Origin of the sequence: Sphaerisporangium rufum (assembly GCF_016863395.1) — a bacterium.
GTDB lineage: Bacteria > Actinomycetota > Actinomycetes > Streptosporangiales > Streptosporangiaceae > Sphaerisporangium > Sphaerisporangium rufum.
On record NZ_BOOU01000065.1, the window covers coordinates 1 to 57,671 of the forward strand.

Sequence of the window (57,671 nt, forward strand, 5' to 3'; positions counted from 1 at the left end):
CGGTGCGGGAGGCCGATCAGCGCTCGGCGAGCTCGTCGAGCTCGTTGACGGCGGCGCGGACGTCCGCGCTGGTGATGGTGGTGAGCTCCTCGGCGCTCGCGCCGCCGCCGCGCCCGGCGAGGCGCACATCGCGCCCGAGCGCCGCCCGCTCGAACAGCGACCGGGCGAACCGGCCGTTGCCCAGCCCGTCGATCAGGCCCTCGGCGCAGACCCAGGAGAACACCTCCGCCAGGTCGCGCCGCGCCGCGTCGTCGAAGCGGTCGCCGGCGCCGCGGGCCTGCAACTCGGCGATCTCGGTCAGCTCGGCCGGGGTGTAGGACGGGAAGGCGACGCGCTGGTTGAACCGGCTGGCCAGGCCGGGGTTGGTGGCCAGCAGCCGCTCCATCTCGGCGGCGTATCCGGCCAGGATGACGACCAGCCGGTCGCGGTCGTCCTCGGCGCGCTTGAGCAGGGTCTGCACCGCCTCGGCGCCGAAGGCGTCCCCGCCCTGGTATCCGCTGTTCACCAGGCTGTAGGCCTCGTCGATGAACAGCACGCCGCCGATCGCGCGGTCGACCAGCTCGTTGGTCTTGATCGCGGTGGCGCCCAGGTGCTGGCCGACCAGGTCGCCGCGGGAGGCCTCCACGACGTCCGGGCGGGACAGCAGCCCGAGGGCGGCGAACACCCGGCCGAGCACCCGGGCCACCGTGGTCTTCCCGGTGCCGGGCGGGCCGACGAACACGAAATGCCGCATCTGCGGCGGGGCGGGCAGGCCCTGCTCCTGCCGCATCCGGGCCACCCGCAGCTGGGCGGCGATGGCGTGCACCTGGCGCTTGACCGGCTCCAGGCCGGCCATCCGGTCCAGGTCGGCCAGCGCCTCCTCCAAGGTCGGCGTGGCCTGGTAGCCGCGGAAGCGGGCGGTGATGTCGTTGAAGGCCTTGACCAGGTCGGCGGTGGTGGTGGTGACCAGGTCCTCCCGGCTCGGCGCGCCGCCGCCGCCCACCACGCGCACGTCGCGGGCCTGGGCGGCGGCCTCCACCAGGCTGCGGGCGAACCGGGCGTTGCCCAGCTCGTCGACCAGGCCGCGGCGGCGGACGTCCTCGAACAGGCCGAGCAGCACCGGCGGCGCGTCCGCCGCCAGCCGCTCGCCGCGCCGCGAGCTCAGCAGCTCGGTGATGCGCAGCAGCTCGGCCGGCGAGTAGGAGGGGAACCGCACCCGGGTGGCGAACCGGGAGGACAGCCCGGGGTTGGACGAAAGGAAGGCGCCCATCTCCTTCTCGTAGCCGGCCAGGATGACCACCAGCCGGTCCCGGTCGTCCTCGGCCCGCTTGAGCAGGGTCTGCACCGCCTCGGCGCCGAACCGGTCGCCCTGGCCGTCCCCGGAGTTGATGAGGCCGTAGGCCTCGTCGACGAACAGCACGCCGCCGAGGGCCCGGTCGACCAGCTCGTTGGTCTTGATCGCGGTGGCGCCCAGGTACTCGCCGACCAGGTCGGCCCGCTGCGCCTCCACCACGTACGGGGTCTCCAGCAGGCCGAACGCGTAGAAGATCTTGGCGACGGTGCGGGCCACCGAGGTCTTGCCGGTGCCGGGCGGCCCCACGAAGACGAAGTGGCGCATCGGCTGCTCGGTCGCGTACCCGGCCTCGGCGCGCAGCCGGGAGGCCTCGATGGACGCGGCGATCGAGCGCACCTGCTCCTTGACCGGCTCCAGCCCGATCATGCTCTCCAGCTCGTCCAGCGCCTCGTCCACCGAGATGGGCGGCGGCACGGCCCGCTCGGGCGGGCCGCCCCGCTCGGCGGCGCCGTCGCGCACCCGCCGGCGGGCCTGCGCGGGCGGGCGGGCGGGGGCGGCGGCGAGCCCGCGGCGGACCTGGCCGGCCTGCACCAGGCGGTACAGCAGCACGGCGGCCGCCACGCCGTAGGCGGCCCACAGGGCGATGGCCGGGGAGAACGTCGCCACGGCGAAGGCGACCATGCCCGCCGGGGCGAGCGCGGCCAGCGTGGTGACCCAGGGCGTCACCCACCTGATCAGGTGGGCGGCGACGCCGGCGATCAGGCCGAGCAGCAGGAACAGCGTCGGCAGCGCGGAGTGGGGCTGCAGGTAGGACCCCATGACCACCATCACGCACGACCACGCCGCGACCACCACCACGGTCGCCGCCGCCCGCGGGAAGCGCAGCGTCAGCTCGGCGAAGCCGAGCAGCACCAGCGTGGTGAGGAAGGTGGCGAAGGGGGACCAGCCGAGGAACACCGCCAGGACCAGCGCACCGGCCAGGACGCCGCCGAAGATCACCCGCCTGGTGGTCCGGGAGAGCCGGAAATAGCCCAGCCGGACGCGCTCGAACGCGTCGCGGGCCGCGGCGCGCCCCGCCGGCCGGGCCTTGTCGGAGTACCGCATTTTGCCTCCCCGGTCGCCTCCCGGTTATACCGCACCGCAAGCGCACGCGCGCGTCCCGGCGCCTGCCCGGCACGGCGCGCCGCGAACCCGTCCGGGCAGGGGTGGGGAGAGATCAGCGGCCGGCGGCGGGCCGGGCCTCGTGGCGGCCGGGGTACTCGCCGACGAACACGTGCTTGGGCGTCACGCGCAGCACACTTTCGGCCGGGTCGGGGACGGCGATGCCCCGCACCACCGCCCAGAAGCGGCGCTCGGCGGGGTCGGCGGCGAAGACCGCCACCCTGGGGTCGCGCTCGGCCGCCGCCCAGGCGTCCTCGGCGACGATCAGCCGCAGCTCGCCCGGGGCGCCGGCCGACAGGACGGCACCGACCGGCAGCGACCGGGGCCCGTCGGCGCCGTTGTAGGACAGCACGACGCCGCGCGAGCGGGTGAACGCCCGCCGCACCTCGGCGGACAGCCCGACCGGCGGGCTCACCTCGCCGGGCAGCCGGGGCCCGCAGCCCTCGCACATGACCAGCGAGCCCCGCCACGGCCCGGCCGAACCGTGCCACCAGGCGAGCGCGCCGCGGGCCGCGAACGCCGCCACCACCGCGGCGAGCGCCGCCGCCACCGTCCACCAGGCCGCCGCCGCCACGGCGGGCGGCGCACCGGCGACGGCCGCGGCACCGGCCGCGACCAGCGCGGCCGCGCAGCCGGCGAGCGCGGCCAGCGCCGCCGCCAGCACCCGGTCGGCACGCAGCGCGCCGGCCGGCCCGCCGGGCAGGCCGGCCCGGGCACGGACGTAGAGCATGGCGGCCGGCAGCGCGACACCGGCGAGCGCGGCGCGCCGCTCGCCGGCGACCAGTGGCAGCAGGGCGAGCGCGGCGGCCAGGAACCACAGCCGGGCGGTGACGATCCACAGCGTGACGCCGGTGTCGCGCCGCCCGACCGGCTCGGGCGGCGCCGCGGCGAACTGGGCCAGGGCCCGCAGCGGCCGGCCCTGCCACGCCTCGGTGACCACCCGCAGCGCCGGTACGGCGACCGGGTTGAACAGCACCAGGCCGAACAGCCCGGCCCATGATCCGCCGATCAGGTCGTCGAGCCGCGACAGCGCGGCCGGGGCCGCCGGGACGGCGAGGGGTACGGCGCCGTCGATGACCGAGGTGAGGGCGCCGCCGAAGGACCGGTCCGGCAGGGTGGCGAGCGCCGCGGCGTAGGCCGCCGTCGCGAGCAGCGCCACCGACACCGCGACGCACAGCCACAGGTCGCGGGCGAGCATGCCCGGGACGTACCGCCACACGGTGACGGCGCGGGCGTGCCAGGCGGCCAGCAGCGGTACGGCCAGCAGGACCGCGGCGCCACCCGCCCGCGCCGGCCCGTGCATCCCGTACCGGAAGGCGAGGACGGCGACCGCGGCCAGCGCGGCGGCCAGCAGCAGGCGCACCTGCCAGGCCCAGCCGGCCAGGGCGCGGCGGGCGCGGGCGGTGTCCCTGGGATCGACCGGCCAGGCCGGGTCGTGGTGGTCGCGGGGCCGTTCCCAGCGCAGCAACGCCAGTCCGAGGTTGACGCGCGCCCCCGGATGCCGCTCCTCCCGGCGGATCGCGGCCCGGTAGGCGGTGGCCGCCTGCGCGTGGTCGCCGCGCAGCAGCGCCAGGTCGCCGGCCAGGACGTGCGGGTCGGGTTGCTCGGCGGCGAACCGGACGGCCCGCTCGGCCTGCGCCCACGCCTCGCGCCACCGGCCGGGGACGCGGCGCAGCGCGGCGCCCAGCCGTAGCCGCGCGGCCCAGGAGCCGGGTGCGAGCCGGACGGCCTCCCGGGCCGCGACGACCGCCTCGGAGTCGCGGCCGAGGCGTTCCAGGGCGAGACTCGTCAGCCGATGTCCCCATTCGCCGTCCGGGTCGCGGAGCACCGCCTCGCCGGCGGCCTCCAGCGCGCCCTCCGGCTGGTCGCGGGACAGCCGGGCGACGGCGGTCACGCACCACGCGCGGGGATCGGCACGGTCTCGCGGGGATGGCACCGGAGAGGGATCGGACTCGCTGGTGTTCCCCACGCCGTCATGGTGCGTTGCGGATCAACGATTGCCTAGGTATCGGACATATACCTATGGCTCTCTAGAGAGGTGGCGGGCCGCCCCGGCAGCCCCGCCGGCCCCACCCGTCCCGCGGGACCACCGGGGCGACCGGTCCGTTAGGCATTGCGGCAACTTGCTGAACTACCCACGGAGATGGCCTAAGCTGCCACGCATGTCGGCAGGCGAAGGACATTTGAGTAGCCAATGACCGTTTTGAGCGCCCGGCCGCAGGTCCCTCCCGGCCGCGTCCCCGCGGGCCACCAGGCTAACCGCTGGTCGGTGCTCGCGCTGCTGTGTTTCAGCCTGCTGCTGATCGCCGTCGACGCCACGGTGCTGCACATCGCGGTGCCCGCGCTGACCGCGGCGCTGGAGCCGTCCGCGGTGCAGCTGCTGTGGATCATCGACATCTACTCGCTGGTCGTCGCCCCGCTGCTCGTCACCTTCGGCACGCTCGGCGACCGCTACGGCAAGCGGCGCTTCGTGCTGGCCGGGTACGTGGTGTTCGGGGTGGCGTCGCTGGCCGCGGCGTTCGCCGGCGGCCCGCTGATGCTCATCGCGGCCCGGGCACTGCTCGGCGTCGGCGGTGCCATGATCATGCCGGCCACTCTGTCGATCATCCGGCAGGTGTTCACCGACCGCCGCGAGCGCGCGGTGGCCCTCGGCGTGTGGAGCGCGGTGGCCGCCGGCGGGGCGGCGGTCGGGCCGCTGGTCGGCGGGGTGCTGGTCGAGCACTTCTGGTGGGGCGCGGTCTTCCTCATCAACGTGCCGCTGCTGGTCGTGGCGCTGCCGCTCGCCATGCGGCTGCTGCCCGGCTCCCGCGGCGACCGGCGGCACCGCTGGGACGCGCCGAGCGCGGCGCTGTCGGTGCTCGGCATCCTGTTCGTCGCCTTCGGGCTCAAGGAGGCGGGGCACGGCAGCCTGATGGGCACGCGGCCGGCCCTGGCGATCCTGGTCGCCGGGGTCGCGCTGCTGGTGTGGTTCACCGCCCGCCAGCGCCGGCTCGCCCACCCGCTGCTCGACATCGGCCTGTTCGCGCAGCGCGGGTTCGCCCTCGGCGTGGTGTGCGTGCTGCTCGCGGTGTTCGCGCTGGTCGGCCTGCAGCTCATGCTCGCCCAGTACCTCCAGCTGGTGCTGGGCGACAGCCCGCTGCGCGCCGGGGTGCGCATGCTGCCATTGATGATCGCGGCGATCGCCGGCGGCCTGTGCGCGGCGCGCCTGCTGCAGCGCTTCGGGCTGCGCGCGACCATGTCCGGCGGCCTCGCCCTGTCCGGGCTGTCGCTGGCCCCCACCGTCACCTGGGGCGCCGAGCAGCACCCGCTGCTGCTGTGCCTGTGCTTCGCCGGCATCGGGTTCGGGGTGGAGGTGGCGCTGCTGGCCGCCTCCGACACGATCATGGCCTCCGCCCCGGAGGCGCGGGCCGGGGGCGCGGCGGCCATCGAGGAGACGGCCTACGAGCTCGGCGCCGGCCTCGGCGTCGCCGTGCTCGGCACCATCACCACCGTCGTCTACGCGCCGGCCGTGGCCACCGTCCCCGGGGTCGGCCCGCACGCGATGGGCCAGGCACGGGAGTCGCTCGCCTCGGCGGCCCACGTGGCCCGGGAGATCGGCGGCGGCACCGGTGCCACGCTGATGGACACCGCCCGCGCCGCCTTCGTCACCGCCCTGCACTCGACGGTGGTCGTCAGCGTCGTGCTGCTCGCCGCGACCGCGCTGGCCGCCGCCGTCCTGGTCCCCCGGCGCCGCGCCGCCCCCCGGTCCGCCCCGCGCTGACCCTGGCGGAGCCGGTGTAAGACCCGTCCCGGCTGGGCAGTCGGCGGTACGGCGGGCACCCCGGAGACGGGAGCGCCGGCCGTAAGGCCACGACCGCCCGACCTGTACTCATATCCGGTCACATTTCAGGTGACGGCAATCGTCTGTGCAACGACCCCACCCCCCGGGAGAATAAGAGCCGTGAGACAGAGCTTGCGGGATCTCGCGTCGCTGGCGGCCCGGCTGGGCGTCGGCGGCATCTTCTTCGCCAACGGCTGGCACAAGCTTGAGTACGGCCTGACGGCCACCGGTGACCAGTTCGCCAGGATGGACGCGCCGGCGCCCGCCGTGTGGGCCGCGGCCACCATGCTCATCGAGCTGATCGGCGGCGCGCTGCTGGTCGCCGGGCTGGCGGTCCCGGCCTGCGGGCTGGTGCTGTTCGCCGAGGCGCTCGCGGTGTTCGCCCTGGTCAGCGGGGACACCGGGCTTCCGCTCACCGGCGGCGACATCAACCTCATCGTGGCGCTCGGTGCCGCCTCGGTGCTGCTGGCGGTGGTGGGGGCCGGCCGGCTGTCGGTCGACCACCTGGTGGTGATCCGCCGGCGCGAGGCGGAGGCCGAGGACGAGATGGCCGCCGACAAGGAGGCCGACGACGTGATCTCCTCCTGGCGGGAGGCCTCGCGACCGGCGCCGGCCGACGCCGTGGCGGACGCCGACGGGCCGGCCACCAACCCCATCCCGCGCACCGGCACCGGCAAGACCTCGCGCGCCGGCGCCGCCGGGGCGCCGAGCACCGCAGGCGAGCCGGCCGGCGCCGGGGAGCCGGCGGCGGCGACCGGGCCGCGCAAGGCCCGCCCCCGCCGCCCGGCCAGGACCGCCGAGCCGGCCGGCACCACCTCGCCGGCCGGCGCCGCGCCCGCCGACGCCAGGCCCGACGCCAAGCCCGCCGACGCCGCGCCCGGCCAGGACCGCCTGGTGGCCGGCCGCCGCACCACCCCCGCCCCGGACGCTGACTGACTCCCGCCGGCTCCGACCGGTTCCGACCGGCTCCGACCGGACGGCTCCGACCGGGTCGGACCGGCTCCGGCCGGCGGCGGCTCCGGCCCGCCGGGCGGGCCCGCCGTCCTCCGCTAGGCGCCGTACTCCCGGGCCGCCGGGGCGGGCCGAACCGACCCGTGCCGCCTGCCCGATGTCGTACACCCGATCGAGGTGGACCGCCCAGCGGAAAAGGCGTTCGTAGTCGGCGAAACCCCGCCATTTCCCCCCGGTCAGGCGGCAAGATGACCTCGTGCGTCTTCCCGGCTGGTTCGCCGAGCGCGTCGAGCCCACCCCCGCCCACGAGGAACTGCGCGTCTCCACCCTGGAGCTGTTCTTCGACCTGGTCTTCGTCTTCACCATCACCCAGCTGACCACCCTGCTGGTGGACGGCCTGGCCGACGGCGGCCACCCGCTGCCCGCCGCGCTGCGCGTGCTGCTGGTGTTCGGCGTGATGTGGTGGATGTACGCCGGGTACGCCTGGCTGACCAACACGATCCCGCCGGTGCGGCCGGCCCGCCGGGTGCTGGTCCTGCTCGGCATGGTCGGCTTCCTGATCATGGCGCTGGCGATCCCGACCGCGTTCGACGGCGGCGGATGGGCGTTCGCACTGGGCTATCTGATCATCGTGCTGGTGCACGCCGGCCTGTACCTCCAGGCCACCGCGTCGATCGTCCGGGTCGTCCCGTTCAACCTGGCCGCCACCGGCCTGCTGTTCGCCGCCGGGTTCACCGACGGCCCGCTGGTGCTCGTGCTGTGGGCGGCGGCCATGGTGCTGCTGTGGGCCAGCCCGTACTTCATCGGCCAGAAGGGCTTCCCGCTGCACCCGGCGCACATCGTCGAGCGGCACGGCCTGCTGGTGATCGTGGCGCTCGGCGAGTCGGTGGTGGCGATCGGCATCGGCGCGCACGGCCACATCGATCCCGGGCTGGCGGTCGCCGCGGCGCTCGGGCTGGCCCTGGCCGCCTGCCTGTGGTGGGTGTACTTCGGGGGCGACGACGAAGGACCGGCCGAGCGGGCCCTGGCCGGCGCCGAACCGGTCCGCCGCACCCGGCTCATCCTGGGCGCCTTCTTCTACGCCCACATCCCGCTGCTGCTCGGCATCGTCGGCGTGGCGGCCGGCGTGAAGAAGGCGCTCGGCCACCCCTTGGAGGCCTTGCACGCCGGCCCGGCGGTCGCGCTGGCCGCCGGCGTGACGCTCTACCTGGCCGGGGACGTGCTGTACCGGAAGGTGCTCGGCCTGCCCGGCCACCGGACGCGCCCGGTGGCCGCGGCGCTGGCGCCGGTCACCATCGTGGCCGGGCTGTGGTCGGCCCTCGCCCAGCTCGCCGCGCTCACCGCGCTGCTGGTGGCCGTGCTCGCGGCCGAGCACCGGCGGCGTCCCGGCCGGGCGCCGAACCCGCCCGGGACGCCGCAGCCGCCCGCCGATCCGGCGGGCGGCGCGCCGGCCTGACCGGTCCTGGCACCGCCCGCGCGACGGCTCAGATCACCAGGCGGGCCACCACTCAGCCCGCGGCGCAGGCGCCGCCGTTGAGGGTGAACGCCGACGGCCTGGAGGTGTTCCCGGTGTGGCCGGCCTGGAAGCCGAAAGAGGCCGAGCCGCCCGGCGCGATGGTGCCGTTGTAGGAGACGTTCCGGGCGGTCACCTGGCCGGCGGCCGGAGAGATCGTGGCGTTCCAGGCGGAGGTCACCGTCTGGCCGGCCGGCAGCGCGAAGGCCAACGACCAGCCGTTGACCGCCGTGGGGCCGGTGTTGGTGATCTTCACCTCGGCGGTGAAGCCGGTGTTCCAGGAGTTCATCGTGTAGGTGACCTGGCAGGGACCGGTGCCGGGCGTGGGGGTCGGGGTCACGGTCGGCGTCGGGGTCGGGGTCACGGTGGGGGTCGGCGTGGGGGTCGGGCTGGGGCCGGGGTCGCCGGACGTGAGGCCGAAGAACTCGATCACCCGCTGCGCCATCCCGCCCTGCGGCAGGCTGTGCCCGACACCCTGGACGCTGATCGCCTCCACCGGCGCCATCGTCCCGGTCCCGCCGTAGCGGGTTCGCGTCCAGTTCGAGGCCGGCGCGTCGGTGAACGACGGCGTCTGGCTCAGGCCGTGGACGTCGGTCCACTGCTTGATCTGCTCCTGGAAGTTCGGATACCGCAGCGTGGCGTCCTCGGTGCCGTGCCAGGTCTGCATCCGCGGCCGGGCCCCGGTGTACCCGGGGTAGGCGGCGCGCACCAGATCGCCCCATTGCTGCGGGGTCTTACTGATCTGGCCGTTGGCGCAGGCGCTGTTCCAGCTCGACCCGTCGGTGGTGGCGAAGCAGCCGAACGGCACGCCCATGAAGGCGGCGCCCGCCTTGAACACGTCCGGGTAGGCGCCGAGCAGCACGTTGGTCATCATGCCGCCCGAGGAGGCGCCGGTGACGAACACCCGGGAGGCGTCGCCGCCCCGGTTCTGCGCCACCCAGCGCACCATCGACACGATGCCCACCGGGTCGCTGCCGCCGTTGTGCGACAGCGCCTGCGGCGAGGAGACGTCGAAGCAGGAGCCGCTGCGCGTCGCCGACGGGTACACGACGATGAACCCGTACCGGTCGGCCAGCGAGGCGAACTCGGTCCCGGAGTAGAACGCCGGTCCCGAGCCGGTGCAGTAGTGCACGGCCACCAGAATGGCCGGCCGGGCCGCCACCCGGTCCGGGACGTACAGGTGCATGCGCAGGTTCGTGGGGTTGGTGCCGAACCCGGTCACCTCGACCAGCGACGCCGACGTCGCCGGGCCTGCCACCGCCACGCCGGTGACCAGCATCGCCGCGGCCGCCACCGCGCCGAGCAACATGGATCTCAGTTTCATGGGCCGTCCGTCCTTCTCGACCGGTGCCAAGGTCAGTCGGGAGTATCGATCCCGGTCCGGGAGGCGGCAAGGCGCGGCGGGACCGGCGGTCCCCGGCCGGGCCCTGACCTGGACCATGCCGTCCCGCCGGATCAGCCGTTTTTGAAAGTTTCTCCACTTCACCGGTACTTTCGACGCCGTCCGGCGAGGTCGTGGAGGGCGATGGCGGCGGCCAGGCAGGCGACCGGTACGGCGGGCAGCATGTAGCGGTGGTCGAAGTCCAGCGCGGCGACCGGTGCGACGAGCAGGAAGGCGGCCGTCATCCACGGCAGGGCCGCGGCGCGGCGCCGGCCGGCCGCACCGATCCCGCCGATCAGCAGCAGCACGCCGAACAGCGGCCCGTGCAGCACCTCCGGATAGGTGTACGCGCCGAGCGCGCGGGCGTACGGCTGCACCGAGGACATCCCGCGGATCGTGCCGTCGTACTCCTGCCGCACCTTGCCGATCAGCGCGTGGCCGGGCAGCGGCCAGGACCCCACCGGGAAGGTGAGCGTCGGCACCACCCGCAGCGGGTGGCGCACCGGAGTCCAGGCGAACGCCAGCGAGGTGTCGCGGGCGACGTCGGCCAGATAGTCCAGCGGCTGGGCGGCGATGGCCCGCAGCGCGAACGACCGGGCCAGGTCGTTGTGCGAGAACCGGTCCCCCGGCAACCGGTTCAGCGCGGCGCCCGGCGCCCACACGTACTCCGACGCCGCGTCGACGACCGTGCCGTTGGGGCACAGCGCGGCCTCGGCGGCCGGCGGCCTGATCACCGAGCAGTCGGCGAACGTCATGGTCCGCGCCCATAGCGCCACGCCGTCGGAGCCGCTCAGCGCGAACCGGCCGTGGTGGGCCTGGTACCAGGCCGCGTACCCGGCGAGCGGCAGCACGCCGGCGACGGCGAGCGCGGCCACCCGCCGCGCCCCGGCCCGCCGCACCAGCAGATACAGGGCGAACAGCCCGACCAGCGGCACCGCGACCGTACGGCTGAGCCCGGCCAGTGCCACCAGCAGGCCGGCCGCGGCGGCGGCCGGCACCGTCGGCACCGGCCGCCAGAGCAGGACCACCAGCGCCGCGACGACCAGGAACATGGTCTGGGTGTCGGCGAGCACGGCGTGCTCCAGCCGGACGAACGCCGGGTCGAACAGCACCGGCAGCGGGGCCAGGGCCGCCGCCCAGCCGGGCAGCCCGCGCCGGCGCAGCAGCGCGTAGATCAGCACGCCCATGCCGAGCCCCATCAGGTGCTGGACGGCGGCCACCAGGCGCACGCTGTGGAAGGGCAGCAACATCCGCAGGAAGAAGGGGTAGCCGGCCGGGTGCAGCGCACCGGACGGCTGCAGGTGGACGGCGGTGTCCAGGTAGGTGAAGGAGTCGTACCAATACAGCTGCGCGGTGTCGTAGCCCAGCATGACCAGGGCGCGCACCCCGGCGGCGAGGGTGATCACGACCAGGAAGGTCAGGTGGCCGCCGTCGCGGACCCGGCGCGCGGGACCGATGATCAGGTGGGCGGCCCGCCGGATCGGACCGCCCGCCCGGCCTGGTGCGGCCGGGGCGGCGGCCGGACCGGCCGGGCCGGTGGCGTCGCGTACGGGCATCGTCGGACTCCCTTCGGGTGCCCGGGCCGATCCCGGGCACGACGGGGCAGTCCAGCGAATGATCGATAACCTTGAGGTGACCTGATCGCGTTATGTCCGCGTTATGCCGGATTCGTCATGCTGGCCCGGCCTGGAGCGAAGGAGGCGCGGATGCGGGTGCTGATCGCCGAGGACGAGCGGATGCTCGCCGACTCGATCGCCGAGGGGCTGCGGGCCGAGGCGCTGGCCGTCGACATCGCCTACGACGGCGAGGCGGCGCTGGAGCGGCTCGGCGTGCACGACTACGACGTGCTCGTGCTGGACCGCGACCTGCCGGGGCGGCACGGGGACGACGTGTGCCGGACCCTGGTGGCCGGCGGCGCGCTGGTCCGGATCATCATGCTGACCGCGGCCGCCGACGTCGGCTCGCGGGTGGACGGCCTGTCCCTCGGCGCCGACGACTACCTGCCCAAGCCGTTCGCCTTCGAGGAGCTGCTCGCCCGGGTGCACGCGCTCGGCCGGCGGACGCGGCCCGCCGACCCGCCGATGCTGGAACGCGCCGGCATCCGGCTGGACTGGGCCCACCGGCAGGTCTTCCGGGACGGACGCTACCTGCCGCTGGCCCGCAAGGAGTTCGGCGTGCTGGCGGAGCTGCTGCGGGCGCGCGGCGCGGTCGTCTCGGCGGAGACCCTGCTGGAGAAGGTGTGGGACGAGCACATCGACCCGTTCACCAACACCGTGCGGACAACCATGACCAAGCTGCGCCGCAAGATCGGTCAGCCGCCGGTCATCGAGACCGTCACCGGCGCGGGATACCGGATCCCATGAGCGAGCGGGTGCGGGCGAGCGTGCGCCTGCGGTTCGCCGTCGCCTGCGGCGTCGTCTTCGTGCTGGCCGGAGCGGTCCTGGTGGCCGGGCTGGCCCTGCTGGTCCGGCACAACCTGCAGCCGAGGGACGGGCTGCGCCATCCCCAGTACATCAGCGCGGGCGGGGCCTGGTACTCGCAGTGGGAGCGGGAGTACCGGATCGCCGAGCTGCGCGTCGCGCAGGTCCGGCGGGTCTACCAGGCGGACACCGTCCGCAACGTCGTGGTGGTCGGCGGGCTGGCGCTGCTCCCGGCCGGCGTGCTGGCCGGGCTGCTCGGCTGGCGGGCCGGTGGCTGGGCCGTGCGCCCGGTCCGGTCGGTGACCGCCAGCGCGCGGCGGGTGGCGCAGAGCCACGACCTGTCCGAGCGCATCGCCTACGACGGCCCGCCCGACGAGGTAGGCGAGCTGGCCGGCATCGTCGACGGGATCATCGGCCGGCTCGGCCGCGCCTACGACGGCCAGCGGCGGTTCATCGCCAACGCGTCCCACGAGCTGCGCACGCCGCTCACCATCAACCGGACGCTGGTCGACGTGGCGGTCCGCCGGCCGGAGGCCAGCGAGGACGTCCGGCGGCTCGGCGAGTCGCTGCTCACGGTGAACACCCGGCACGAACGGCTGATCGACGCGCTGCTGGCCCTGGCCGAAGGCGAGCGCCGGATGCTGGACCGCCGCCCGTTCGACCTGGCCGACGTGGTCGAGCACGTGCTCGACCTGGCCGTCGCCGAGACCGCCGAGCGGAAGGTGACCGTGCACCGGCTGCTGGACCCGGCGCCGACGTCGGGCGAGGCGGTGCTGGTGGAGCGGCTCGCGCAGAACCTGGTGGAGAACGCCGTCCGCCACAACCACGCCGGCGGGCAGGTGTGGGTGTCCACCCGGCGGCGGGCCGACCGGGTGGAGCTGGTGGTGGCGAACACCGGGCTGCCGGTGCCGGCCTACGAGATCGAGACCATCTTCGAGCCGTTCCGCCGGCTGCATGGCGACCGGCTGGAGTCCGAGCGGGGCAGCGGGCTCGGACTGTCGATCGTCAAGGTGGTGACGGAGGCGCACGGCGGCGTGGTCACCGCGGCCCCCCGCGAGGAGGGCGGCCTGACGGTCGCCGTGGAGCTGCCCTACCACCAGCCATGATGCGGCACCGACGCGGCACCGATGCGGCACTGACGCCGGGCACGGGCCACCCCGCGGCGCCCGGCGGGTTCAGCGGGCGGCGGTGCTGCGGCGGACGGTCAGCCGGGGGTTGAGCAGGGTGGCCTCGGGCACCGACTCGCCCTCCAGCTTGGCCATCAGCAGGTTCACCGCCTGGGCGCCGACGTCCTCGGCCGGGATGAGCACCGAGGTGAGCGCCGGGCTGGCCCGTTCGGCGACGTCGTCGGGGCAGATGGCCACCACCGAGACGTCCTGCGGCACCCGGCGGCCGAGGACGCGCAGCGCGCCGAGCACGTGACCGACCGCGGCCTCGTTGTGCACCACCAGGCCGGAGGTGCCGGGATGCCGCTCCAGCAGCGCCGACACCGTCGCGCACACCTCGTCGAAGGTCTCCTCGCACGGCCAGGCGACCGTGCCGGCCGCGTGCCGGTGGCCGGCCGCGACGAAGCCCTCCATCACCCGCTCGGCGAAGGCGGTGCCCCGCTTGTAGACGACGTTCGGCGCGCCGAGCAGCGCGATCTCCCGGTGCCCGAGCCCGGCCAGATGCTCGGCGCAGATCGCCCCGGCCTGCGCGAAGTTCAGGTCGACGCAGGTCAGCCCGGAGGCGTCCGCCGGGAAACCGATGAGCACGCTCGGCTCGCCGAGGTCGCGCAGCAACGGCACCCGGGGATCGTGGATCTCCACGTCCATCAGCACCAGCCCGTCCACCATGGCGCTGGCGGCCACCCGGCGCAGCCCGTCGGGGCCCTCGTCGGCGGTCATCAGCAGCACGTCGTGGTCGAAGCGCCGCGCCGTGGTGACCACCGAGGTGGCGAACTGCATCAGCACCGGCAGGTGCATCCCGGCCCGCAGCGGCAGCACCAGGGCGATCACGTTGGACCGCTTGCTGGCCAGCGCCCGCGCGCCCGCGTTGGGGTGGTAGCCGAGGGCCCGCACGCTGCGCATCACGCGCTCGCTGGTGCTCTCGGAGATGGCGCGCTTGCCGCTGAGCACGTAGGAGACGGTGCTGACCGCGACACCCGCGTGCCTGGCGACGTCGGCGATGGTGACCGTTCTCACCGGCCGCCTCCGATGGTGCCCGGCGCGAAGGTGAGCGTGCCCAGCGTGATCCCCTCGTTCTCGAAGACGACGTAGAGGTCGCGGACCCCGGCCACCCCGGCCAGCGGGCAGCCGACCTCGACCAGCTCGTGGCGGTCCCGGACCGGCGCGATCGAGACCGCCCCGGCCACCGGCCCGGTGAGCGGGTCGTCCAGCCGCAGGCTCAGCACCCCGCCCTCGGTGCTGCCCGCGGTGAAGGCGCACCGCGCAGCGCCGGCCGCGAAGTCCACGCCGTGGAAGGCGATCCACGAGCCGGGATCGGTACCGCGGACCGCGTCGCCGTCGACCCGGCCGGCGTCGCACAGCACGATGCCGTCGTACTCGTCGTTGCCGATCGCCTCCAGCGGCCGCCGGTAGGGGTCGCGCGGCGCGAGGCGCTCGCCGTCGACGGTGAACCGCCCCGACAGCCGGATGTCGCGGGCCGACCGGCCGACCTGCACGGTGTGCGCGGCGTCCTCGACCACGAACCGGTCCTTGGTGACGTCCCAGAAGGCCAGGTCGGCGGCGGCCACCGTCAGGGTGACCGTGCCGCTCTCCCCCGGCGCCAGCCGCAGGCGCTCGAACGCGCGCAGCTGCCGGAGCGGCTGCTTGACCCGGGAGCGCCGCTGCCGGGTGTAGAGCTGGACGACCTCGGTCCCCGGCCGGTTCCCGGTGTTGGTGACCGTGCAGCGCACGGTCAGCGACTCCTCCGGCGCCAGCCGCTCGGCCGACAGCTCCAGCGCGGAGTACTCGAAGCGGGTGTAGCTGAGGCCGTGCCCGAACGGGTAGAGCGGCGTGCCGCGGAAGTACAGGTAGGTGGCGTCGGTGGCGATGATGTCGTAGTCGAGCAGGTCGGGCAGCTCCCCCGCCGAGCGGTACCAGGTCTGGGTGAGCCGCCCGCCCGGGTCCTGGTCGCCGAACAGCACGTCGGCGAGCGCGTGGCCGTACTCCTGGCCGCCGTGCGCGGACCAGACGATCGCCGGCACCCGCTGCTGCGCCCACGTCACGGCGAACGGGTAGCCGCTGCTGAGCACCAGGACGGTGTCGGGGTTGGCCTCGTGCACGGCCCGCAGCAGTTCCTCCTGGGCGGGCGGCAGGCCGAGGTCGGCCCGGTCCTCGGTCTCCCGGCCGTTCACCAGCGGGTGGTCGCCGGCCACCACGACCGCCACGTCGGCCGCGGCGGCCAGCTCGGCCGCCGCCTGCGCGCCGCCGCGCACCAGCTCCAGGGTGAGCACGAGGGGCTGCCCGCCTTCGGCGGCCAGCCGCAGCGTGCCGTCGGTGGTGGATGCGACGTACCTGCCGGTGGCGATGTGCCGCAGGACCAGCGTGCCGCGCGGCCGCTCCTCCAGCCGGAAGGTCTGGCGCACCTCCCAGCCGTTCGGGCCGGGCTGGTCGTTGACCAGCACGTCGTCGTCGCCGGCCGAGAGGTACCTGCCGTTGGCGGCCGAGCGCAGCGCGTAGGCGCCGCCGCCCCAGTCGAACAGGTCGAACCAGGTGGCCTCCGGGCCGGCGGCGGACGTCAGCCGGACCGGCCCGCCGTCGCGGCCGGCGACCGCGGTGACGTACCGGCCCCTGCTGCCCAGCGCGACGCGGTCCACGCCCTCGCAGAAGGTGACCTCGCAGCGCTCGGCCAGCCCGGCGCGGGCGGTCACCGCGTACGGCAGCGTGCCGCTGTACCAGTCCTCCATCAGGGTGTCGGCGAGCGGGCCGACGACGGCCACCCGGGAGGGCGCGCGCAGCGGGAGGATCCCGTCGTTCTTCAGCAGCACGATGGCGCGGGTGGCGGCCTCCCGGGCGAGCGCCTGGTGCTCGGGGCCGTTGACGACCTCCTCGCCGACCTCGTAGGGGCTGCCGGGGTCGAACTCGCCGAGCCGGAACCGGATGGCCAGCGCGTGCCGGGCGGCGGCGTCGACGTCCTGCTCGGCGAGCAGGCCCCGCTCCAGCGCGGTCCGGATGTGGCCGAGCGTCGCCTCGGTCCGGTCGTCGTCCTGGGTGAAGCTGTCGGTGCCCGCCTTGATCGCCGCCGCGTACGCCTCGGCGGGGTCGGCGTAGTAGGCCTGCAGGCCGGTGAGGTTGGCCGGCGCGTAGGCGTCGCTGACGACCAGCACCTCCTGGTCGGTCCAGGTACGCAGGACCTGGTTCACCAGCGGGCTGAGCATGGCCGGGCGGCCGTTGACCAGGTTGTAGGAGGTCATCACCGCCACCGCGGCCCCGCTCGCGATGGCGGGCCGGAACGCCTTCAGCTCGTACTCGTGCAGCACCCGGGGCGGGACGTTGCTGGAGGTGGTGCACCGGTCGGTCTCGTTGTTGTAGGCGAGGAAGTGCTTGAGGGTGGGCGCGGTGCGCAGCGTCGGGTGCTCGCCGCGCAGGCCGCGGGCGAAGGCGGTGCCCATCAGGCCGGTCAGCCACGGGTCCTCGGCGTAGCCTTCCTCGTTGCGTCCCCAGCGCGGGTCGCGCAGCGGGTTCACCACCGGTGCCCACACGTTGAGGCCGGCGCCGTCGGGGTCCTTGCGGTGGAAGGCCACCACCTCCGCCCCGGTGGCCGCGCCGACCCGGCGGACCAGTTCCGGATCCCAGGTGCTGGCCAGCCCCACCGCCTGCGGGAAGACCGTCGCCGGCCCGAGCCAGGCCAGCCCGTGGAGTGCCTCGGTGCCGGTGCGGAAGGCGCCCACGCCGAGCCGGGGCACCGGGGCCTGGTACTGGTGGAGCAGGCCGACCTTCTCCTCCAGGGTGAGCCGGCCGAGCAGGTCGGCGACCCGCTCGGCGACCGGGCGGGCGGGGTCGCGGAAGGCCTCCGGGGCGGGTTCGTTCATGGGAACCGTCCTTCGCTCGCCGAGGCCCGGTCGAAGCGCTTCGACGACCGCGTCCGGCTGTCGAAGCGCTTCGATGGCCGGAAGGGTTGTCGAAGCGCTTCGACGCTGTTTAGGGGGTATTTCCGAAGTGTTACGTCCGGGGGTTCTTATGAAGACTGCCCGCTTTGCCGGTCCGGGTCAAGAGCGGATGCGGTCCCGTGACCCGTGGCGCCCGGCAGCACCCGGACGGTCAGGCGGGCAGCCGGCCGGAGTCGATGGAGTCCAGCAACCGGGCCGCCGCGCCGAGCGCCGCGGCGCCGTGCCCGAGGGCGGATATCTCCACCCGGACGCCGCCGCCGGCCGGTGCCACGCTGCCCCGGGCCAGCTCCGCACGCGCCGCGGGCAGCATCCACTCCCCGAGCGGGACGTAGTAGCCGCCCAGCACGATGACGTCGGGGTTCAGCAGGTTCGCCAGGATGGCCAGCCCGCGGCCGAGGTCGCCGCCGATGCTCTCCAGCGAGCGCAGCGTCTCGGCGTCACCGCCCCGGGCCAGCCGGACGACCTCGTCCACCTCCGGCTCCAGCTCGGCGGGCGTGGCGTCCGGGGCGGTGCGCCGCAGCACGGCGCCGACGCCGGCCACCGCCTCCAGGCAGCCGTGCCGGCCGCACCGGCAGCGGGGCCCGGCCGGATCGATCTGGATGTGGCCGACCTCGCCGGCGAACCCGGCGCCGCCACGACGCAGCCGGCCGTCCATCAGGACGCCCGCGCCCACCCCCACCTCCCCGGTCAGGTACACCAGGTTGGCCGCGCCGCCGCTGCCGCCGAAGCGGTGCTCGGCCAGCGCGCCGAGGTTCCCGTCGTTGTCGACCAGCACCGGGAAGCCCGGGTCGCGCAGCGCCTTGGTCAGGTCACCCGCCAGATCGACGTCCCGCCAGCCGAGGTTCGGCGCGACGCGCACGCAGCCGCCCAGGTCGACCAGGCCGGGCACCGCGACGCTCAGCCCGAGCACCCGCCGCGACTCCTTGCCCATCCGGCCGAGCACCCGGCGGGCCAGCGCGGCCACCGCGGCGATCGCCTGCGGCGGGGTGGCGGTCGCGCCGGGGAAGGCCCGGCGCCAGGACAGCAGCTCAGTGCCGGCCAGGTCGACGGCCACCGCGGTCAGGTAGTCGACGTTGACCTCGATGCCCACCGCCGCGTACGGGGAGCCGTCCAGCATCAGCATCGTGGCCGGCCGGCCGACGCGGTTCTCGGTCAGGCCGGTCTCCTTCAGCAGCCGGCGCTCGATGAGGTCGGCCACCAGGCTGGACACGGTCGCCTTGTTCAGGCCGGTGGAGGCGGCGATGTCGGCACGCGAGCAGGGCGCGTTGTCCCGGACGAACCTCAGCACGACGGCGAGGTTGGTGGCCCGCACGTCGGCGAAGTCCGCCGGCTGAGGGCCGGTGTGCGCGTTGATCAAGATCAGCCCCGTTCCCGCTGAGCCCCGGCGGGCCCATCATGCCGCATCGCCGAGGAGGTGGTCATGCCGCTCCCTGGTGCTCGCCCCGCCCATGTCATCGATCTGTGACCCGCCTCCCGGGCCGAACGGCGGACCCTCCCTTGTGGGGCGGGTCACCCTCGGCTAATTTGTTTGGTCACCAGACGAACTAACTCTACCCCGGGATCGGCCCCGGCCGACACCCCCGAAAAGCCCAACACCCGGGCACGAAGAAGGAGGCGCGCGCCGTGAAGAACTCCCCCGATGGCGCGATAACCAGCCGGCGAGGTTTTCTCGGACTCGTCGGCGCCGGCAGCCTGGTGGCCGCCACCGGCGGCCTGACCGGATGCGCCGCGAAGAAGGAGCTGCCCAAGGGCACCGCCGTCGCCGCCGACAAGTTGTCCGGACTGGTGCCGAAGCAGATCCCGTTCCAGGTGCCCGGACTCACCCCCGACCTGCCCGGCGGCGCATTCGTCGACCCCGGCTTCCTCAAGCGCCCGGCGCAGTTCGTCCAGGCGGTCACCGAGAAGCCGATCACCAGCGGCAAGCAGATCACCGCGATGACCCCGCTGTGGGGCAAGGTGCCGCCCGGCCTGGGGAACAACGCCTACTACGACGCCGTCAACGAGCAGCTCGGTGGCGTGGTGAAGTTCAACATCCAGGACGGCATGACCTACGGCGACAAGCTCAGCGCCGTGCTGGCCAGTGGCGACGTGCCGGAGATCATGCAGATCCCGGGCTGGGAGGCCCAGAAGATCGCGCACTTCACCGAGGCGGCCAACAAGCTGTTCGCCGACCTGTCGCCCTACCTGGCCGGCGACAAGGCCAAGGACTACCCGCTGCTGGCCGCCTACCCGACCGCCGCGTGGCAGTACGCGGTGTACGGCGGCGTGCTGCAGGCCATCCCGTGGGCGAACGCGCCGTACCCGTTCCTGATGCTCTATCGCAAGGACATCCTGGACGAGCTCGGCATCACCGCGCCCACCAACGCCGACGAGATCTACGCGATGGGCAAGGAGGCCACCGACGCCAAGAAGAAGCGCTGGGCGTTCGCCGGCATCGAGCAGGAGATCCAGCGGGCCTTCAACGTGCCGCGCGAGTGGCGCAAGAAGGGCGACGGCACGCTGATCTACAAGTACGAGACGCCGGAGTTCGAGCAGCACATCGAGTACATGGTCAAGCTGTACGCCGACGGCCTGGTGCACCCGGAGATCGTCGCCAACAAGGACGCCAACGTCAAAAGCCTGATGGGCTCCGGCCAGGTCCTGATGAACCGGGACGGCGTCGGCGGCTGGCACGAGCTGTACGGCACCTACCTGCCCGACAACCCCAAGCTGCGCTTCGCCGCGCTGGACCCGTTCCCGGCGAAGGCTGGCGGCAAGGTGATCGTCTGGCGCAACGAGCCGGCCGGCATGTTCGCCTTCATCCGCAAGGACCTGTCCCCGGACCGGATCCGCGAGCTGCTGCGGGTGGCCAACTGGTGCTCGGCCCCGTACGGCACCGCGGAGAACGAGCTGCTCACCAACGGCGTCGAGGGCAAGCACTACAACGTCAAGGACGGCCTGGTGCAGCGCACCAACCTGGGCGAGAAGGAGGCACAGCCGACCTACATGTTCCTGTCCGGCCGCCCGGGCGCGATCACCGAGGCGCAGTACCCGGACTACGTCCCCTCGCTGCACGCGTGGGAGACCAAGGCGGCCACCTTCCTGGAGGAGGACCCGTTCGTAGGGATCCGGGTGGAGGTGCCGTCCAAGATGTCCGGCCTGGTGACCCCGACCGAGGACAAGATGCAGGAGATCTTCCGCGGCAAGCGCCCGATCTCGGAGTGGAAGCAGGTCGTCCGGAACTGGCAGGAGCAGGGCGGGAACGAGGCGCGGGAGTTCTACCAGAAGACCGCGCGGGACAACGGCCGGTTGTGAGCGTGTCCGCACGACCGGAGGTCCGGCCCGCCGAGCGGGCCGAGCCTGCCGGCACCGCTCCGCAGCCCGACACCTGGCGGACCCGGCTGCGGCGGGACTGGCCGCTGCTGGTGATGGGCCTGCCGATGGTGATCACGGTGACCGCCTTCTGGTGGCTGCCGACCCTGGGCAACGTCATCGCCTTCCAGGACTACAACCCCTACAGCGGCGGCATCTTCGGCAGCCCCATCCTGGGCTTCACCAACTTCCAGCTGCTGTTCTCCGACCCGCAGTTCATCCGGGCGGTGACCAACACCCTCGGCATCACCGCGTTCCAGCTGGTCTTCTACTTCCCGGTGCCGATCGCGCTGGCGCTGCTGCTGAACAGCATCATGTCGCCGCGGCTGCGCGCCCTGGTGCAGGGGGTGGTCTACCTGCCGCACTTCTTCTCCTGGGTGCTGGTCGTCGCCATCTTCCAGCAGATGCTCGGCGGGGCCGGCCTGCTGGCGCAGACGCTGCGCCAGCACGGTTACCAGGGCATCGACGTGATGACCAACTCCGACACCTTCCTGCTGCTGGTCACCTCGCAGACGGTGTGGAAGGACGCCGGCTGGGGGTCGATCATCTTCCTGGCGGCGCTGAGCACCATCGACCCGAACCTGTACGAGGCCTCGGCGGTGGACGGCGCCGGGCGGTGGCGGCGGATGTGGCACATCACCCTGCCGGGGTTGCGGCCGGTCATCGTGCTGCTGCTCATCCTGCGGCTGGGCGACGCGCTGAACATCGGCTTCGAGCAGTTCATGTTGCAGCGCTACGCGGTAGGCAGCCAGGTGTCGGAGGTCTTCGACACCTTCGCCTACTTCTCCGGCCTGAAGACCGGAGATCTCGCCTACGGCGCGGCGGCCGGCCTGTTCAAGGGCCTCGTCGGACTGGTCCTGATCGTCGCGGCCAACCGGGTCGCGCACGCGCTCGGCGAGCGGGGGGTGTACTCCAAGTCATGAGCACCACGGACACCGTCATCCCCGCCCCCGGCCGGGGCGGCCCGCGGCGAGGTAAGCGCGGCCGGGCCCCCTGGGAGGAGCCGGGCTCGCTGGCCGGCCGGCTGGGCAAGGGCGGCGTCATCGCCGTCGTACTGCTGCTGGTGATCTTCCCGCTCTACGCCATCCTGCTGACCAGCCTGAGCGACTCGCGCACGGTCAACGCGGCCGGCGGCCTGGTGCTGGTGCCGGACGGGATCTCCTTCGACGCCTACCGGCAGATCTTCTCCGACACCGTGGTCAGCCGGGCGATCATGGTGAGCACCGGGGTCACCCTGTTCGGCACGCTGTTCAGCGTGGCGCTGAGCGTGCTCGGCGCCTACTCGCTGTCGCGGCCGGGCTCGTTCCTGCACAAGCCGATGCTGTTCAGCGTGCTGCTGATGTTCGTGTTCTTCCCCGGCATCATCCCGACCTACCTGCTGGTGAGTTCGCTGGGGATGAAGGACACCTACCTGTCGCTGATCCTGCCCTCGGCCATCTCGGCGTTCAACGTGGTGGTGCTGCGGGCGTTCTTCATGAACATCCCGCGCGAGCTGCTGGACAGCGCGCGCATCGACGGCGCCGGCGAGTTCCGCATCCTGTGGCGGATCGTGCTGCCGCTGTCCAAGGCGGTCACCGCGGTGGTCGCGCTGTTCTACGCGGTCGGCTACTGGAACGCGTGGTTCAACGCCATGCTGTACATCGACGACTCGGCCAAGTGGCCGCTGGCGCTGATCCTGCGCGAGTACGTGGTGAACGCGGCGTCGCTGCCGGCCGGCACGGCCGGCGTCGCGGGCTACGGGCACTCGGTGCCGCCGACCCTGGCCATCAAGATGGCGATCGTGATGGTCGCGGTGCTGCCGGCGCTGCTCATCTACCCGTTCGTGCAGCGGCACTTCACCAAGGGCGTCATCATCGGCGCCATCAAGGGCTGACCTGGCGCGACGGCAGGCGAAGACCGGCCCGGCGGGTGACCTGACCTCACCCGCCGGACCGGTACCCCTAACAATGTCCGGATCGGGCCCTGATCGCAAGCCCGTACGTCAGGCCGTGACCTTTCCGACCCGGTCCACGAGATCGCGGACGCCCTCTTCCCGGGCGCAGTGCGCGCAGCAGTACCAGTGGCCGCCGGCCTCGACGCCGTGTCCGATGATCCGGCAGTCGCAGTGCTCGCACCGGGGCGCCATGGCCTGGATCGCGCACTCGAAGCAGTCGAAGGTGTGCACCCCACCCTTGGCGTGGATCTCGAAGCTCATGTCGTAGTCGTTACCGCATTGCTCGCATCTGGCCATGGTGGTGCCTCCTATCGCCTTTTCCCGGCGTACCCAGCGATCCGGACGATAGGCAGCAGAAGCCGTGAATCATTCCAATAGTCGACTATTTCCGATGATTCCGAATACCTGGTCGGAGGTCACCGGCGCCCCAGCAACCCCCCGGGGAACAGGGGAAACGAGCCCGGAGGGGCGGCGGGTGCCGGGCCGGGCCAGGAAACCAGGTGATGGGACTTACCATCCCGGCCCACCGTAAATAGCATAATCAACGATCTACTCCCGACTCCGAGGAGACATCCGCCATGCCGCAGGTCGCCCCCCTGCACGCGGACGACCCGCCCGTCTTAGCCGGCCACCGCCTCGTCGCCCGGCTCGGCGAGGGCGCCCGCAGCGTGGTCTACCTGGCCCGGGACGCCGGCGGCGAGCAGGTCGCCGTGAAGCACCTGCGCGCCGACGTCACCGAGACCGGCCGATTCCTGGCCCGGGTGGAGGAGCTGCGGCAGGTCTCCGCCTTCTGCACCGCCCAGGTGCTGGAGACCGGCGAGGCCGCCGGCCGGCCCTACATCGTCAGCGAGTACATCGACGGCCCCACCCTGCGGGCCGCGGTCGCCGACGACGGCCCGATGCGCGGCGCCGCGCTGCACCGGCTGGCCATCGGCACGATGACCGCGCTGGTGGCCATCCACCAGGCCGGCATCGCGCACCTGGAGTTCCACCCCGGCAACGTGCTGCTCGGCCCGGACGGGCCCCGGGTCATCGACTTCGGCGTCGCGCAGGCGCTGGACGCCGGCATGGACAGCACCACCCGCGCCGTCGGCAGCCCCGCCTACCTGGCTCCCGAGCAGCTGGAGGGCACCACGCCCGGCCCGGCGGCCGACATGTTCGCCTGGGCCGCCACGATGCTGTTCGCCGCCTCCGGCGAATCCCCCTTCGACGCGGGCTCGATGTCCGCCACCATCAACCGCGTCCTGTACGGCCAGCCCGACCTCGCCGTACTGGACGGCGACCTGCTCAGCCTGGTCGCCGAGTGCCTGTCCAAGGACCCGGCCCGCCGGCCCACCGCCGGCGAAGGCCTGCTCCGGCTGGTCGGCCACTCCCAACTCCTCGCCACCACCGAGCAGGCCGCCGTCCCGGCGGCGCCCGCCGCGCCGGCCACCCCCCTTCCCGCCGATGCACCCACGGGGCCACCCCCGCCGGACCCGGCCGCCCGGGTCGACCTGCCGCCGCCGGTCCCGCCGCGCCGCCGCCGGCCGTGGGCACTGCTCGGCGCGGCCGCCGTCGCCATCGCGATCGTCTCCGGTGGCACGGTGTACGCGCTCGCCCCGCGGCCCGCCCCGGTGGCCGCGCCCGCGCCGAGCCCCACCCCGGTGCCGACCTCGAGCGCCGTGCTGGTCGACGCCTCGCCCAGCCCGCCGCCGGCGGCCACCAAGACGGTCACCGGGGCCGGGGTGAAGCTGACCACGCACGAAAACCCCGCCGATCCGATCCGGCTGAACGCCTACTTCATCGCCGACATCGCCAAGAAGAAGTACGAGACATACGTCCGCGACCCCGGCGCCGACACCTTCAAGATGATCGCCAAGGACGGCGAGTTCGGCGACCCCCTCCCGTCCCCGGACGGCCGGTGGATCGCGATCAACCCGTGGCTGAAGTTCGCCGGCGGCGACCACGACTACCTGACCTTCATCGACCGCGCGACCGGCGCCAAATTCTCGGTGGAGACCCTGGAGCAGCCGCTGCGCGGCCTGGCGGCCTCCTGGAGCCGGGACTCCAGGAGGGTTCTGCTGACCGTCTACGAGTTCGACGACAAGAAGAAGCAGCAGTACCCGACCGGGTTCGTGACGGTGGACGTCACCACCCGCAAGGCGACCATCGTGCGGACCGACGACCAGCGCGACGGCTACGGCAACTTCGTGTGGTCACCGGACGGCCGGTTCGTGGTCGGCGCCTACGAGAAGAAGAACCCGCGGTTCGGGCTGCGCTTCCGCGACCTGACCGGCAACGTCGTACGCACCCTGCCCTGGGTGGGCCTGATCCCCGGTGACGGCACCTTCTCCCCCTCCGGCCGGTCCTTCTACACCTACTGCCCGACCAGGACCGGCAAGGATCCGGACTACTGCGTATGGAGCGCGGAGACCGGTAACCGGATCGCCACGATACCGTCCGGTGCCGGCGACTCCTCGATCCAGCAGTGGTGGGACGAGCACCATCTGCTCGTCTTGAAGCCCGCCAAGAAGGAAGAGAAGTGGGTCGTCATCGACTTCCACGGTGAGGAGAAGCGCACGCTGGTCGAGACGCCGAAGGCCGGGGACAGAGGGTTCCAGCTGCTCAGGTTCGGCGGGAGATAGGCCCGGCATGGCGCACACCACCCCGCTGCTGGCCGGCGACCCGGCGGCACTCGGCGAATACCGGCTGACCGGCCGGATCGGCGAGGGCGGGCAGGGGTCGGTCTACCTCGGCGTGTCCCCGGCCGGCGAGCAGGTCGCGATCAAGGTGCTGCGGTCGAGCCTGGTCACCACCGGCTCGGCCGGGGTGTCCCCGGAGGACTTCCTGCGCGAGACCGAGATCCTGGCCCGGGTCGCCCCGTTCTGCACCGCCCAGGTGATCGGCAGCGGCACCGCCGGCGGCCGGCCGTACATCGTCAGCGAGTTCGTGGACGGCCCCAACCTGCAGCAGGTCGTGCGGGCGGACGGCCCGCTGCGCGGCACTCGGCTGCGCCGGCTGGCCGTCGGCACGATGACCGCGCTGGCCGCCATCCACCGGGCCGGCGTGGTGCACCGCGACTTCAAGCCGGGCAACGTGCTGCTCGGCCGGGACGGGCCGCGGGTCATCGACTTCGGCATCGCCCGCGCCCTGGACACCAGCCTCACCGGCGAGGAGATCCTCGGCACCCCGCCCTATATGGCCCCCGAGCAGCTGGAGGCCGCCTCGGTCGAACCGCCGGCCGACCTGTTCGCCTGGGCCTCGACCATGGTGTTCGCCGCCACCGGCCGCCCGCCGTTCGGCATGGACTCGCTGCCGGCGGTCGTCAACCGCATCCTGCACCGCGACCCCGACCTCGGCGACCTGCCCGAGCTCGACCCGGAGCTGGCCGAGCTGGTCGCCGACTGCCTGGCCAAGGACCCGGCCCGGCGGCCGTCCGCCCGGCGCGCGCTGCTGCGGCTGCTCGGCGCGGCCGGCCGACCGGCCGGTGGCGACCTGCTGTCGGCCGGTACCGCGGCCGCGGCCGGCCCTACCACCGGCCCGGGCACCGGTCCCACCACCGGCCCTGGTTCGGGGCCCACCACCGGCCCACGTACCGGGGCCACCACCGGACCCACTACCGGGCCCGGCACCGAAGCCGCCGGCCCGGTCCCGCCGGCCGTGGCCGGACCGGACATGCCGCTGGACGAGATCACCGTCCGGCGGCGGTCGGCGGCCGCGCCGACGCTGCCCGCCGGCCTGCCGAAACGCCGCGGGCCGCGGCTCGCCGCCGCGGCCGCCGCGCTCGCGCTGGTCTCGGCCGGTGCCGCGTACGCCCTGGTGCGGGCAGGGCAGGATGACCCGCACCCGCCGCCGGTGCGGACCGCGGCGCCTCGCCCGATCGCCGAGCGGACCGGCGCGCCGCCCCCGGCCACCGCCGACCTCACGCTGCCCGGGACCAAGGCGGTGGTCCACGAGAACCCGGCCGACCCGGTGCGGCTCACCTACTTCCAGGACCTGGCGAACCTCGGCTCCACGCCGCAGGTACGCGACCCGCGGACCGGCCGGTTCCGGGCGGCCGGCCAGTTCAACGAGACGCTGCTCGCGCCGGACGGCTGGACCGCCCGGTTGCCGCTGCTGAAGGAGTCGACCCCCGAGCCGTACGACACCGTCCGGCTGACCGATCCGGCCACCGGCCGGGTCTTCCTGGTGCGGCTGGCCGACAAGCCGCTGCAGGACTTCAACCCGTACTGGTCACCGGACGGCCGGCGGCTGCTGCTCACCACCTTCCGGCTGGACGGTGACCGGCGGCAGGCCGTGGGCTTCGCCGTCGTCGACCGGGCGAGCGCGACCGCGAAGGTCGTACCCGTGGCCGGGCTGACCGCGGGCGCCGCACCGTTCATGTGGGTGCCGGGCACCGAGACGATCGCCCGGCGGCACGTCGAGAGCGGGCGCGACGGGATGCGCTTCTACGACCTGACCGGCCGGGTGCTGCGGTTCCTGCCCGGGCTGGGGACGACCTACGACCAGGAGGGCGCGTTCGCGCCGGCCGGGCGGCGGTTCGTCACCACCTGCCCGGAAGCCAAGTATCACGCCTGCGTGTGGGACACCGCGACCGGCCGCCGGCTGGCGTCGTTCTCGCTGCCGGTGACCACCAAGGTGATCGGCTGGTACAACGACGCGCATCTCATCGTGCGCGACACCCGCCGGGACGGCCTCCGGCTGAGCATCACCGACCTGGCGGGCAGGACCGTCCGAGCCCTGGCCGAGATCCCGCGCCCCAAAGGCTACGACGGCGCGTCGCTCATGTGGATCCGCTACACCGCGACGGCCGCCCCCTGAGGCTTGTCCGACGATTCACACCAGGTAGCGCAGCGGCACATCCGGGCTGGGCCGCGCGTCCAGAGCGACGATGTCGTGCGGCCCCTGTCAGGAATACCGCGTGCCCTAGCGGGCCAGGCGGTCCAGTAGCTCGCCGAGCAGCGCGCGTTCGCCAGCGGTGAGGGCACCCGGATCGTCGGCGACCAGCGCACGCAGTGTCAGCGCGGCGCTCGCACGGGTCGCGGGGGCGTCGGCGGAGGGTGTGTGCAGGACTCCGGCCAGCGCGGCTTCGCGGACGCGTCCGGACAGCCTGAAGTCCGGCTCCGGTTGGCTGATCAAGGTGAGCGTGATGCCGACGTTGGCGGCGAGCACCTGTTCGGCGGCTTCATCCGCCGGCACCTTGAGCAGGCCCTGGGCGGCGGCGGCGGTCAACCGCTCGCGCAACGCCGCGTGCGCGGGAGCGGTGACGGCGCAGGGCTTTCCCGGCTCGGCGCGGCCGTAAAGCAGCCCATAGAACGACGGGTGCTCCAGCCCGAACCGCACATGCCTGTCCCAGCCCTCGCGCAGGTCGTCCAGCGGGTCACCAGAACTCTCGACCGCCGTGTACTGGGTGAAGCCGTGGTTCACCACGGCGTCGATCAGGCCCTGCTTGCTGCCGAAGTGGTGGTACAGCGTCGGGGCCTGCACCCCGGCGCGTTCGCACACCGCCCTCGTGGACACCGTGCCGCCGCTCTCCAGCAACTCCGCCGCGGCGAGCAGGAGTCGATCCCGCGCGTTCTGCATGCTTGCTATATTAGCTCATATAGCGCTACATTGCTCACTATAGCGGAAGGAGAAGTCCATGAAGACCTGGTTCATCACAGGTGGAACGCCCGGAGGGTTCGGCCTGGTCTATGCCGAGGCCGCACTGGAACAGGGCGATCAGGTGGCGGTGACAGCGCGCCGGCCCTCTGAACTGCGGAAATGGGCTGAACTGCACGGCGATCGTGTGCTGGTTCTCCAGCTCGATGTCACCGATGCCGAGCAGGTGCGCGCGGCGGTCAAGACCGCGGAGGAGCGGTTCGGCGGGATCGACGTGCTCGTCAACAACGCCGGCCGTGGCTGGTTCGGCTCGGTCGAGGGGGCCTCCGACGAGACGATCCGCCGCACGTTCGACCTCAACCTGTTCGCCGTGATCGAGGTGATCCGCGCGGTCCTACCAGGTATGCGGGCACGCGGCGACGGCTGGATCGTGAACATGTCGTCGGTGGCGGGCCTCGTCGGCGCACCGGGGTTCGGCTACTACTCGGCGGCGAAGTTCGCGCTCGAAGGACTGTCGGAGACACTGCGCCATGAAGTCGAGCCGTTCGGTGTGCGCGTGCTCGTCGTAGAGCCGGGAGCGTTCCGCACCAAGGCCTTCGCCGGCTTCCAGAGCGAGCCCGTCAACGAGATCGTCGACGCCTACGTGCCGATGGTCGAGGGCGTCAAGGCGGCGTTCGTGGAACATGACGGCAAGCAAGAGGGTGACCCTGAACGGGGAGTGCGGGCCGTGATCAGCGCGATGAACGCACCTGTGCCGCCGCTACGGATCGTCCTCGGCAACGCCGGCCACGACGCCGTTGTCGCGATGCACGAGAACGCGCTCGCGGAGCTGCGCGCTAACGAAAAGCTCTCGCGCGGTGCGGACTTCTAAACCCTACTCACCATGACGCGCCCGCGTCCTGACCCCCGAGAAGACCGGAGAGCGGAAATGGACGACATCACCCTTCCCAAGGCTGTCGAGAACTTCATCGCGGCCACCAACGCGCACGACGCGAGCGCACTGGCCGCGGTCTTCGGCGACGAGGCCACCGTGCGCGATGACGGGACGACCTACGCCGGCGAGGCCGAGATCCGCGAGTGGAGCCAGGTGCACCTGATCAACCCAAAGATCGTGATCACGCCGACCTCGTTCGCGGGCGATCGTCTGGTGGCCTCCGGGGACGGTGAGTTCCCCGGCGGGCCGCTGCCTTTCGCGTTCGTGTTCGGCATCAAGGACGACCAGGTCACCGACCTCGCGATCGATCCTGTCTGACTCATCCCACCGGCCGCACCCGATGACCGGCACGGGCGGCCCGCGCCCCGTCCCCGGCCGGCGGGAACGGGGCGCCGGCGGGCGGCTACCGGGTGAGCGCGAAGTCCTTGACGCGCACGTCGCCGGTGAAGACGAGGTACACGTCCTGGACGCCGCCGGCCCGGGCCAGCGGGGCGGTCACCGTGGTGTAGGAGTACACCCCGCCGGTGGCCGGCACCGCCACGTCGCCGAGCCGCCGGCCGGTGGGCGAGCCCAGCCGCACCTCGATCCGGCCGGGCGCCGCCGCGGCCACCGAGGCGGTGAAGCCGGTCGCGCCGCCGCCGAGCGCGGCCCGCTCGAAGGAGATCCAGTCGCCGGTGCTCGTGCCGCCGACCGCGTCCCCGGCCACCTTGGTCTCGTCGACCAGCTCGACCCCCCGGTAGTCGTCGAAGTCGGCGGCCCGGGTGGTGGCGAACAGGTCCCGGTCCGGGATCTTCTCACCGGCCACCTTCAGCGTGGTCCGGGCCCGCACCCGGTCGGAGGCGCCGCCCACCATGACGTCGTGCTCGGCCTTCTCCACCGCCCAGGCGCGCCGGGTGACGTCCCACAGCTTCAGGTCGGCGGCCGGGAAGGAGAGAGTGACCTGCCGGGTCTCGCCGGCGGCCAGGTGCACCCGCTGGAAGGCCCGCAGCTGCTTGACCGGCTGGTCCACCCGGGAGGAACGCTGGTGGGTGTAGAGCTGGACGACCTCGTCGCCGGCGACCTTCCCGGTGTTGGTCACCTTGACGGTGGCCCGCACCGTACCGTCCGGCCGCACGGTGCCGGCGTCCAGCCGCAGGCCCTGGTAGCCGAAGGTGGTGTAGCTCAGGCCGTGGCCGAAGGCGTACAGCGGCCGGTCCTTGGCGTACAGGTAGGTGGTGCCGGTCTTGATGATGTCGTAGTCGAGGATGTCGGGCAGCCGGTGCCCGGCGCGGTACCAGGTCTGGGTGAGCCGGCCGGCCGGGTCGGCGTCACCGAACAGCGTGTCGGCCAGGGCGTGCCCGGTCTCGGCGCCGGCGTGCGTCGTCCACAGGATCGCCGGCACCTTGTCCTGCGCCCAGTCGATCGTCGTCGGGTAGCTGTTCTGCAGCACCATCACGGTGCGCGGGTTGGCCTTGAGCACCGCCTCGACCAGCGCGCGCTGGCCCTCGGCGAGGTTCATGTCGGTCCGGTCGTGGTCCTCGCGGCCGTTGATGGCCGGCGAGCTGCCGACCACGACCACCGCGACGTCGGCGGCCTTGGCCGCGGCGACCGCGGCCTGTACCCCGCTGCTCACGGCCTCCTTGGCGAACCGCGCCGCCTGGTCGGCGGTGGTGAGGGTCAGCGTGCCATCCGGGCCGGCCTTGATGTAGTGGTTGGGGCCGAACCAGTCGAAGGCGGTCTCGTATCCGGCGTACCGCAGCAGGTAGGTGCCGTCGGCCTGCGCCTCCAGCTTGAACTGCTGCTGGGCGAACCAGCCGTTGGGGCGCACCTGGTCGTTGACGAAGTTCGACCAGTTGTAGCCGACGTACCGGCCGTTGGCGGCGCTGCGCAGCGTCAGCACGCCCTGGCCCCAGTCGAAGACGTCGAACTGCTCGGCCGGCCCGGCCGTGGCGGCGGCTGTCCTGAGCACCGCGCCGCCGGTGCCGGTGCCCGCGGTGACGTACCGGCCGGTGGCGATGTCCTTCAGCGCGATCCGGTCCACGCCCTCGGTGCCGGTCACCGTGCCGCGGGCGTCCAGGCGTTCCTTGACGCCGTCCAGCGCGGTCACCTGGTAGGGCAGATCACCGGAATACCAGTCGGTGTACACGGTCTGCGACAGCGGCCCGATCACCGCGACCTTGCCGGGGGACGCCGGCAGCGGCAGCGCGCCGCGGGAGTTCTTCAGCAGCACCATCGCCTCGGCGGCGGCCCGCCGGTTCAGCGCCCGGTGCGCGGCGCTGTCGATGACCTCCTTGCCGATCTTCCCGTACGGGCCGCCGTCCGGGTCGAACTCGCCGAGCCGGAACCGGATGCTCAGGATGTGCCGGACGGCGGTGTCGACGTCGGCCTCCTTGATCAGGCCCTGGGCCAGCGCGTCGGTGATCGCCTGGTTGGTCGGCCCGCCGTTGGTGTCGTCCACCGTGTAGCTGTCGATGCCCGCCTTGAGCGCCGCCGCGTCCGCCTCGGGCAGGGTGGCGTAGTACTTCTGGCTGTTCACCAGGTTGTTCGGCGCCCAGGCGTCGGTGACGTTGAGCAGGTCCTGGTCGGTCCAGGAGCGCACCCGCTCGTTCAGGTCGGGGTTGACGGTGGCCGGGCGGCCGTTGACCAGGTTGTAGGAGGCCATGACGCCGGTCGCCGCGTTCGCCGCGATCGCGGGCTTGAACGCCGCCTGGTCGTACTCCTCCTCCACCCGGGGGCGCAGGCTGGAGGAGGTGGTGTCCCGGTGGATCTCGTTGTTGTTGGCCAGGTAGTGCTTGAGCGTGGGGGCGGTCTTCAGGTACCGGGGGTCGTCACCGCGCAGGCCGGAGGCGTAGGCCACCGAGATCGCCCCGGTCAGCGCCGGGTCCTCGGAGTAGCCCTCCTCGTTGCGGCCCCAGCGCGGGTCGCGCAGCAGGTTGACCACCGGCGCCCACAGGTTCAGGCCCCACACCCGGGGGTTCTGCGCGTTGTACCCGCGGGCCTCGTCGCCGACCGCGGCGCCGACCTTCTTGACCAGTTCCGGGTTCCAGGTGCTGGCCAGGCCGACGGCCTGCGGGAAGACGGTGCCCTTGGCGGTCACCAGGGCGCCGCCGTTGTCGACGTCGGTGGACCAGGCCACCCCGTGCAGGGCCTCGGTGCCGGTCTTGAACAGCCCGATGCCGAGCCGCGGGATGGCGGGCTGGAACTGGTGCAGCAGCGAGATCTTCTCCGGCAGGGTGAGCCGGCCCGCCAGGTCGTCGATCCGCGCGGCCAGCGGCAGGGCGGGATCGCGGAACGGGTACTCCTCGGCCGCGCCGGCCGGGATGGCCGGCAGGGTCGCCAGCAGGCCGAGGACGGCCGCCACCAGCAGCGGTCGTCGCAGCGGCCGGCGTAGTGGCCGCCGTAGTGGTCGTCGCAGGGGCATGGCGCCTCCAGGTCAGGGGGAACGCGGGGTCGGCGGGAACGGGGATCAGGCGGGCGGGGCGGCGGTGTCCGGTGCGGTCACTTGACCGCGCCCACGGTGACCCCGCGGGTCAGGGTGCGCTGGAAGATCAGGAAGAACGCGACGGCCGGCAGGATGCCGAGCAGCGCCGAGGCGCTGGAGGTGGTGGCGTCCATCAACCGCTCGCCCTGCAGGACACCGAGGGCGACCGGCACCGTCTGGTTGTCGTTGGAGATCAGGAAGATCAGCGGCAGGAAGAACTCGTTCCAGGTCCAGATGAAGAAGAAGATGGCCAGCACGCTCAGCGTGGGGCGGCTGATCGGCACCACGATCCGCCACAGGATGCGCCACCGGCTCGCGCCGTCGATGGCCGCCGCCTCGATGATCTCCCGGGGGAAGGCGCCGAGCACCGCCGACAGCAGGTAGGTGCCGAAGGCGCCCTGCACCACCGTGAAGATCAGGATCAGCGCCAGGCCGTTGTCGTACAGGCCGACCGCCTTGGCGATGTAGTACAGCGGGTAGGCCAGCGCCTCCTGCGGCATGGTGTTGGCGACCAGGAACAGCACCAGGATCCATAGCCGGCCGCGCACCCGGCCGATGCCGAGGGCGTAGGCGTTCAGCACCGACAGCACCACCGCGAGCACCGCGACCGCGCCGCTGATCACCAGGCTGTTGAGCAGCTTGCGGCCGAAGTTCACCCGGTTCCAGAAGTCGATGATCCCGTCCAGGCTGACCGCCTGGGGCAGGGCGAGCGGCCCGCCCGCCGCGTAGTCGGCCGGCGTCTTGACCGCGTTCAGCGCGACCAGCAGGAAGGGGACGAGCATGGCGACGGCCAGCACGGCGAGCGCCGCGAGGACCGCCCACCGGCCGGGGCCGGCGCCTCGAGGACGGCCGGAGGCGGGCCGCGGACCGCGGGCCGGCCGGGTGGTGCGCGCCGGGCGCGCGGAGACAGAGGTCATGACTCGCGCTCCTGGACGCGCAGGAAGAGGAAGGCGACGACCACGATGATGATCGCCAGGACGGTGGCGATCGCCGACCCGTAGCCGGCGTTGGCCTTCTCGAAGAAGTTGAGGTAGCTGAAGTAGGAGGGCACCAGGGTGGCGGTGCCCGGCCCGCCCCTGGTGAGCACGAAGATGGGCCCGAAGACCTTGAGCGCGGCGATGGTGCAGGTGAGCAGCACCACGAAGATCTCCGGCCGGATCTGCGGGATCGTGATGTGCCAGAACCGCCGCCACCAGGAGGCGCCGTCGATCTCGGCGGCCTCGTACAGCGCGGGATCGACCCGCTGCAGGCCGGCCATGAAGATCACCACGGGATAGCCCAGCTGGAACCACACCATGACCGCCATCACGGTGGCCAGCGCGAAGTCCGGGTCGCCCAGCCAGTTGCGCGACAGCGCGCCGAGCCCGACGGCGTCCAGCAACTCGTTCAGCACGCCGTAGGAAGGGTGCAGCATCCACCCCCACACCACGCCGGCCACCGCGACCGGCAGCACCTGGGGCAGGTAGTAGGCGGCGCGCAGCGCGCTCGCCGTCCGCGCGCCGAACTTCCGGCCGATGTAGTCGAACAGCGCGGCGGCCAGCACCAGCCCGACGGCGGCCGGCACGATCGCCATCGCGACGATCAGCAGCACGTTGTGCTGGAAGGACGCCCAGAACCGCTCGTCCTGGAAGAGGCGCCGGTAATTGTCCAGGCCGATCCATCTGGGGGTGCCGAAGCCGCTCCACCGGGTGAAGCTGGCCGCCACGTTCATCAGGAACGGCACGATGATCACGGCGAGCAGCAGCAGCGCGCCGGGGAGCAGGTAGAGCCAGTAGCCGAGGCCGGTCCGCGGCGCGGCCGGGTTTTTGACTGCCATCGATGATCCGGCGGCCCGCCGCCGGGTGGCGGGCGGCGCCGTTCCTCCTTAGCGCGGCGGTGGTGCGGTGGTCCGGCCGGCACCGTCCCGCCCGGCCGGACGGACGGGCGGGCGGGCGGGACGGGCGTGCTCAGTTGCCGATGTCGGCCAGGTTGTCGGCGTACGGCTTGGCGAGCTCGTCCAGCACCTGCGCGGGCGGCTTGCTGCCGTTGATGAGCTCCTGGGTGCCGGCCACCATCACGTCGTAGTAGCCCGGCGCCGGCCAGTCGGGATAGAACGCGAGACCGTCCTGGGCGGACAGCTTGTTGAAGTTCTCGATGAGCTCCTTGCTCTTGGCGTCGGTGATCGCCGCGGTGTCGGCCGCCACCGGGACGCCGCCGGCATTGCCCAGCTTGTTCTGGATGTCCTTCTTCATGGTGAGGTCGAGGAAGTCGTAGGCCAGGTCCTTGTTCTTGGACTTCTCCGGGACCACCCACATGTTGCCGCTGGAGCCGGCGTTCAGCTGGTTGCCCGGCCACAGGAAGGTGCCCCACTCGAACTTCTTGATCTCGTCGGCCATCCGGCCGTACCACCAGCTGCCGGAGATCATGATGGGGAACTTGCCCGCGATGAAGGCGGTGCCCATGTCCTCGGCCTTGATGCCGGCCGAGTCCTTGCTGATGTAGCCCTTCTTCACCCAGTCGGCGAAGGTGGTGGCGCCGTAGGTCCACTCCGGCCCGTGGAAGTCGACCTTACCCTTGTAGAGCTGGAATGCGTCGACGAACGGGCGCTGCGCCTTGGACAGCGCGAGCTGGTACATGATCTGCTGGGCCGGGTACTCGGCGCCGCCGACCGAGATGGGGGTGGTGCCGGCCTTGACGAACGTGTCGAGCGCCGCGGTGAACTCCTCAAGGGTGGTGGGCACCTCGATGCCCTGCTTCTTGAAGGCGTCCTTGTTGTAGTAGACCATCACGTACTCGGCGTAGTTCGGCAGGCCGAACCACTGGCCCGAGCCCATGACGCCGCGCTCGTCGTAGCGGGCGGTGGTCTGCAGGCTCGGGCTGAGCAGCTTGTCCCAGCCGCGCTTGGCCGCCTCGTCGGACAGGTCGGTCAGCAGGCCCTGCTTGGACAGCAGCCCGGCGGTCGCGTTGCCCTTGTTGTACTCCATCACGTCCGGGGCCTGGTCGGAGCCCAGCACCATGCCGGCCGTCTTCTGCATCTGTTCGAAGCTCTTCTCCTCGAACTTCACCTTGACGTTCGGGTGGCTCGCCTCGAACTGCTTGATCGCCTCGGCCCAGGCGACGCCCATGGCGCTGTTGGCCGCCTCGTAGTGCCACAGCGTGAGGGTCTTGGGTGCCGCCGACGACCCTCCCTCGCCGGACGGTGCGGAGCCGTCCGACGAGCCGCAGGCGGCCAGCGCCAGCGCCGCGGCGGCCAGCGCGGCGGCGATCCGTGTCTTGGACATGGCGTTCTCCAGATGTGCTAGCCGGCGACGGCCCGGGCGGGGGCACCGGCGATGGGGGCGATCTCGATGGCGGTGATCCGGCAGGGGCCGTCGGCGCGCACGTGCAGCTCGTCGCCGTCCCTGGTGGCGGTGACGGTGGTGTCACCGTCGACGTCTCTGATGACGGCGTGGCCGCCGTCGCCGTAGCTGACCAGCGTGACCTCGCCGAACGGCCGGTCGCCCACGGTGTCGGCGACCTCGGTCACCGGCAGCAGCGCGCCGTACCGGACGAACAGCGGTATCCGCTCCAGCGGTGCCGACACCGTGATGTACCGGCCGCCGTGGTGCACCTCGTGGGTCCAGTAGTCCACCCACTGCCCGGCCGGGAGATAGACCTGGCGGACACCCTCGGGTGAGATCATCGGCGCGACCAGCAGGTCCGGGCCGAGCAGGTACTGCAGGTCGGCCTGCCAGGCCACCGGGTCGCCCGGATCGTCGACGCACATCGCCCGCATCATCGGGACGCCGGTGCGCGCCGCGTCGACCGCCGCCGAGTAGATGTAGGGCATGAGCCGGTAGCGCAGCCGGATCGCGTCGATCGCCAGCTGCTCCACGGCGGGGAACTCCCACGGCTCGCGGCTGGTCGTGCCGTGGAAGCGCACCAGCGGGGACAGCGCGCCGAACTGCGCCCACCGCACGTACAGGTCGTCGGTGGGGGTGCCGGTGAAGCCGCCGGCGTCGTGGCTCCAGTACGGGACGCCGGACAGGCCGTGTGACAGCCCGCCGCGGATGGTGCTCCCCATGGCGGCGTAGGAGGTGAAGGTGTCGCCGCCCCACTGCGCCGCGTGCCGCTGGCCGCCGAGGAACGACGAGCGCGCCCACACCAGGCCGTGCCCGTTGACCTCGCGGGTGACCTCCGACACCACGTCGTTGAACAGCAGCGTGTAGACGTTGTGCAGCTCGGTGCCGGTCATCCCGTTGGCGGCGACCGAGTCGGCCGGCACGCCCTCGGCGAAGTCGGTCTTGAAGGCGCTGACGCCCTGCCGCAGCAGCCGGCGCAGCAGGTCCTTGAACCAGTCCACCGCCTCGGGGTGGGTGAGGTCGACGATGCCGCACGCGGGATAGGAGCCGTGCCAGGAGTCGGCGACGTACACCTCGCCGTCCGGGCGCCGCAGGAAGTAGCCCCGTTCGGCGGCCGCGGCGAAGTCCGGGCTGAGGTGGGAGATGTAGGGGTTCATCCACAGGCAGACGTGGAAGCCCTGCTCGGTGAGGGTGGCGAGCATCCCCTCGGGGTCGGGGAAGGTCTCCGGGTCCCACCGCAGGTCCGACCAGTGCCCTTCGGCCTGCCAGTAGCAGTCCAGGTGCAGCACGTCGCAGGGGATGCCGCTCTCGCGGATCCGCCGGGCGCGCTCCAGCACCCGCTGCTGGCTGTCCTTGAAGAAACCGGAGGAGATCCAGCTGCCGAACGCCCACTTGGGCGGCAGCGCCGGAGCGCAGGTGAGCCGGTCGTACCGGGCGAGGATGTCCGGGATGCCGGGTCCGGCGATCACGTAGTAGTCCAGCAGCGCGTCGGGCACGACGAACTCGACGCAGCTGTGCGTGGCGCGGCACACGTCGAACTCGACCGGCATGCCGCTGTCCACCAGGACGCCGTAGCCGCGGCTGGACACGTAGAAGGGCACGTTCTTGTAGGCGCGGTCGGATTCGGCGCCGAAGGCGTCGAAGTTCCACATCAGCGGCCGCTGCCCGCGCTTGTCGAGCGGGGTGAACTTCTCGCCGAACCCGCCGAAGTGCTCGTCGGCGGGGGCCACCAGGCTCTCGTGGTAGGCGACCGGCTCCCCGTCGACGTGCGAGCGCCCGAAGGGCAGGGTGCGCAGCCGGCCGCTGATGTCGACGTGGCCGCGTTCCTGCTCGGTCAGCACCCGGCCGGTCGCGTCGGTGAAGCGCAGGTGCCAGGGCTCCAGGTCGATCTCGGCGCGCACCGCGCCGGCGTTCACGACCACCCGTCCCTCGCCGGTCTCCACCCGGGCGGCGGGGTGCGGCCGGGGGTGCACCATCTGGATCGCCCGGGCCGAGCGCGTCCTGGCCTCGGCGTCGTCGGAGAGCCGGACCCGGATCACGCCCTCGCCGGCGGCCTCCACCCGGACCAGCAGCACCTCTTCGGCGGACGTCGCCGCCTTGAAGGTCACCCCTTCGGCGTCGGCGGTCATCACCTCGGCGGCGGTCAGCGCCGACAGCCCTTGCTCGCCCCGGGCGCGCACCGGAAGATCCGGCGGATCCGCACTGAAATACTCGTGCGCGGTGAGCGGTGGACGGTACGGCATCGGCTCTCCTGGACGGTGCGCGGACTCGGCGTGAATTAGTTTGCCGACTATACGAACAAACGTCAACAGCGTGCCGGGGGGCCGTGGTGCTCGTGGAAGGACCGGTCCGGCGCGCGCGGCCGGCGTCAACGTCGATGGTCCGCCCCGCCGGCTCTGGTTAATGAGAGGACGCCGGACGCGCGGAGGAATAGTCTGCTCACGCGACCCGCCCCGGAAGGAGAGAGTCATGAGGCGCGTCAGAATCGTCCGGCTCCGCCCGAGCCGCCGCACGCCGCGTACGGACGGCCTCGACCTGCGTACCCCGGCGGGCCGCCCGCTGCCCTATTAGCGGCTTACGAGATACTCAACGCGATGGATATGGCCGTCCGCCGGCATCGGATGGCCGGCAGCGCATGCCCTGGGGGTGACGATGAAGAGGCTCACGGTGGTACCCGCGTCCGCGCCGCGGCACAAGGTGCTCGACATCCGCTCAGCCCGCCGCCGGCGGACGGCCGCCGGGGCCGACGTCGTGCACCTGCAGGCCTACACCGGCCGCAACGTGATCAGGTTCCCCCGCCCCGGCGGCGGCACCCCCGCGGCCTGACCGCTCACCCCGGCGCCGCCCGCGCCGGGGTCCGCCGGTCGGCCACCGCCCGGCACGACCCGGCCGGGCGGATGGCCGGGCGGGCCGCCCCGCTGCACCATTAGTCGCTTTACGACGGATTTAAGGCGGTTGATGTAGACAGTGCAGGGTCGACACCGTACGTCCCGGGGGGTGGCAGTGAAGAGGCTCACGGTGGTGCCCGCGTCCGTGCCGGGGCACAAGGTGCTCGACATCCGCTCCGCCCGCCGCGGGCGCGTGGCCGCCGGGGCCGACGTCGTGCACCTGCAGGCCTACACCGGCCGCAACGTGATCAGGTTTCCCCGCCCCGGCGGCACCCCCGCGGCCTGACCGCTCACTCGGGTGTGGTGATCCGCGCCAGCACGACTCCGCCGACGATCATCGCCAGCGCCGCCAGCCGCCCGGCGCCGGCCGGATCGCCGTGCACGACGATGCCCAGACTGATCGCGCCGGCCGCGCCGATGCCGGTGAACACCGCGTAGGCGGTGCCGACCGGCAGCGTCTCCATCGACCGGGACAGCAGCCACACCGCGGCCACGCCCAGCACCAGGCACAGCAGCGTCGGCAGCGGCCGGCTGAAGCCGTCGGTGGGCTTGATGCTCTGCGACCAGGCCACCTCCACCAGCCCGGCCAGGACGAGGACGGCCCAGCTCACCGGCCCGTCACCTCCTCCCCCGCCTTCGCCGCCAGTTCCTCGGCCAGCGCCAGCGCGGCGGCGCGCGACTCGCGGTGCCGGTCCCGCAGCGGGGCCAGCGCCGGGTCCGGCAGCGCGTTGGCCAGCTCGGTCGTCACGAAGGTCACGTCGGTCACCCCGAAGTGGCCGGCGAGGAAGTCGCGCAGATACCGCTCCTGGTGGTCGAACGGCTCCCGGGGCGTGCCGGGACCGTAGGCCCCGCCGCGCGCGGCGGCCACCACGAACGAGCGGCCGGCCAGCGACATCCGGGGGAAGGTCACCTGGTCGATCCACGCCTTCAGCGCCGCGGGCACCGAGTAGTTGTACATCGGCGTGCCGATGAGCACCAGGTCCGCCGCCACCAGTTCGTCCAGCAGCGGGGCCACCACCGTCCAGGCCCGTTCCTGGGCCGGGGTGCGCACCGCCTCCCGGTACCGCGCGATCTCGGTGATCTCCTCGCGCAGCATGGTGTCGCAGATCTCCGTCCACGCCTCGTCGATGTGCGGGACCGGGTCGGCGGCGAGATCGCGGTAGGTGACGGTGCGGTCGGGGCCGGCCGCCCGCCAGGTGCGGGCGAAACGCGCAGACAGCTCCCGGGAGAACGAGCCGCGCCGGGCGCTGGCGTCGAGGTGCAGCAGATGGCTCATGAACGCCGCCTTCAGAGAAGTGGACACTATGTCCGGTTGAGCGTAACGGCCAACCGGACATGGTGTCCACTTGTTCGCCGAGACAACCGGACGGCGCGTCCGGATATGCTGGGCGGGATGGAACGAGCCGACGCCGCCCGCAACCGCGCCCGCATCCTGGCCGCGGCCGAGCGGCTGTTCGCCGAGCGCGGCGCCCCCGGCGTCACCATGGAGGACATCGCACGGGCCGCCGGCGTCGGCCGGGGCACGCTCTACCGCCGCTACCCCGACCGGGCCGCGATCGCGACGGCACTGCTGGACGAGCACGAGCGCGCCCTGCAGGCCGAGCTCATCGCCGGCACCCCGCCTCTGGGTCCGGGCGCGCCGCCCGGCGAGCGGCTGGCCGCCTTCTACGCCGCCATGATCGCGCTGCTGGAGAAGCACGCCCATCTCGTGCTCGGCGCGGAGACCGGCCGGTCCCGCTTCCGCACCGGCGCGTACGGATTCTGGCGCACGCACGTGCGCGCGCTGCTGGTGGCCGGCGGCGAGACCGAGCCGGACGCCCTGGTGGACGTGCTGCTCGCGCCGCTGGCCCCCGAGGTCTACACCCACCAGCGCGGCGAGCGCGGCCTGTCACCCGAGCAGATCACCGCCGCGCTCACCCGCCTGGCCGGCCGCCTACTGCGCTGAGCACGCCGCACCCGGCGGCCGACCGGCCGGCTGCGCGGGTAGCCGATGATCATCACACGTTGCCGGCGATCACGTTCCTGCCCGGGACGCGGGCAGGCGCTGCCGCGCGGTCGAGACGGCTCACCCGGCACCGGGAGGCGGCCGCCCGGCCGGTCGCCGGCTCGCCGCGGCACCCCGGTCCGGGCCGGACCTCCGCCCGCCATCCGGCCCCCGGCCGTCAGCGGCTCGCCGCGGCGCGAGCCAGCGCGTGACCGGTGAACGCCGCCGGGTACGGCGACCGGGCGACCGCCTCCGCCTCGGTGATCTCCCCGGCCCGCACCGCCCGGCACAGCTCCGCCACCGCCGCCAGCTCGGCACGCTGCCCGGCCACGAACGCCGCGTCCACCGGATCGCCGTGCCCGGGCACCACGATGCGCGGGCCGGCGGCGAGGATCTCCCCCACCGCGTCCGGCCACCGCTCGGGGAAGGAGTCCTCGAAGGCGGGCGGCGCCCCCTGCTCCACCAGGTCGCCGGCGAACACCACCCCGGCGTCCGGCACGTGCGCCACCAGGTCGTGCCCGGTGTGGCCCGGCCCCGGGTGCCACAGCAGCACCCGCCGCCCGCCGAGGTCGATCTCCGCCCGGTCCGGCACCACCCGGTCCGGCGGCACCGCCCGCGCGTCGGCCAGCCGGCCGGCCGCCGCCGCGTCTCCGGCCGACCGGTGGTACTCCATGCCGTCCGCCCGTGCCCCGCCGCCCGCGAGCTCGGCCCGGCAGCCGGGATGCCCCCACACCGGGCACCCGCCGAACGCCGCGGTGCCGAAACAGTGGTCGAAGTGCGCGTGGGTGAGCAGCACCGACCAGGGCAGGCCGGTCAGCTCGCGCACCGCGGCCGCGAACTCCGCGCCCTGCTCCTCGTCCGCCCCGGTGTCCACCACCAGGCACGCCCGCTCCCCCACCACCAGGCCGAGCGACAGGTCCAGCGTGGCGTGGCGCCGCACGAAGACCCGCTCGGCCACCTCGACCCACCGCGCCATCGTCCCCGCCCCTTCGCCGCCGCCCGCCACCGACGCTAACGCACGGTCAGCCGGCCACGGCGGCCAGGACGCGGTGGCGCCGGGGGGTCTCGATCTCGTCGACGATGGCCACCGCCAGGTCGGCGTAGGAGAACGAGGCCGACCCGTCACCGCCGGGCAGGACCGTGCCGTCACCGATCCGGTACCGGCCGGTGCGCGGCGCGTCGGCGTCCAGCACGACCGGCGGCGGGGCCAGCACCACCCAGTCCACCGGGGTGTCCGCCGCGCGCAGCACGTCGAGCTGTGCCGCGTGCCCGACGGAGAACTCCCGGTACTCGGCGGGGAAGCCGGGGGCGTCGTGCACCTTCACTCCCGGCGCGGTCTCCAGCGCGGTGCCGATGCCGACCAGCACCAGCCGGCCCACCCCGGCGCGCGCCAGGCCGGCGAGCAGGGCACCCGCCGCCGCGGGGAAGAACTCCCCCGCCGGCACGTCCAGCCGGGCGGCCGCGTTGACGGCCGCGTCGTGGCCCGCCGCGGCCGCGGCGACCTCATCCTCTCGGGTCACGTCCCCGGCGACCAGCGTCACCCCCTCGGGGGCCGGGCCGTACCGGGCCGGGTCCCGCAGCACGGCCGTGACCCGGTGGCCCCGGGCGAGGGCCTCGGTGACCACGTACCGGCCGGCGCGCCCGCCGGCACCGAAGACGACGATCCTGCTCATCGGCAGTGCTCCGTTCGACAGGGCCGCCCGGGCGGCGGCCGCTGCCGAAGGACGCTACGGGGCACCCCCCTGGTTACCGCAAAGATAGTTGCGTACGCTGCCGTCGTGACACGGCCCCTCGATCCCGACATGTTCGCCGGCTGCGACGGCTCGCACGCCCCGCTGTTCCGCGTCGGCGGGAAGTGGACATGGCGGCTGATCCGCTGCCTGGAGGACGGGCCCCGGCGCTTCTCGGAGCTGCTCGTCCCGCTGCGCTACATCACCCCCAAGGTGCTCACCGAGACGCTGCGCGCCATGGAGCGCGACGGGCTGGTCGCCCGCAGCGCGCACCCCGGGATGCCGCCGCGGGTGGAGTACGAGCTGACCCCGCTCGGCCACTCGCTGCTCGACCCCATGAACGCCTGCTGCACCTGGGCCGCCGCGCACCTGCCGGCGGTACTGGCCGCCCGCGAGGCCCACGAGCCCGCCTGACGGTGGCCGCCGGTCACCGGGGCACCGCCCGGCCGGGCAGGACCCGACCGGACCGGCGGGGCCCGCACCGCGGGGTACGCGCCTTCCGTGCCTGGCCGGCGTCGGCCGGGCACGCCGGAAGGGAGGTCCCGGAACATCTCCGGGACCTCCCTTCTTCACGAGCCGGCCGGACCGGTGCCGCGGCCGGCGGCGTCAGCTGCAGCCGCTGGTGCTGCCGCAGCCCTCGCAGACGTAGCAGCTGCCCGCGGGGCGCATCTTGGTGCCGCAGGTCATGCACAGCGGCGCGTCCGCGGTGCGGCCCTGGTGGCTCTCCAGCGCGCGGGCCGACCCGTTGCGCCTGGCGGCGGGCGGCTCGGCGACGGCCGGCCCGGCCGGGCGGTCCTCCACCCGGTCCTCGGGGCGCTCCTCTACGGGAGGCTCCTCTATCGGCGCCGACTGGGCCAGTGCCGCGGTGTCGATGATCACCTCCGGCAGGGCGGCCGGGTCCTCGCCGCGCTGCTGCGCCGCCCGCTCGGCCGCCGAGAACACCCCGAGCGCGGCCCGGTCCTCGTACGGCAGGTGGTCCAGCGCCAGCCGGCGGAAGATGTAGTCCACCACCGAGGCCGCCATCCGCACGTCCGGGTCATCGGTCATGCCGGCCGGCTCGAAGCGCATGTTGATGAACTTGCTGACGAAGGTGTCCAGCGGCACGCCGTGCTGCAGGCCGACCGAGATCGCCACCGAGAAGGCGTCCATCACGCCGGCCAGGGTGGACCCCTGCTTGGACATCTTGAGGAAGACCTCGCCGAGCCCGTCGTCGGGGTAGGAGGAGGCCGTCATGTAGCCCTTGGCGCCGCCCACCGTGAAGCGGGTGGTGGTGCTCGGCCGCTGGTTCGGCAGCCGGCGGCGGGTGGGCCGCGGCACCTCGACCACCTGGATCACCGGCTCGGCGGCGGGCGCCGGAGCCTGCACCGCGGCCTTCGCCGCCGCCTTCTCCGACGACTTGCCGGCGACCGACAGCGGCTGGCCGACCTTGCAGTTGTCCCGGTAGACGGCCAGCGCCTTCAGGCCGAGCTTCCAGCCCTCCAGGTACACCTGCTCGATGTCCTCGACGGTGGCCGACTCCGGCAGGTTCACCGTCTTGGAGATCGCGCCGGACAGGAACGGCTGGGTGGCCGCCATCATCCGCACGTGCCCCATCGGGGCGATCGCCCGCCGGCCCATGGCGCAGTCGAACACCTCGTAGTGCTCCGGCCGCAGCCCGGGCGCGTCCATCACGTGGCCGTGCTCGCCGATGTACTCGACGATGGCCTCGACCTGCTCGGGCTGGTAGCCCAGCCGGCGCAGCGCCCGCGGGATCGTCTGGTTGACGATCTGCATGGACCCGCCGCCGACCAGCTTCTTGAACTTCACCAGCGCCAGGTCCGGCTCGATGCCGGTGGTGTCGCAGTCCATCATCAGGCCGATGGTGCCGGTCGGCGCGAGCAGGCTGGCCTGGGCGTTGCGGTAGCCGTTCTTCTCGCCGAGGCGCAGGCACTCCTGCCACTGCCGGGTGGCCTCGGCCAGGATCGGCCGGTCCAGGGCGTCCATCGGGCGCAGCGTGTCGTTGGCCGCCGCGTGCTTGCGCATGACCCGCTTGTGCGGCTCGGCGTTGCGCTCGTACCCCTGGTAGGGCCCGACGACGGCGGCCAGCTCGGCGCTGCGCCGGTAGGAGACGCCGGTCATCAGGCTGGTGATCGCCCCAGCCGCGGCCCGGCCGCCATCGGAGTCGTAGGCGTGCCCGGTGGCCATCAGCAGCGCGCCCAGGTTGGCGTAGCCGATGCCGAGCTGCCGGTACGCCCGGGTCGTCTCGGCGATCTTCTCGGTCGGGAAGTCGGCGAAGGTGATCGAGATGTCCATCGCGGTGATGATCAGCTCGGTCATCTTGACGAAGGCGGGCACGTCGAAGGTGTCGTCGTCGCGCAGGAACTTCAGCAGGTTGATGCTGGCCAGGTTGCACGAGGAGTTGTCCAGGTGGACGTACTCCGAGCACGGGTTGGACGCGGTGATCCGCCCGGTCTCCGGGCAGGTGTGCCAGTCGTTGATCGTGTCGTCGTACTGCACGCCGGGGTCGGCGCACTCCCAGGCGGCCTGCGCCATGGAGCGGAACAGCCCGCGCGCGTCGACCTGCTCGATGACCTCGCCGCTCAGCCGGGCGCGCAGCCCGAACGGGTCGCCCGCCTCGACCGCGCGCATGAACTCGTCGGAGACGCGCACCGAGTTGTTGGCGTTCTGGTACTGCACCGACACGATGTCCTTGCCGCCGAGGTCCATGTCGAACCCGGCGTCGCGCAGCGCGCGGATCTTGTCCTCCTCGCGCGCCTTGGTCTGGATGAACTCCTCGATGTCGGGGTGGTCGACGTCGAGCACCACCATCTTGGCGGCCCGGCGGGTGGCGCCGCCGGACTTGATGGTGCCCGCGGAGGCGTCCGCGCCGCGCATGAAGGAGACCGGGCCGCTGGCGGTGCCGCCGCTGGACAGCAGTTCCTTGCTGGAGCGGATGCGGGACAGGTTCACCCCCGAGCCCGACCCGCCCTTGAAGATCACGCCCTCTTCCTTGTACCACTCCAGGATGGACTCCATCTGGTCGTCCACCGACAGGATGAAACAGGCACTCACCTGATTTGGTGACATAGTGCCCACGTTGAACCAGACCGGGGAGTTGAAGCTGAAGATCTGGTGGATGAGGGCGTGCTTCAGCTCGTGGTCGAAGATCTCGGCGTCCTCGTCGGAGGCGAAGTAGCCGTTCTCCCGGCCGGTGCGGGTGTAGACGCCGACGACCCGGTCGACCAGCTGCTTCAGGCTCGCCTCCCGCTGCGGGGTGCCGACGGCGCCGCGGAAGTACTTGGTGGTGACGATGTTGGCCGCGTTGACCGACCAGAAGTCGGGGAACTCCACGCCGCGCTGCTCGAAGTTGACCGAGCCGTCCCGCCAGTTGGTCATGACGACGTCACGGTGCTCCCAGCGCACCTGGTCGTACGGGTGCACGCCGGGCGTGGTGTGAATGCGCTTGATCTTCAGGCCCTTGGTGGCCCGCTTGCCGCCGCGCCCCACTGAGCCACTCACCGTCTCCGTCATAACTTCCCCTTCCGAGACCCCTCGTGGAGCCCTCGTGTCGGACATCGCACGCGCCGCTCGCTCCCCCGGCGCCGGGGCCCAGGACGGCCGCGGCCGGCGGCCGGGGACCTGGTGGTGCAGATGTGGTCTTGTGGCGCCGGTCACTCGTCGTCGTCGACGGGCCGGGCCGTGCGCAGCTGCTTGATCTCTTCCTCGAAGTCGGCCAGCGTCTCGAAGCCGCGATAGACCGACGCGAAGCGCAGGTAGGCCACCTCGTCCAGCTCGCGCAGCGGGCCGAGGATCGCCAGGCCCACCTGGTGGGCGGGGATCTCGGCCGAGCCGGTGGAGCGGATGCTCTCCTCGACGCGCTGGCCGAGCTGGGCCAGGGAGTCCTCGCCGACCGGCCGGCCCTGGCAGGCGCGGCGCACGCCGGCGATCACCTTGTCCCGGGAGAACGGCTCGGTCACCCCGCTGCGCTTGCCGACCATTAACAGGACCGTCTCCTGGGTGGTGAACCGGCGCCCGCAGTCGGGGCAGGTGCGCCGGCGGCGGATGGCGGCGCCGTCCTCGGTGGAACGGCTGTCGATGACCCTGGTATCCGGATGGCGGCAGAACGGGCAATGCATGTGCCGCCTCCTTTTCATCGTGATTCCCATCGGCCCCGTGAGTGGCCCGCGGAATAGGGCCGGACCGGCCGAGCATCGGCCCCGACCATGCCGTGATCCCGCGTTCCCTCGTTTCCGCGTCGCCGCGTTCCCGCGGTGCGCCGGCGCGTTTCCGGATGTCCGCGTCTCCGGTTTCGCGGGGGGCGCGCGGCCGCTTCCCGGGCATTCGGGAATATGCTCGCGCCCGCCCGGCGATTGACCGCTGAGCGTCAACGAAAACACAACCTATGGTGAACCACATGGCTGTAACTACTAGATGTTGTGGTCCAACCTAGAAGCGCGGCACCCATGAACGCAAGTCGGCGCGGCCGCCGGGCCCGAACCCGCCGCCCACCAGGGACGACGGAGCCGCCTCGGCGTGTCGTGGGGCCGGCCGCCCCCGGGCGGGGGGTGTCCGGCGGCGGCCGGGCTGATCGACTTTCCGGATGTCCAGGCATAAGATCGCGGAGTCGAACACGATATCGATCGAACTCCCGTACGATGTGGTCCACCAGGCGTCCACCGGCTCGGGACACAATCGAACAACTGTTTGAATAAGATCTTGAACGACGTTATTGTCGCGGTATGTGACATTGACTGCACCGACCGGCGGCCGGGCACGGCATGGCGGAGCGCCCCGCGGGCGCCGGCGAGGAGGAGCTTATGGGCGAGCAGGAAGAGACCGGCGTGGTGGTCAGCGACCTCGCGGTGCGCAGGCGTGACTCCCTCGGGCTGACCCCGCGGCAACGCAAGATCCTTGAGGTGATCCGCGATTCCGTACAGCAGCGCGGCTACCCGCCGTCCATGCGCGAGATCGGCGAGGCGGTCCAGCTGACCAGCACCTCCAGTGTCTCCCACCAGCTGACGGCATTGCAGCGCAAGGGCTACCTGCGCCGCGACCCGCACCGGCCGCGAGCCCTTGAGGTGCGGCTGCCGGGCGAGCCGGCGCTGTGGGTGGACCCGGTGGCGCCGGGCGAGGAGGAGCCGCTGGTGAGCCGGCCGACGGCCGCCTTCGTGCCGCTGGTGGGGCGGATCGCCGCCGGCGGGCCGATCCTGGCCGAGGAGCGGGTGGAGGACGTCTTCGCCCTGCCCAAGCAGCTGGTCGGCGAGGGCACGCTGTTCCTGCTCCAGGTGACCGGCGACTCGATGATCGACGCCGCGATCGCCGACGGCGACTGGGTGGTGGTCCGCCAGCAGCCGGTGGCCGACAACGGTGACATCGTGGCGGCCATGATCGACGGCGAGGCCACCGTGAAGACCTTCAAGCGCAAGGACGGGCACGTCTGGCTGGTGCCGCACAACTCCGGCTACGACCCCATCCCGGGTGACGAGGCGACCGTGCTCGGCAAGGTGGTCGCGGTGCTGCGCAAGCTCTGAGCGGCGCGCCGAGGGCCGGCCCCCCATCCCAGGGGTGGCCGGCCCTCGGCGTTTCCGGCAAGCCGGGCGTCAGGGCACGATGTTGACCAGCTTCGGCGCGCGGACGATCACCTTGCGCGGGTCGCCGTCCAGGTGGGCGCGCACCTTGTCCGACGCCAGCGCCAGCGTGCGCAACTCGTCCTCGGAGATCTCCGGGGACACCTCCAGCCGGTCGCGCACCTTGCCGGCCACCTGCACCACGCAGGTCACCGACTCCTGCACCAGCAGCGCCGGGTCGGCGACCGGCCAGCCCGCCCGGGCGATGGTCGGCCCGTGACCGAGCCGCTCCCAGCCCTCCTCCGCGCAGTACGGCGCCACCAGCGACAGCATGACGGCCAGCGCCTCGGCGGCCTCGCGCACCGCCGGGTCGGCCGCTCCCGGGCCGGAGTCGATCGCCCGGCGGGCCGCGGAGGTCAGCTCCATCATCCGCGCGACCGCCACGTTGAACCGGTGGGACTCCACCAGCCGGGTGACCTCGTCGATGGTCCGGTGGGCGACCTTGCGCAGTTCGGTGTCGCCGGTCGCCGGATCGGCGCCCGGGGCGCTCGCCGCGCCGGCCTCGGCCATCACCCGGAAGGCGCGGGCCAGGAACTTCTGCGAGGCGGCGGGCGAGACGTCGGCCCAGTCGATGTCGTCCTCGGGCGGCCCGGCGAAGATCATGGTCAGCCGGACCGCGTCCACCCCGAAGGCGTCGATCTGCTCGCCGAGGTCGACGCCGTTGCCCAGCGACTTGGACATGGCCTTGCCGCGGTTGATCACCTGGCCCTGGTTCAGCAGGCGCAGGAACGGCTCGGTGAAGCCGACCAGGCCCATGTCGTAGAGCACCTTGGTGAAGAACCGGGAGTACAGCAGGTGCAGCACCGCGTGCTCCACGCCGCCCACGTACTGGTCGATCGGCCCCCAGCGCTTCAGGCGCTCCACGTCGAACGGCGCCGTCTCGTCGCCCGGCGAGCAGTAGCGCAGGAAGTACCAGGAGGAGTCGACGAAGGTGTCCATCGTGTCGGTGTCGCGCCGCGCCGGGCCGCCGCACTTGGGGCAGTCGACGTTCACCCAGTCGGTGGCACTGGCCAGCGGGGAGACCCCCTTGGGGGCCAGCGCCTCGCCGCGCAGGTCGGGCAGGGCGACCGGCAACTGATCGTCCGGCACCGGCACCTCGCCGCAGTCGGCGCAGTGGATGATCGGGATCGGCGTGCCCCAGAACCGCTGGCGGGACAGCAGCCAGTCGCGCAGCCGGAAGTTGACCGCCGCGTCACCGGTGCCGCGCTCGCGCAGGATCTCCACGATCCGGGTGATGGCCTCGGTCTTGGCCAGCCCGTCCAGCGGGCCGGAGTTGACCAGGGTGCCCTCGCCGGGGGTGGCCACGCCGCTCTCGCCGGGGTCGGCCAGGCCGGTGTGCACCACGACCCGCACCGGCAGGCCGAACTTCAGCGCGAAGTCCAGGTCGCGCTGGTCGTGCGCCGGCACCGCCATGATGGCGCCGTGGCCGTAGTCCGACAGCACGTAGTCGGCCGCCCAGACCGGGATGCGCTCGCCGCTGACCGGGTTGACGGCGTACCGTCCCAAAAAGACGCCGGTCTTCTCCTTGTCGGTGGCCAGCCGCTCGATGTCGCTCAGCTTGGCGACCTCGGCGCGGTAGGCGATGAGCGCGTCCAGGTGGTCCGGCGCGCAGATCTCCTCGGCCAGCGGCGCGTCGGCGGCGACAACGAAGAAGGTGGCGCCGAACAGGGTGTCGGGCCGGGTGGTGTAGACGGTGACCGGTTCGTCGCGGCCCTCGATCCGGAAGCGGACGTCGGCGCCCTCGGAGCGGCCGATCCAGTTGCGCTGCATGGTCAGCACGCGCTCGGGCCAGCCGTCCTGGACCTCGGCCATGTCGTCCAGCAGCCGGTCGGCGTAGTCGGTGATCTTGAAGTACCACTGGGTCAGCTCGCGGCGGATGACCTCGGCGCCGCAGCGCTCGCAGTGGCCCGCCACGACCTGCTCGTTGGCCAGGACCGTCTGGTCCTGCGGGCACCAGTTGACCAGGCCGCCCCGGCGGTAGGCCAGCCCGCGCTCGAAGAAGCGGTTGAACAGCCACTGGTTCCAGCGGTAGTACTCCGGGTCGCTGGTGTGCAGCCGCCGCGACCAGTCGAAGGAGATGCCGTACCTGCGGAACGAGGTGGCCTGCGTCTCGATGTTGGCGTACGTCCACTCGGCGGGGTGGGCGTTTCGCCTGATGGCGGCGTTCTCCGCCGGCAGGCCGAAGGAGTCCCAGCCGATGGGGTGCAGCACGTTGTAGCCGCGCTGGAACCAGTAGCGGGCGATCACGTCGGCGATGGCGAACACCTCGCCGTGCCCCATGTGCAGATCCCCCGAGGGGTAGGGGAACATGTCGAGCAGGTACTTGCGGGGACGTGGATCGTCCGGGTCCTCGCTCGCCCGGAAGGGGTCCAGTGCCTCCCAGCGGGCCTGCCACTTCTCCTGCAGCGCCTGCGGATCGTACTGCTCGTCACTCACGGCCATGTCCCTCGGATCGTCTCGGCGGCCCCGCTCGGCCATAAAGAAACCCCCCGTGTCCACGAGGGGCGGCCGCGTCGTCCGGCGGATCAGCCGGTCCGACGCGGCTCACCAAGGAGCAGGGTCCTGCCACGCATAGCCCAAGGGTAGCGCAGCGGGCAATCGCCGGTCATACCGTTCAGCCGCTCCCCCGGGTGGAGCGGGAAAACGGACATCACCCGACGCGAGCGACGTTAGATCCTCTGTGACCACTAATGTCCTTTTCGTTTACCCTCTTCGTCGTGGCGAACTCCTACGAACCGGGACACGGCCCGGCCAACCCGGCGGCGGACCTGCCGATGCAGGACCCGCCGACCGACCCGACGGGCCTGAGGTTGCGCGGAGCATTCTCTGATTCTCCTGCGGACCACCCCGCTTCACATGAGATCATGCCGAGCACCCCCAATCCGGGCATGATGTCGAGAGGTTCCCGAGCGATGGCCCCTGAGCAGACCGGCCGGACCACGCGCCCCCCGGCATGGCCGGAGATGCCGCCGCCGCCTCCGCCGCCGTCCTCGGGATCCGGAGCGGGGACGCCCGGCCGGCGGGACGGGGGCCCCGGACGGGCCGGCCCGGCGGATACCGCCGAGCGGCCGATGCCGTCCGGCACGCAGCACGCGGGGCCGGTGGCGGCACGGGCCGGCATGGCTCCGCCGCCCGCCCCGGAGAGGTACGATTCCCGGCCCCCGCAGGGCCGGCCGCCGGCCGGAACCGGGCCCCGGCGCCCGCAGGAGCAGACCGGACCGCAGCACTTCCCGCCGCCGCCCGCCGGGCCGCGGCACCACCCGGCGCAGGACGGCGGGCCGTCCGGCCCCCGTACCGGGCCGCAGGGCGGGCCGGCCGGACCACCGCCCGGCGCCCAGTCCGGCCCGTTCACCGGACCGCAGACCGGACCGCACGCCAGGCCGCAGAGCGGACCCCCTACCGGACCGTCGCAGACCGGCCCCCGTACCGGGCCGCAGACCGGACACCGTACCGGGCCGCAGAGCCGACCGCCGGCCGGACCGGGTACGGGTCCGCGGCCGGCGCCGCATCCCGGTCCGCAGGACGACCGGCGGTGGCGCCAGGCGCCGGACGGACGCCCGGCCGAGGCGCGCGGCGGCCCGCCGCCCTCCTACGTGCCGCCCGGCACCGAGACCACCGTTCGGGTGCCCGCCGGGACGGTCGCCGGGGCCGGTGGCGCGCCCGCGGCACGGCCGGCCACGCCGCCCGGGGAGGCGCACGATCCCTACAAGCCCTTCGTGACGGCGGGCCAGATCAGCGGGCCCAAGACCCCGCCGCCCGCCCGCCAGCAGGAACTGTGGAACACGGTCTTCGGCGAGAACTACGAGGCCATCGGCGAGGAGCAGGAGGACGCGGCCGGCGGCCGCCGGGCGTGGCTGCCGGCCCTGGTCGCCTCGGCCGGAGTGGCGCTGCTCGCGGGCCTGCTGTGGGCGTTCCTGGCCGGGCCGCTCCGCCCGTCCACCGGCGGCGACGGGGGCCAGGAGGCCGCCGGCACCCCGAAGGCGTCCGCCTCGGCCTCGGGGCGCGCCGGCGCGACCCGGCCGAAGGTCCTCGCCCGGCTGCCGAAGTACCGCGGCACGGCCTCGCCGGTGGCGGGCACCGTGACCGATCCGGCGGCGGGGGTCTCCGTGCCGCGGCTCGGCGCGCCGTGGCGGCTGGACCAGCGCGGCGCGCAGGTGCGCACGTCCTTCGGCCTGACCACCCGCCAGTACGTTGCGGCCGGCACCGACGCGACCGGCCGGCCCCGCTACGCCCAGCTGATGACCGGCCCGCTGCCGGAGAAGCTCGCCGGCAAGTACTCCGCCGACAAGCCGGCCGACCTCGCCCCGACGCTCAGCTCGGTGGCCTACTGGGCGCGGTTCAAGTTCTTCCCGGCGGGCAACACCGTGGTGAAGAAGGCCGAGCAGAACCTGACGTCCGGCGGCCGGCCGGCCCGGGTGGTGGTCTACGAGGTGGTGGCCGGCGACACCAGGACCACGCTGGTGGTCGGCGCGGTGAGCACCGGCGGCGCGCGGCCGGCGATCGTCTACATGTCGGTGCCGGACACCCGCAAGGCGCTGCTGCCGGACGTCAACACGGTGTTCGCGGCGGTCCGGCCGGCCGCGGCCGGCTGACCGTCCGGCGGGCGCCGCGCACGCGACCGGGCGGGCCGGGTGCGCGGCCCGCCGCGGCCGGTCAGAAGTCGCAGGGCAGGTGCTTGATCCCGTTGATGAAGTTGGAGAACAGCCGCTCGGGCCGGCCGGCCTCGATCCGCGGCACCCGGGTCAGCAACTCGCGGAACATCACGGTGATCTCCCGGCGGGCCAGGTGGGCGCCGAGGCAGAAGTGCGGTCCGGGGCCGCCGAACCCGACGTGCGGGTTGGGGTGGCGGGTGATGTCGAACCGGTCGGGGTCGGCGAACACCGCGCGGTCGCGGTTGGCCGACCAGTAGAACATGACGGCCTTCTCCCCCGCGCGATAGCGCGTGCCGTTCAGCTCGATGTCCTGGGTGACCTTGCGGCGCATGTAGTTGACCGGGGAGGCGAGCCGCACGATCTCCTCCACCGCGGTCGGCGCCAGGCCGTCGACGTCGGCCAGCCAGCGGGCCTTCTGCTCGGGCTCGCGGGTGAGCAGGTGCAGGCCGTGCGAGATCGCGTTGCGGGTGGTCTCGTTGCCCGCCACCACCAGCAGGATGAAGAACGAGCCCAGCTCCTGCATGGTGAGGCGCTCGCCGTCGATGTTGGCGTTCACCAGGGAAGAGATCAGGTCGCCGGTGGGGTTCGCCTCCCGGTGCGCGGCGAGGTCCTGCACCAGTTGCTGAAGTTCCATACCCGCGGTGAGCAACGCCCCCACGATGCCGTCGACGGAGTCGGCCGGGACGTACTCGGTGTCGGAGGCGCCCAGGATGATGTTGGAGCGGTCGAAGACGAACCGGTAGTCGCGCTCCGGGATGCCCATCATGTCGCAGATGATCTTCAATGGCAGCCGGGCGGCGACCTCGGTGACGAAGTCGCAGCCGGGCCCGGTCTCCAGCAGATCGTCCACGATCTTCGCGGCGGCGACCCGCACGTCGTCCTCGAACTTCTGGATCATCTTGGGAGTGAACGCCCGGGAGACGATCCGGCGCAGCCGGGCGTGCCGCGGGTCGTCCATGTTGATCATCGAGCCGAAGTACTCGGTGAACTCCGGCGGCATGTCCGGGATGTTGGTCGCACCGCCCTGGCCGGAGCTGAAGACGTCCGGGCGCCGGCTGATGGCCAGCACGTCGGCGTGCCGGACGATGGCGTGGTAGCCCTCACCGGGCGTCGCGTAGGTCACCACCGGCTCGGCGAAGAAGACGGGCGTCTCGCGCTCGCGCAGCAACGCGAAGGCGCGCTCGCGGTCGGCCATCGGCCGGGCCCAGAAATCCCAGTCCGACAGGTTCACCTGATCGACGGACGTGAGCGGCGGGCGTTCCGGGGGTGTCTCCACTGTCATGCGACACATGATTTGAGAAAGTGGTCACTTACGTCAAACCGGGCCGCCGGATCGTGGCGCCGGATCAGCCCGTCCGGTAATCGAGGTGCTTGATGCCGTTGATGAAATTGGACAGTAGATAATCGGGTTCGCCGGCCGCGCGGATGCCCGGCATCCGGGTGAACAGCTCGCGGAACATGACCGTCACCTCCCGCCGGGCCAGGTGGGCGCCCAGGCAGTAGTGCGGCCCGGGCCCGCCGAACCCGACGTGCGGGTTGGGGCTGCGGGTGATGTCGAAGACGTCCGGGTCGGTGAACACCGCCTCGTCGCGGTTGGCCGAGTTGTAGAACAGCAGCACCTTGTCGCCGGCCCGGTACTCCTGCCCGCCCAGCACGTGGTCGCGGGTCAGGGTGCGGCGGAACTGGATCACCGGGGTGCTGAAGCGGACGATCTCCTCCACCGCGCCGGGGACGTACTTCTCGAAATCCTCCAGCAGCAGCGCGCGCTGCGCGGGGTGGTCGGTGAACAGCTTCAGGCCGTGCGCGATGGCGTTGCGGGTGGTCTCGCTGCCGGCCACCACCAGCAGGATGAAGAACGAGCCGAGCTCCTGCGGGCTCAGGTGCTCCTCGCCGTTGACCAGCAGGCTGGTCAGGTCACCGGTGGGCCGCCGGCGGCGCTCGCGGCCGAGCCGCTGGGCCAGGCCGCTCAGCCGGTGCCCGGCGCGCAGCAGCCGGGCCAGGCCGCGGGCGACGTTCAGCCGGGAGATGTCGGGCCGGATGCCGGTGTACTCGGCGTCGGCGTTGCCGAGGATGACGTTGGTGTCGTGCAGCACCGCGTCGTGCGCGCCGGGCGGGATGCCCATCATGTCGCAGATGACGCGTACCGGCAGCCGGGCGGCGATCTGCGGCACGAAGTCGCCGGGCCCCTCCTCGACCGCCCGGTCGACGATCTCGCGAGCCGCCCGGGCCAGGTCCTCCTCCATCTTGGCGAGCACCTTGGGGGTGAAGGCGCGCGAGACGATCCGGCGCAGCCGGGCATGGCGGGGATCGTCCATGTTGATCATCGAGCCGAAGTAGACGGCCATCCAGCGCGGCAGGTCGGGGATGCTGTTGGCGGCCGGCTCGCTGCTGAACACCGCCGGGTTGCGGCTGGCCTCGACGACGTCGGCGTGCCGGACCAGCGCGTAGTAACCGGCGCCGTGGCCGATGAACGGGATGGGGTTCTCCCGGGTGAACACCGGCCGGTCCAGCTCGCGCAGCCGCCGGAAGGCGTCCTCCCGGCGCTCCCTCGGCAGCCCCCAGAAGGGGATGTACGACAGGTCGATGTCCGCCACGCCACCAGCCGCCATCCGGACGCACCTCCGACGTCAATGTTTCGAGGAAGCGGCGGCCGGCGTCAAGACGCCCGGATGAGGTCGGCCGCCCGTTCCGCGATCATGATGGCCGGGGCGTGCGTGTGCCCGCGGTTGAGGGCCGGCATGACCGAGGCGTCCACCACCCGCAGTCCGGGCACCCCGATGACGCGCAGCGAGGGGTCGACCACCGCGTCGTCGTCCACGCCCATCCGGCAGGTGCCCACCGGGTGGTAGAGGGTCTCGCCGTGCTCGCGGGTGAAGCGGGCCAGCTCCTCGTCGCTCTCCTCGCCCGCGTAGGGGGCCATCGGGCCGTCGGTGTAGGGCCGCAGCGCGGCGGCGGCGAACACCTCCCGGGCCTTCTTCAGCCCGGCCAGCATCCGCCGCAGGTCCGCGCCGGCCGTGAGGTACGCCGGGTCGATGGCGACGTCCTCGCCGTCCAGGGTGACCCGGCCCCGGCTCTCCGGCCGTAGCAGGATCACCCCGATCGACAGCCCGTGCCCGGCGGGCCTGGTCAGCCCATGGTCGGCGAACGGGACGGGTGCGAAGATCAGCTCGATGTCGGGGGCCGGCTCCTCCGGGGTGGTCCGGAGGAACGCCACCGCCTCCCCGATGTTGGAGGTGAGCATGCCGCGCCGGCCGACCAGGAAGCGGGCGAGGTTGCCCACCGTCTCGGCGCCGGCCAGGGTGATCGGCCGCGGGCAGCGCATCATCACCGCCGAGGCCAGGTGGTCCGACAGGTTGCGGCCGACGCCCGGCAGCTCGTGGCGCGGCGTCACCCCGGCGGCCCGCAGCTCGCCGGGGTCGCCGATGCCCGACAGCATCAGCAGGCGCGGCGAGCCGATCGTCCCGGCCGAGACGATCACCTCGCGCGACGCGGTCGCCCGCCGGCCGGCGCCGAACTCGACGCCGGTGGCCCGGCCGTCCTCGTCCAGCAGGATCCGGCGCGCGTGCGCCGCGGTGAGCACCGTCAGGTTGGGCCGGGACATCGCGGGCCGCAGGTAGGCGTCGGCCGCGCTCCACCGGCGGCCGCGGTCCTGGGTGACCGGGGTCTGCGCGCACCCCTCGTTGGACGGTCCGTTCAGCTCCGGCAGCCGGGCGATGCCGACCTCCTCGCAGGCGCGCAGGAACGCCGCGGTGGCGACGTTCGGGGTGCGCAGCTCGGAGATGTGGATCGGCCCGTCGGTGCCGTACACGCCGCCGTGGTTGGAGCCCGCCCGCCGCTCGGCGCGCCGGAAGTACGGCAGGACCTCCTCGTACGACCAGCCGGGCAGGTTCCAGCCGTCGTAGTCGGCCCGGTGCCCGCGCACCCACATCTGCGCGTTGATGGTCGAGCAGCCGCCGAGGGCCTTGCCGCGCGGCCAGTACATCTCCCGCCCGGCCATCTCCGGCTGCCCGACGGTGTGGTGGTCCCAGTCGAACCGGGTCTTGAACAGCTTGGTGAAGGCGGCGGGAACGCGGACCTCCAGCTTCCGGTCGGCGCCGCCGGCCTCCAGCAGCAGGACCTTCACCGAAGGATCGGCCGACAGCCGGGCGGCGAGCACGCAGCCCGACGAGCCGGCTCCGACGATGACGTAGTCGTATTGCATTGCGCCTCCGCGAGCAGGTCAGCACTCTGTCACGTACTTACGCCGATCGTCGCGCGCCGTCCACGCTTGTTACCGATTAGTAGCCAACGGTGGCCATGATGGGGGGACCGCCGCCGGCGGGCGCAGTGAGGGAGGAACCACCATGCTCAACCTGTCGGTCGTCCTGGAGGACAGTGCCCGAGAGTGCCCGGACCGGACCGCGCTGGTGCTCGGCGATCTGCGCATGTCCTACGCCCTGGTGGACTCGCTCGCCTGCCAGGTGGCGCACCTGCTGGCCTCCCAGGGCATCGGCCGCGGTGACACGGTGGCGCTGGCCTGCCCGAACCTGCCGTACTTCCCGTTCGTCTACTACGGCATCCTCAAGGCGGGCGCCGCCGTGGTGCCGCTCAACGTGCTGCTGCAGCCGCAGGAGATCGCCTAC

43 protein-coding genes (1 of these 43 running past the window's edge) are annotated in these 57,671 nt (G+C 72.9%); 19 read left to right on the plus strand and 24 right to left on the minus strand.

All coding sequences use genetic code 11. From position 1 onward, the window contains the following. Positions 1 to 16: 16 nt before the first annotated feature. Together Sru01_RS24120 and Sru01_RS24125 are read right to left on the minus strand one after the other, a co-directional pair. Positions 17 to 2,377: an AAA family ATPase gene (locus Sru01_RS24120; protein ID WP_203990052.1), complete on the minus strand. Its 2,361-nt coding sequence runs from the start codon at positions 2,375 to 2,377 to the stop codon at positions 17 to 19. A 112-nt stretch (positions 2,378 to 2,489) separates the two neighbouring features. Continuing rightward, positions 2,490 to 4,328 (minus strand): hypothetical protein, encoded by a 1,839-nt coding sequence (locus Sru01_RS24125; protein ID WP_239137693.1) that lies wholly within the window; start codon positions 4,326 to 4,328, stop codon positions 2,490 to 2,492. 300 nt (positions 4,329 to 4,628) lie between these two features. On the opposite strand from Sru01_RS24125, the gene Sru01_RS24130 reads away from it, so the two are divergent. The 3 genes from Sru01_RS24130 (at position 4,629) to Sru01_RS24140 (ending at position 8,661) form a co-directional block, all read left to right on the plus strand. After that, positions 4,629 to 6,194: an MFS transporter gene (locus Sru01_RS24130; protein WP_203990053.1), complete on the plus strand. Its 1,566-nt coding sequence runs from the start codon at positions 4,629 to 4,631 to the stop codon at positions 6,192 to 6,194. 180 nt (positions 6,195 to 6,374) lie between these two features. After that, positions 6,375 to 7,190, plus strand: coding sequence for a DoxX family protein (locus Sru01_RS24135; protein WP_203990055.1), 816 nt, complete (start codon positions 6,375 to 6,377; stop codon positions 7,188 to 7,190). A gap of 271 nt (positions 7,191 to 7,461) precedes the next feature. Further along, positions 7,462 to 8,661, plus strand: coding sequence for a low temperature requirement protein A (locus Sru01_RS24140; RefSeq protein WP_203990056.1), 1,200 nt, complete (start codon positions 7,462 to 7,464; stop codon positions 8,659 to 8,661). 52 nt (positions 8,662 to 8,713) lie between these two features. Here the strand turns inward: Sru01_RS24140 and Sru01_RS24145 are convergent, their stop codons facing one another. After that, a complete protein-coding gene (locus tag Sru01_RS24145; RefSeq protein ID WP_203990057.1) occupies positions 8,714 to 10,042 on the minus strand; it encodes an extracellular catalytic domain type 1 short-chain-length polyhydroxyalkanoate depolymerase in 1,329 nt (442 codons plus the stop codon). Positions 10,043 to 10,200: 158 nt separating this feature from the next. Then, positions 10,201 to 11,655 (minus strand): phospholipid carrier-dependent glycosyltransferase, encoded by a 1,455-nt coding sequence (locus Sru01_RS24150; protein WP_203990062.1) that lies wholly within the window; start codon positions 11,653 to 11,655, stop codon positions 10,201 to 10,203. 150 nt (positions 11,656 to 11,805) lie between these two features. On the opposite strand from Sru01_RS24150, the gene Sru01_RS24155 reads away from it, so the two are divergent. Both Sru01_RS24155 and Sru01_RS24160 read left to right on the plus strand, forming a co-directional pair. Beyond that, positions 11,806 to 12,462 (plus strand): response regulator transcription factor, encoded by a 657-nt coding sequence (locus Sru01_RS24155; protein WP_203990064.1) that lies wholly within the window; start codon positions 11,806 to 11,808, stop codon positions 12,460 to 12,462. Beyond that, positions 12,459 to 13,625 (plus strand): sensor histidine kinase, encoded by a 1,167-nt coding sequence (locus tag Sru01_RS24160; protein ID WP_203990065.1) that lies wholly within the window; start codon positions 12,459 to 12,461, stop codon positions 13,623 to 13,625. The genes Sru01_RS24155 and Sru01_RS24160 overlap by 4 nt, the downstream gene beginning before the upstream one ends. A gap of 69 nt (positions 13,626 to 13,694) precedes the next feature. Here Sru01_RS24160 and Sru01_RS24165 read toward each other — a convergent pair whose 3' ends face one another. The 3 genes from Sru01_RS24165 to Sru01_RS24175 all read right to left on the minus strand — a co-directional run bounded on the left by Sru01_RS24165 (position 13,695) and on the right by Sru01_RS24175 (position 18,968). Next, on the minus strand, positions 13,695 to 14,702 hold the full coding sequence (locus Sru01_RS24165; protein ID WP_203990066.1) for a LacI family DNA-binding transcriptional regulator: 1,008 nt from the start codon (positions 14,700 to 14,702) through the stop codon (positions 13,695 to 13,697). Next, positions 14,699 to 17,533 carry a glycoside hydrolase family 3 protein gene (locus tag Sru01_RS24170; protein ID WP_203990067.1) on the minus strand — a complete coding sequence of 945 codons (2,835 nt, stop codon included), beginning with the start codon at positions 17,531 to 17,533 and terminating at the stop codon, positions 14,699 to 14,701. The genes Sru01_RS24165 and Sru01_RS24170 overlap by 4 nt, the downstream gene beginning before the upstream one ends. A gap of 229 nt (positions 17,534 to 17,762) precedes the next feature. After that, a complete protein-coding gene (locus Sru01_RS24175) occupies positions 17,763 to 18,968 on the minus strand; it encodes an ROK family transcriptional regulator (RefSeq protein ID WP_203990068.1) in 1,206 nt (401 codons plus the stop codon). 266 nt (positions 18,969 to 19,234) lie between these two features. Between Sru01_RS24175 and Sru01_RS24180 the strand changes: the two genes are divergently transcribed. Genes Sru01_RS24180 through Sru01_RS24190 form a run of 3 tightly spaced genes read left to right on the plus strand, consistent with a single transcriptional unit; the run spans position 19,235 to position 22,835 of the window. Further along, positions 19,235 to 20,905 carry an extracellular solute-binding protein gene (locus tag Sru01_RS24180; RefSeq protein WP_203990069.1) on the plus strand — a complete coding sequence of 557 codons (1,671 nt, stop codon included), beginning with the start codon at positions 19,235 to 19,237 and terminating at the stop codon, positions 20,903 to 20,905. A 2-nt stretch (positions 20,906 to 20,907) separates the two neighbouring features. After that, positions 20,908 to 21,885, plus strand: a complete 978-nt coding sequence (locus Sru01_RS24185) for an ABC transporter permease (RefSeq protein WP_239137694.1) — start codon at positions 20,908 to 20,910, stop codon at positions 21,883 to 21,885. Further along, a complete protein-coding gene (locus tag Sru01_RS24190; RefSeq protein WP_203990070.1) occupies positions 21,882 to 22,835 on the plus strand; it encodes a carbohydrate ABC transporter permease in 954 nt (317 codons plus the stop codon). The genes Sru01_RS24185 and Sru01_RS24190 overlap by 4 nt, the downstream gene beginning before the upstream one ends. 108 nt (positions 22,836 to 22,943) lie before the next feature. Here the strand turns inward: Sru01_RS24190 and Sru01_RS24195 are convergent, their stop codons facing one another. Then, positions 22,944 to 23,192 (minus strand): metallothionein, encoded by a 249-nt coding sequence (locus tag Sru01_RS24195; RefSeq protein ID WP_203990072.1) that lies wholly within the window; start codon positions 23,190 to 23,192, stop codon positions 22,944 to 22,946. A gap of 281 nt (positions 23,193 to 23,473) precedes the next feature. On the opposite strand from Sru01_RS24195, the gene Sru01_RS24200 reads away from it, so the two are divergent. Further along, a complete protein-coding gene (locus Sru01_RS24200; RefSeq protein WP_203990074.1) occupies positions 23,474 to 25,519 on the plus strand; it encodes a serine/threonine protein kinase in 2,046 nt (681 codons plus the stop codon). A 7-nt stretch (positions 25,520 to 25,526) separates the two neighbouring features. Continuing rightward, the gene (locus Sru01_RS24205; RefSeq protein WP_203990077.1) at positions 25,527 to 27,695 is read left to right on the plus strand and encodes a serine/threonine-protein kinase; all 2,169 of its coding nucleotides are present in this window, start codon (positions 25,527 to 25,529) and stop codon (positions 27,693 to 27,695) included. Between the two features lie 105 nt (positions 27,696 to 27,800). Here the strand turns inward: Sru01_RS24205 and Sru01_RS24210 are convergent, their stop codons facing one another. Then, positions 27,801 to 28,457 (minus strand): TetR/AcrR family transcriptional regulator, encoded by a 657-nt coding sequence (locus Sru01_RS24210; RefSeq protein ID WP_203990079.1) that lies wholly within the window; start codon positions 28,455 to 28,457, stop codon positions 27,801 to 27,803. A 58-nt stretch (positions 28,458 to 28,515) separates the two neighbouring features. On the opposite strand from Sru01_RS24210, the gene Sru01_RS24215 reads away from it, so the two are divergent. Both Sru01_RS24215 and Sru01_RS24220 read left to right on the plus strand, forming a co-directional pair. Continuing rightward, positions 28,516 to 29,346, plus strand: coding sequence for an SDR family NAD(P)-dependent oxidoreductase (locus Sru01_RS24215; protein WP_203990081.1), 831 nt, complete (start codon positions 28,516 to 28,518; stop codon positions 29,344 to 29,346). A gap of 57 nt (positions 29,347 to 29,403) precedes the next feature. Further along, complete coding sequence (locus Sru01_RS24220) at positions 29,404 to 29,727, plus strand: nuclear transport factor 2 family protein (protein WP_203990083.1); 324 nt, start codon at positions 29,404 to 29,406, stop codon at positions 29,725 to 29,727. Positions 29,728 to 29,812: 85 nt separating this feature from the next. Here Sru01_RS24220 and Sru01_RS24225 read toward each other — a convergent pair whose 3' ends face one another. From Sru01_RS24225 to Sru01_RS24245, 5 genes are all read right to left on the minus strand, one after another. Next, entirely contained in the window at positions 29,813 to 32,809 is a 2,997-nt protein-coding gene (locus tag Sru01_RS24225) for a glycoside hydrolase family 3 protein (protein ID WP_203990084.1), read from the minus strand. A 77-nt stretch (positions 32,810 to 32,886) separates the two neighbouring features. Then, a complete protein-coding gene (locus Sru01_RS24230; RefSeq protein WP_239137695.1) occupies positions 32,887 to 33,786 on the minus strand; it encodes a carbohydrate ABC transporter permease in 900 nt (299 codons plus the stop codon). Beyond that, positions 33,783 to 34,685, minus strand: a complete 903-nt coding sequence (locus Sru01_RS24235; RefSeq protein WP_203990086.1) for a carbohydrate ABC transporter permease — start codon at positions 34,683 to 34,685, stop codon at positions 33,783 to 33,785. The genes Sru01_RS24230 and Sru01_RS24235 overlap by 4 nt, the downstream gene beginning before the upstream one ends. 130 nt (positions 34,686 to 34,815) lie before the next feature. Next, positions 34,816 to 36,129, minus strand: coding sequence for an ABC transporter substrate-binding protein (locus Sru01_RS24240; RefSeq protein WP_203990087.1), 1,314 nt, complete (start codon positions 36,127 to 36,129; stop codon positions 34,816 to 34,818). Positions 36,130 to 36,146: 17 nt separating this feature from the next. Next, on the minus strand, positions 36,147 to 38,432 hold the full coding sequence (locus Sru01_RS24245; protein ID WP_203990088.1) for a TIM-barrel domain-containing protein: 2,286 nt from the start codon (positions 38,430 to 38,432) through the stop codon (positions 36,147 to 36,149). A gap of 409 nt (positions 38,433 to 38,841) precedes the next feature. Between Sru01_RS24245 and Sru01_RS24250 the strand changes: the two genes are divergently transcribed. Then, the gene (locus Sru01_RS24250; protein ID WP_203990089.1) at positions 38,842 to 39,015 is read left to right on the plus strand and encodes a hypothetical protein; all 174 of its coding nucleotides are present in this window, start codon (positions 38,842 to 38,844) and stop codon (positions 39,013 to 39,015) included. A gap of 177 nt (positions 39,016 to 39,192) precedes the next feature. Then, on the plus strand, positions 39,193 to 39,363 hold the full coding sequence (locus tag Sru01_RS24255; protein WP_203990090.1) for a hypothetical protein: 171 nt from the start codon (positions 39,193 to 39,195) through the stop codon (positions 39,361 to 39,363). Positions 39,364 to 39,367: 4 nt separating this feature from the next. Here Sru01_RS24255 and Sru01_RS24260 read toward each other — a convergent pair whose 3' ends face one another. Then, positions 39,368 to 39,688 carry a DMT family transporter gene (locus Sru01_RS24260; RefSeq protein ID WP_203990091.1) on the minus strand — a complete coding sequence of 107 codons (321 nt, stop codon included), beginning with the start codon at positions 39,686 to 39,688 and terminating at the stop codon, positions 39,368 to 39,370. Then, a complete protein-coding gene (locus Sru01_RS24265) occupies positions 39,685 to 40,353 on the minus strand; it encodes an FMN-dependent NADH-azoreductase (protein WP_203990092.1) in 669 nt (222 codons plus the stop codon). The genes Sru01_RS24260 and Sru01_RS24265 overlap by 4 nt, the downstream gene beginning before the upstream one ends. A 117-nt stretch (positions 40,354 to 40,470) precedes the next feature. On the opposite strand from Sru01_RS24265, the gene Sru01_RS24270 reads away from it, so the two are divergent. After that, complete coding sequence (locus Sru01_RS24270) at positions 40,471 to 41,022, plus strand: TetR/AcrR family transcriptional regulator (protein ID WP_203990094.1); 552 nt, start codon at positions 40,471 to 40,473, stop codon at positions 41,020 to 41,022. 217 nt (positions 41,023 to 41,239) lie between these two features. On the opposite strand, the gene Sru01_RS24275 is transcribed toward Sru01_RS24270, so the two are convergent. Together Sru01_RS24275 and Sru01_RS24280 are read right to left on the minus strand one after the other, a co-directional pair. Continuing rightward, positions 41,240 to 42,037, minus strand: coding sequence for an MBL fold metallo-hydrolase (locus Sru01_RS24275; RefSeq protein ID WP_203990096.1), 798 nt, complete (start codon positions 42,035 to 42,037; stop codon positions 41,240 to 41,242). A gap of 46 nt (positions 42,038 to 42,083) precedes the next feature. After that, the gene (locus tag Sru01_RS24280; RefSeq protein WP_203990098.1) at positions 42,084 to 42,734 is read right to left on the minus strand and encodes an NAD(P)-dependent oxidoreductase; all 651 of its coding nucleotides are present in this window, start codon (positions 42,732 to 42,734) and stop codon (positions 42,084 to 42,086) included. Between the two features lie 105 nt (positions 42,735 to 42,839). On the opposite strand from Sru01_RS24280, the gene Sru01_RS24285 reads away from it, so the two are divergent. Further along, complete coding sequence (locus tag Sru01_RS24285) at positions 42,840 to 43,205, plus strand: winged helix-turn-helix transcriptional regulator (RefSeq protein ID WP_239137696.1); 366 nt, start codon at positions 42,840 to 42,842, stop codon at positions 43,203 to 43,205. A 192-nt stretch (positions 43,206 to 43,397) separates the two neighbouring features. On the opposite strand, the gene Sru01_RS24290 is transcribed toward Sru01_RS24285, so the two are convergent. Together Sru01_RS24290 and nrdR are read right to left on the minus strand one after the other, a co-directional pair. After that, on the minus strand, positions 43,398 to 46,301 hold the full coding sequence (locus tag Sru01_RS24290) for a vitamin B12-dependent ribonucleotide reductase (protein ID WP_203990100.1): 2,904 nt from the start codon (positions 46,299 to 46,301) through the stop codon (positions 43,398 to 43,400). A 140-nt stretch (positions 46,302 to 46,441) separates the two neighbouring features. Next, positions 46,442 to 46,906 carry a transcriptional regulator NrdR gene (gene nrdR / locus Sru01_RS24295; RefSeq protein ID WP_203990103.1) on the minus strand — a complete coding sequence of 155 codons (465 nt, stop codon included), beginning with the start codon at positions 46,904 to 46,906 and terminating at the stop codon, positions 46,442 to 46,444. Positions 46,907 to 47,587: 681 nt separating this feature from the next. On the opposite strand from nrdR, the gene lexA reads away from it, so the two are divergent. Next, the gene (gene lexA, locus Sru01_RS24300) at positions 47,588 to 48,301 is read left to right on the plus strand and encodes a transcriptional repressor LexA (protein ID WP_239137697.1); all 714 of its coding nucleotides are present in this window, start codon (positions 47,588 to 47,590) and stop codon (positions 48,299 to 48,301) included. Between the two features lie 69 nt (positions 48,302 to 48,370). On the opposite strand, the gene leuS is transcribed toward lexA, so the two are convergent. Further along, the gene (gene leuS / locus Sru01_RS24305) at positions 48,371 to 50,833 is read right to left on the minus strand and encodes a leucine--tRNA ligase (protein ID WP_373869543.1); all 2,463 of its coding nucleotides are present in this window, start codon (positions 50,831 to 50,833) and stop codon (positions 48,371 to 48,373) included. A 1,187-nt stretch (positions 50,834 to 52,020) separates the two neighbouring features. On the opposite strand from leuS, the gene Sru01_RS24310 reads away from it, so the two are divergent. Then, positions 52,021 to 52,989 (plus strand): hypothetical protein, encoded by a 969-nt coding sequence (locus Sru01_RS24310; RefSeq protein WP_203990107.1) that lies wholly within the window; start codon positions 52,021 to 52,023, stop codon positions 52,987 to 52,989. Between the two features lie 61 nt (positions 52,990 to 53,050). Here Sru01_RS24310 and Sru01_RS24315 read toward each other — a convergent pair whose 3' ends face one another. The 3 genes from Sru01_RS24315 to Sru01_RS24325 all read right to left on the minus strand — a co-directional run bounded on the left by Sru01_RS24315 (position 53,051) and on the right by Sru01_RS24325 (position 57,250). Then, on the minus strand, positions 53,051 to 54,331 hold the full coding sequence (locus tag Sru01_RS24315; RefSeq protein WP_203990109.1) for a cytochrome P450: 1,281 nt from the start codon (positions 54,329 to 54,331) through the stop codon (positions 53,051 to 53,053). Positions 54,332 to 54,395: 64 nt separating this feature from the next. Then, positions 54,396 to 55,658 (minus strand): cytochrome P450, encoded by a 1,263-nt coding sequence (locus Sru01_RS24320; protein ID WP_203990111.1) that lies wholly within the window; start codon positions 55,656 to 55,658, stop codon positions 54,396 to 54,398. Between the two features lie 47 nt (positions 55,659 to 55,705). Next, complete coding sequence (locus Sru01_RS24325) at positions 55,706 to 57,250, minus strand: GMC family oxidoreductase (RefSeq protein WP_203990113.1); 1,545 nt, start codon at positions 57,248 to 57,250, stop codon at positions 55,706 to 55,708. Positions 57,251 to 57,392: 142 nt separating this feature from the next. Between Sru01_RS24325 and Sru01_RS24330 the strand changes: the two genes are divergently transcribed. Further along, positions 57,393 to 57,671, plus strand: the 5' portion of a protein-coding gene (locus Sru01_RS24330; protein ID WP_203990115.1) for a long-chain-fatty-acid--CoA ligase. The gene runs 1,260 nt beyond the window's last position; the window shows 279 of its 1,539 coding nt (coding positions 1-279); it begins with the start codon at positions 57,393 to 57,395; the stop codon falls past the right edge of the window.

Coding starts and splice junctions, on each gene's coding strand:
- Sru01_RS24120 (WP_203990052.1), bottom strand. CDS start 2,377: ATGCGGTACTCCGACAAGGCCCGGCCGGCGGGGCGCGCCGCGGCCCGC.
- Sru01_RS24130 (WP_203990053.1), top strand. CDS start 4,629: ATGACCGTTTTGAGCGCCCGGCCGCAGGTCCCTCCCGGCCGCGTCCCC.
- Sru01_RS24145 (WP_203990057.1), bottom strand. CDS start 10,042: ATGAAACTGAGATCCATGTTGCTCGGCGCGGTGGCGGCCGCGGCGATG.
- Sru01_RS24150 (WP_203990062.1), bottom strand. CDS start 11,655: ATGCCCGTACGCGACGCCACCGGCCCGGCCGGTCCGGCCGCCGCCCCG.
- Sru01_RS24155 (WP_203990064.1), top strand. CDS start 11,806: ATGCGGGTGCTGATCGCCGAGGACGAGCGGATGCTCGCCGACTCGATC.
- Sru01_RS24160 (WP_203990065.1), top strand. CDS start 12,459: ATGAGCGAGCGGGTGCGGGCGAGCGTGCGCCTGCGGTTCGCCGTCGCC.
- Sru01_RS24170 (WP_203990067.1), bottom strand. CDS start 17,533: ATGAACGAACCCGCCCCGGAGGCCTTCCGCGACCCCGCCCGCCCGGTC.
- Sru01_RS24190 (WP_203990070.1), top strand. CDS start 21,882: ATGAGCACCACGGACACCGTCATCCCCGCCCCCGGCCGGGGCGGCCCG.
- Sru01_RS24195 (WP_203990072.1), bottom strand. CDS start 23,192: ATGGCCAGATGCGAGCAATGCGGTAACGACTACGACATGAGCTTCGAG.
- Sru01_RS24200 (WP_203990074.1), top strand. CDS start 23,474: ATGCCGCAGGTCGCCCCCCTGCACGCGGACGACCCGCCCGTCTTAGCC.
- Sru01_RS24205 (WP_203990077.1), top strand. CDS start 25,527: ATGGCGCACACCACCCCGCTGCTGGCCGGCGACCCGGCGGCACTCGGC.
- Sru01_RS24210 (WP_203990079.1), bottom strand. CDS start 28,457: ATGCAGAACGCGCGGGATCGACTCCTGCTCGCCGCGGCGGAGTTGCTG.
- Sru01_RS24215 (WP_203990081.1), top strand. CDS start 28,516: ATGAAGACCTGGTTCATCACAGGTGGAACGCCCGGAGGGTTCGGCCTG.
- Sru01_RS24220 (WP_203990083.1), top strand. CDS start 29,404: ATGGACGACATCACCCTTCCCAAGGCTGTCGAGAACTTCATCGCGGCC.
- Sru01_RS24225 (WP_203990084.1), bottom strand. CDS start 32,809: ATGCCCCTGCGACGACCACTACGGCGGCCACTACGCCGGCCGCTGCGA.
- Sru01_RS24230 (WP_239137695.1), bottom strand. CDS start 33,786: ATGACCTCTGTCTCCGCGCGCCCGGCGCGCACCACCCGGCCGGCCCGC.
- Sru01_RS24235 (WP_203990086.1), bottom strand. CDS start 34,685: ATGGCAGTCAAAAACCCGGCCGCGCCGCGGACCGGCCTCGGCTACTGG.
- Sru01_RS24240 (WP_203990087.1), bottom strand. CDS start 36,129: ATGTCCAAGACACGGATCGCCGCCGCGCTGGCCGCCGCGGCGCTGGCG.
- Sru01_RS24245 (WP_203990088.1), bottom strand. CDS start 38,432: ATGCCGTACCGTCCACCGCTCACCGCGCACGAGTATTTCAGTGCGGAT.
- Sru01_RS24250 (WP_203990089.1), top strand. CDS start 38,842: ATGAAGAGGCTCACGGTGGTACCCGCGTCCGCGCCGCGGCACAAGGTG.
- Sru01_RS24265 (WP_203990092.1), bottom strand. CDS start 40,353: ATGAGCCATCTGCTGCACCTCGACGCCAGCGCCCGGCGCGGCTCGTTC.
- Sru01_RS24270 (WP_203990094.1), top strand. CDS start 40,471: ATGGAACGAGCCGACGCCGCCCGCAACCGCGCCCGCATCCTGGCCGCG.
- Sru01_RS24275 (WP_203990096.1), bottom strand. CDS start 42,037: ATGGCGCGGTGGGTCGAGGTGGCCGAGCGGGTCTTCGTGCGGCGCCAC.
- Sru01_RS24280 (WP_203990098.1), bottom strand. CDS start 42,734: ATGAGCAGGATCGTCGTCTTCGGTGCCGGCGGGCGCGCCGGCCGGTAC.
- Sru01_RS24290 (WP_203990100.1), bottom strand. CDS start 46,301: ATGACGGAGACGGTGAGTGGCTCAGTGGGGCGCGGCGGCAAGCGGGCC.
- nrdR (WP_203990103.1), bottom strand. CDS start 46,906: ATGCATTGCCCGTTCTGCCGCCATCCGGATACCAGGGTCATCGACAGC.
- lexA (WP_239137697.1), top strand. CDS start 47,588: ATGGGCGAGCAGGAAGAGACCGGCGTGGTGGTCAGCGACCTCGCGGTG.
- Sru01_RS24315 (WP_203990109.1), bottom strand. CDS start 54,331: ATGACAGTGGAGACACCCCCGGAACGCCCGCCGCTCACGTCCGTCGAT.
- Sru01_RS24320 (WP_203990111.1), bottom strand. CDS start 55,658: ATGGCGGCTGGTGGCGTGGCGGACATCGACCTGTCGTACATCCCCTTC.
- Sru01_RS24325 (WP_203990113.1), bottom strand. CDS start 57,250: ATGCAATACGACTACGTCATCGTCGGAGCCGGCTCGTCGGGCTGCGTG.